General features: G+C 67.8%; 64 protein-coding genes and 1 tRNA gene (1 of these 65 only partly in view). 27 read left to right on the top strand and 38 right to left on the bottom strand.

What is annotated here, in order from left to right; translation table 11 throughout:
• Positions 1-699 carry the 3' portion of a ParB/RepB/Spo0J family partition protein gene (locus tag NED98_RS14655; protein ID WP_265268833.1) on the top strand. 198 nt of this gene lie to the left of the window's left edge, so 699 of the gene's 897 nt are visible here — the last part of the coding sequence; its start codon lies beyond the left edge, outside the window; the stop codon is at positions 697-699.
• Between the two features lie 23 nt (positions 700-722).
• On the opposite strand, the gene NED98_RS14650 is transcribed toward NED98_RS14655, so the two are convergent.
• From NED98_RS14650 to NED98_RS14630, 5 genes are all read right to left on the bottom strand, one after another.
• The gene (locus tag NED98_RS14650) at positions 723-1,013 is read right to left on the bottom strand and encodes a hypothetical protein (protein WP_265313508.1); all 291 of its coding nucleotides are present in this window, start codon (positions 1,011-1,013) and stop codon (positions 723-725) included.
• A 44-nt stretch (positions 1,014-1,057) separates the two neighbouring features.
• Positions 1,058-2,083, bottom strand: coding sequence for a DNA polymerase III subunit delta (holA, locus tag NED98_RS14645; RefSeq protein WP_265313507.1), 1,026 nt, complete (start codon positions 2,081-2,083; stop codon positions 1,058-1,060).
• Positions 2,080-2,580 (bottom strand): LPS assembly lipoprotein LptE, encoded by a 501-nt coding sequence (gene lptE, locus NED98_RS14640; protein WP_179512961.1) that lies wholly within the window; start codon positions 2,578-2,580, stop codon positions 2,080-2,082. Before lptE ends, holA begins: the two co-directional genes overlap by 4 nt.
• A complete protein-coding gene (gene leuS / locus NED98_RS14635; protein ID WP_265313506.1) occupies positions 2,577-5,087 on the bottom strand; it encodes a leucine--tRNA ligase in 2,511 nt (836 codons plus the stop codon). The genes lptE and leuS overlap by 4 nt, the downstream gene beginning before the upstream one ends.
• A 62-nt stretch (positions 5,088-5,149) precedes the next feature.
• Positions 5,150-5,587, bottom strand: a complete 438-nt coding sequence (locus NED98_RS14630; protein WP_179512959.1) for a DUF3576 domain-containing protein — start codon at positions 5,585-5,587, stop codon at positions 5,150-5,152.
• 230 nt (positions 5,588-5,817) lie between these two features.
• Between NED98_RS14630 and NED98_RS14625 the strand changes: the two genes are divergently transcribed.
• Positions 5,818-6,522, top strand: a complete 705-nt coding sequence (locus NED98_RS14625) for a hypothetical protein (protein ID WP_179512958.1) — start codon at positions 5,818-5,820, stop codon at positions 6,520-6,522.
• Between the two features lie 121 nt (positions 6,523-6,643).
• Here the strand turns inward: NED98_RS14625 and NED98_RS14620 are convergent, their stop codons facing one another.
• Positions 6,644-7,168, bottom strand: a complete 525-nt coding sequence (locus tag NED98_RS14620) for a thiamine phosphate synthase (protein WP_265313505.1) — start codon at positions 7,166-7,168, stop codon at positions 6,644-6,646.
• Between the two features lie 22 nt (positions 7,169-7,190).
• On the opposite strand from NED98_RS14620, the gene NED98_RS14615 reads away from it, so the two are divergent.
• Complete coding sequence (locus tag NED98_RS14615; protein WP_265268837.1) at positions 7,191-7,868, top strand: YggS family pyridoxal phosphate-dependent enzyme; 678 nt, start codon at positions 7,191-7,193, stop codon at positions 7,866-7,868.
• Positions 7,865-8,527 carry an HAD family hydrolase gene (locus tag NED98_RS14610; RefSeq protein WP_265313504.1) on the top strand — a complete coding sequence of 221 codons (663 nt, stop codon included), beginning with the start codon at positions 7,865-7,867 and terminating at the stop codon, positions 8,525-8,527. Before NED98_RS14615 ends, NED98_RS14610 begins: the two co-directional genes overlap by 4 nt.
• Positions 8,528-8,769: 242 nt before the next feature.
• On the opposite strand, the gene ribA is transcribed toward NED98_RS14610, so the two are convergent.
• The 7 genes from ribA to hemE form a co-directional block, all read right to left on the bottom strand.
• Positions 8,770-9,819 carry a GTP cyclohydrolase II gene (gene ribA / locus NED98_RS14605; RefSeq protein WP_265313503.1) on the bottom strand — a complete coding sequence of 350 codons (1,050 nt, stop codon included), beginning with the start codon at positions 9,817-9,819 and terminating at the stop codon, positions 8,770-8,772.
• Positions 9,816-10,598, bottom strand: a complete 783-nt coding sequence (locus NED98_RS14600; protein WP_179512953.1) for an exodeoxyribonuclease III — start codon at positions 10,596-10,598, stop codon at positions 9,816-9,818. The genes ribA and NED98_RS14600 overlap by 4 nt, the downstream gene beginning before the upstream one ends.
• A gap of 362 nt (positions 10,599-10,960) precedes the next feature.
• Complete coding sequence (locus NED98_RS14595; protein ID WP_265313603.1) at positions 10,961-11,560, bottom strand: LolA family protein; 600 nt, start codon at positions 11,558-11,560, stop codon at positions 10,961-10,963.
• A 77-nt stretch (positions 11,561-11,637) separates the two neighbouring features.
• Positions 11,638-12,357 (bottom strand): TerC family protein, encoded by a 720-nt coding sequence (locus NED98_RS14590; protein ID WP_265268839.1) that lies wholly within the window; start codon positions 12,355-12,357, stop codon positions 11,638-11,640.
• 227 nt (positions 12,358-12,584) lie between these two features.
• Positions 12,585-13,841 carry a transcription termination factor Rho gene (rho, locus tag NED98_RS14585; RefSeq protein WP_179512951.1) on the bottom strand — a complete coding sequence of 419 codons (1,257 nt, stop codon included), beginning with the start codon at positions 13,839-13,841 and terminating at the stop codon, positions 12,585-12,587.
• Positions 13,842-14,003: 162 nt separating this feature from the next.
• Positions 14,004-14,462 carry a CopD family protein gene (locus NED98_RS14580; RefSeq protein ID WP_179512950.1) on the bottom strand — a complete coding sequence of 153 codons (459 nt, stop codon included), beginning with the start codon at positions 14,460-14,462 and terminating at the stop codon, positions 14,004-14,006.
• Between the two features lie 82 nt (positions 14,463-14,544).
• Positions 14,545-15,567, bottom strand: a complete 1,023-nt coding sequence (hemE, locus tag NED98_RS14575) for a uroporphyrinogen decarboxylase (RefSeq protein WP_265313502.1) — start codon at positions 15,565-15,567, stop codon at positions 14,545-14,547.
• Positions 15,568-15,872: 305 nt separating this feature from the next.
• Here hemE and NED98_RS14570 point away from each other — a divergent pair, with 305 nt between their 5' ends.
• The 11 genes from NED98_RS14570 to NED98_RS14520 all read left to right on the top strand — a co-directional run bounded on the left by NED98_RS14570 (position 15,873) and on the right by NED98_RS14520 (position 22,634).
• Positions 15,873-16,700, top strand: coding sequence for a pyruvate, water dikinase regulatory protein (locus NED98_RS14570; RefSeq protein ID WP_179512948.1), 828 nt, complete (start codon positions 15,873-15,875; stop codon positions 16,698-16,700).
• The gene (locus tag NED98_RS14565) at positions 16,700-17,290 is read left to right on the top strand and encodes a Maf family protein (RefSeq protein ID WP_179512947.1); all 591 of its coding nucleotides are present in this window, start codon (positions 16,700-16,702) and stop codon (positions 17,288-17,290) included. The genes NED98_RS14570 and NED98_RS14565 overlap by 1 nt, the downstream gene beginning before the upstream one ends.
• On the top strand, positions 17,287-18,099 hold the full coding sequence (aroE, locus tag NED98_RS14560) for a shikimate dehydrogenase (RefSeq protein ID WP_265313501.1): 813 nt from the start codon (positions 17,287-17,289) through the stop codon (positions 18,097-18,099). The genes NED98_RS14565 and aroE overlap by 4 nt, the downstream gene beginning before the upstream one ends.
• Positions 18,096-18,689: a dephospho-CoA kinase gene (gene coaE / locus NED98_RS14555; protein WP_179512945.1), complete on the top strand. Its 594-nt coding sequence runs from the start codon at positions 18,096-18,098 to the stop codon at positions 18,687-18,689. Before aroE ends, coaE begins: the two co-directional genes overlap by 4 nt.
• Positions 18,690-18,696: 7 nt before the next feature.
• The gene (dnaQ, locus tag NED98_RS14550; protein WP_265313500.1) at positions 18,697-19,392 is read left to right on the top strand and encodes a DNA polymerase III subunit epsilon; all 696 of its coding nucleotides are present in this window, start codon (positions 18,697-18,699) and stop codon (positions 19,390-19,392) included.
• 52 nt (positions 19,393-19,444) lie between these two features.
• The gene (gene hpf / locus NED98_RS14545) at positions 19,445-20,029 is read left to right on the top strand and encodes a ribosome hibernation-promoting factor, HPF/YfiA family (RefSeq protein ID WP_179512943.1); all 585 of its coding nucleotides are present in this window, start codon (positions 19,445-19,447) and stop codon (positions 20,027-20,029) included.
• A gap of 18 nt (positions 20,030-20,047) precedes the next feature.
• Positions 20,048-20,518 (top strand): PTS sugar transporter subunit IIA, encoded by a 471-nt coding sequence (locus tag NED98_RS14540; RefSeq protein WP_179512942.1) that lies wholly within the window; start codon positions 20,048-20,050, stop codon positions 20,516-20,518.
• The gene (locus tag NED98_RS14535) at positions 20,505-20,960 is read left to right on the top strand and encodes a PaaI family thioesterase (protein WP_179512941.1); all 456 of its coding nucleotides are present in this window, start codon (positions 20,505-20,507) and stop codon (positions 20,958-20,960) included. The genes NED98_RS14540 and NED98_RS14535 overlap by 14 nt, the downstream gene beginning before the upstream one ends.
• The gene (locus NED98_RS14530) at positions 20,957-21,286 is read left to right on the top strand and encodes a DUF1491 family protein (RefSeq protein WP_179512940.1); all 330 of its coding nucleotides are present in this window, start codon (positions 20,957-20,959) and stop codon (positions 21,284-21,286) included. Before NED98_RS14535 ends, NED98_RS14530 begins: the two co-directional genes overlap by 4 nt.
• Positions 21,287-21,445: 159 nt before the next feature.
• Positions 21,446-22,096, top strand: a complete 651-nt coding sequence (locus tag NED98_RS14525; protein ID WP_179512939.1) for a cell wall hydrolase — start codon at positions 21,446-21,448, stop codon at positions 22,094-22,096.
• Between the two features lie 37 nt (positions 22,097-22,133).
• Positions 22,134-22,634, top strand: a complete 501-nt coding sequence (locus NED98_RS14520) for an MmcB family DNA repair protein (RefSeq protein ID WP_265313499.1) — start codon at positions 22,134-22,136, stop codon at positions 22,632-22,634.
• Between the two features lie 135 nt (positions 22,635-22,769).
• Here NED98_RS14520 and NED98_RS14515 read toward each other — a convergent pair whose 3' ends face one another.
• Complete coding sequence (locus tag NED98_RS14515; RefSeq protein ID WP_265271137.1) at positions 22,770-23,366, bottom strand: ankyrin repeat domain-containing protein; 597 nt, start codon at positions 23,364-23,366, stop codon at positions 22,770-22,772.
• A 65-nt stretch (positions 23,367-23,431) separates the two neighbouring features.
• On the opposite strand from NED98_RS14515, the gene NED98_RS14510 reads away from it, so the two are divergent.
• The 3 genes from NED98_RS14510 to NED98_RS14500 all read left to right on the top strand — a co-directional run bounded on the left by NED98_RS14510 (position 23,432) and on the right by NED98_RS14500 (position 25,261).
• Positions 23,432-24,016 (top strand): SCO family protein, encoded by a 585-nt coding sequence (locus NED98_RS14510; RefSeq protein ID WP_265313498.1) that lies wholly within the window; start codon positions 23,432-23,434, stop codon positions 24,014-24,016.
• Positions 24,013-24,444 carry a YcgN family cysteine cluster protein gene (locus tag NED98_RS14505; protein ID WP_265271141.1) on the top strand — a complete coding sequence of 144 codons (432 nt, stop codon included), beginning with the start codon at positions 24,013-24,015 and terminating at the stop codon, positions 24,442-24,444. The genes NED98_RS14510 and NED98_RS14505 overlap by 4 nt, the downstream gene beginning before the upstream one ends.
• A 130-nt stretch (positions 24,445-24,574) precedes the next feature.
• Positions 24,575-25,261 carry a M48 family metallopeptidase gene (locus NED98_RS14500; RefSeq protein ID WP_179512935.1) on the top strand — a complete coding sequence of 229 codons (687 nt, stop codon included), beginning with the start codon at positions 24,575-24,577 and terminating at the stop codon, positions 25,259-25,261.
• Here NED98_RS14500 and NED98_RS14495 read toward each other — a convergent pair.
• From NED98_RS14495 to NED98_RS14465, 7 genes are all read right to left on the bottom strand, one after another.
• Positions 25,231-27,360: a transglycosylase domain-containing protein gene (locus NED98_RS14495; RefSeq protein WP_265313497.1), complete on the bottom strand. Its 2,130-nt coding sequence runs from the start codon at positions 27,358-27,360 to the stop codon at positions 25,231-25,233. The two genes, NED98_RS14500 and NED98_RS14495, sit on opposite strands and share 31 nt — an antisense overlap.
• A 45-nt stretch (positions 27,361-27,405) precedes the next feature.
• Positions 27,406-27,801: a peptide-methionine (R)-S-oxide reductase MsrB gene (gene msrB, locus NED98_RS14490; RefSeq protein ID WP_265271147.1), complete on the bottom strand. Its 396-nt coding sequence runs from the start codon at positions 27,799-27,801 to the stop codon at positions 27,406-27,408.
• Positions 27,802-27,862: 61 nt separating this feature from the next.
• Positions 27,863-28,387 carry a CAP domain-containing protein gene (locus NED98_RS14485; RefSeq protein WP_179512932.1) on the bottom strand — a complete coding sequence of 175 codons (525 nt, stop codon included), beginning with the start codon at positions 28,385-28,387 and terminating at the stop codon, positions 27,863-27,865.
• 80 nt (positions 28,388-28,467) lie between these two features.
• Entirely contained in the window at positions 28,468-29,133 is a 666-nt protein-coding gene (locus tag NED98_RS14480; protein ID WP_265313496.1) for a L,D-transpeptidase family protein, read from the bottom strand.
• Entirely contained in the window at positions 29,117-29,743 is a 627-nt protein-coding gene (locus NED98_RS14475; RefSeq protein WP_265313495.1) for a PEPxxWA-CTERM sorting domain-containing protein, read from the bottom strand. The genes NED98_RS14480 and NED98_RS14475 overlap by 17 nt, the downstream gene beginning before the upstream one ends.
• Positions 29,744-30,055: 312 nt before the next feature.
• Positions 30,056-30,142: transfer RNA gene (locus NED98_RS14470), tRNA-Leu, on the bottom strand.
• Between the two features lie 251 nt (positions 30,143-30,393).
• Positions 30,394-31,152, bottom strand: coding sequence for an MJ0042-type zinc finger domain-containing protein (locus NED98_RS14465; RefSeq protein WP_179512931.1), 759 nt, complete (start codon positions 31,150-31,152; stop codon positions 30,394-30,396).
• Positions 31,153-31,310: 158 nt separating this feature from the next.
• Between NED98_RS14465 and ftsE the strand changes: the two genes are divergently transcribed.
• The 4 genes from ftsE to NED98_RS14445 are packed head-to-tail and all read left to right on the top strand — an operon-like array spanning position 31,311 to position 34,106.
• The gene (gene ftsE / locus NED98_RS14460) at positions 31,311-32,015 is read left to right on the top strand and encodes a cell division ATP-binding protein FtsE (protein WP_265271155.1); all 705 of its coding nucleotides are present in this window, start codon (positions 31,311-31,313) and stop codon (positions 32,013-32,015) included.
• 2 nt (positions 32,016-32,017) lie between these two features.
• Positions 32,018-32,893 carry a cell division protein FtsX gene (locus NED98_RS14455; protein ID WP_265271157.1) on the top strand — a complete coding sequence of 292 codons (876 nt, stop codon included), beginning with the start codon at positions 32,018-32,020 and terminating at the stop codon, positions 32,891-32,893.
• Positions 32,890-33,423 (top strand): YdcF family protein, encoded by a 534-nt coding sequence (locus NED98_RS14450; RefSeq protein ID WP_179512928.1) that lies wholly within the window; start codon positions 32,890-32,892, stop codon positions 33,421-33,423. Before NED98_RS14455 ends, NED98_RS14450 begins: the two co-directional genes overlap by 4 nt.
• Complete coding sequence (locus NED98_RS14445; RefSeq protein ID WP_265313494.1) at positions 33,420-34,106, top strand: lysophospholipid acyltransferase family protein; 687 nt, start codon at positions 33,420-33,422, stop codon at positions 34,104-34,106. The genes NED98_RS14450 and NED98_RS14445 overlap by 4 nt, the downstream gene beginning before the upstream one ends.
• Before the next feature lie 67 nt (positions 34,107-34,173).
• On the opposite strand, the gene NED98_RS14440 is transcribed toward NED98_RS14445, so the two are convergent.
• Both NED98_RS14440 and hisC read right to left on the bottom strand, forming a co-directional pair.
• Positions 34,174-35,082 (bottom strand): prephenate/arogenate dehydrogenase family protein, encoded by a 909-nt coding sequence (locus NED98_RS14440; RefSeq protein ID WP_265313493.1) that lies wholly within the window; start codon positions 35,080-35,082, stop codon positions 34,174-34,176.
• Positions 35,082-36,179: a histidinol-phosphate transaminase gene (hisC, locus tag NED98_RS14435; protein ID WP_265313492.1), complete on the bottom strand. Its 1,098-nt coding sequence runs from the start codon at positions 36,177-36,179 to the stop codon at positions 35,082-35,084. Before hisC ends, NED98_RS14440 begins: the two co-directional genes overlap by 1 nt.
• Positions 36,180-36,399: 220 nt before the next feature.
• Between hisC and metX the strand changes: the two genes are divergently transcribed.
• From metX to NED98_RS14420, 3 genes are read left to right on the top strand one after another with little or no spacing between them, the layout of a single operon-like run.
• A complete protein-coding gene (gene metX, locus NED98_RS14430; RefSeq protein ID WP_179512924.1) occupies positions 36,400-37,515 on the top strand; it encodes a homoserine O-acetyltransferase MetX in 1,116 nt (371 codons plus the stop codon).
• A complete protein-coding gene (metW, locus tag NED98_RS14425; RefSeq protein WP_179512923.1) occupies positions 37,512-38,132 on the top strand; it encodes a methionine biosynthesis protein MetW in 621 nt (206 codons plus the stop codon). The genes metX and metW overlap by 4 nt, the downstream gene beginning before the upstream one ends.
• Positions 38,133-38,145: 13 nt before the next feature.
• Positions 38,146-38,538, top strand: a complete 393-nt coding sequence (locus tag NED98_RS14420; protein ID WP_179512922.1) for a response regulator — start codon at positions 38,146-38,148, stop codon at positions 38,536-38,538.
• Here NED98_RS14420 and NED98_RS14415 read toward each other — a convergent pair.
• From NED98_RS14415 to NED98_RS14390, 6 genes are read right to left on the bottom strand one after another with little or no spacing between them, the layout of a single operon-like run.
• Positions 38,522-39,985 carry a sensor histidine kinase gene (locus tag NED98_RS14415; RefSeq protein WP_265271275.1) on the bottom strand — a complete coding sequence of 488 codons (1,464 nt, stop codon included), beginning with the start codon at positions 39,983-39,985 and terminating at the stop codon, positions 38,522-38,524. The genes NED98_RS14420 and NED98_RS14415 overlap by 17 nt on opposite strands.
• 59 nt (positions 39,986-40,044) lie before the next feature.
• Positions 40,045-40,605: a single-stranded DNA-binding protein gene (ssb, locus tag NED98_RS14410; protein WP_179512921.1), complete on the bottom strand. Its 561-nt coding sequence runs from the start codon at positions 40,603-40,605 to the stop codon at positions 40,045-40,047.
• Positions 40,606-40,614: 9 nt separating this feature from the next.
• Positions 40,615-42,474: a ferrous iron transporter B gene (gene feoB / locus NED98_RS14405; protein ID WP_265313491.1), complete on the bottom strand. Its 1,860-nt coding sequence runs from the start codon at positions 42,472-42,474 to the stop codon at positions 40,615-40,617.
• The gene (locus NED98_RS14400; RefSeq protein WP_179512919.1) at positions 42,474-42,725 is read right to left on the bottom strand and encodes a FeoA domain-containing protein; all 252 of its coding nucleotides are present in this window, start codon (positions 42,723-42,725) and stop codon (positions 42,474-42,476) included. Before NED98_RS14400 ends, feoB begins: the two co-directional genes overlap by 1 nt.
• 51 nt (positions 42,726-42,776) lie before the next feature.
• Positions 42,777-43,445: a COQ9 family protein gene (locus tag NED98_RS14395; protein ID WP_265313490.1), complete on the bottom strand. Its 669-nt coding sequence runs from the start codon at positions 43,443-43,445 to the stop codon at positions 42,777-42,779.
• Positions 43,442-44,353 carry a DMT family transporter gene (locus NED98_RS14390; RefSeq protein ID WP_265271179.1) on the bottom strand — a complete coding sequence of 304 codons (912 nt, stop codon included), beginning with the start codon at positions 44,351-44,353 and terminating at the stop codon, positions 43,442-43,444. Before NED98_RS14390 ends, NED98_RS14395 begins: the two co-directional genes overlap by 4 nt.
• Before the next feature lie 62 nt (positions 44,354-44,415).
• Between NED98_RS14390 and NED98_RS14385 the strand changes: the two genes are divergently transcribed.
• Positions 44,416-45,486, top strand: coding sequence for an alkene reductase (locus tag NED98_RS14385; protein ID WP_179512916.1), 1,071 nt, complete (start codon positions 44,416-44,418; stop codon positions 45,484-45,486).
• A 20-nt stretch (positions 45,487-45,506) separates the two neighbouring features.
• On the opposite strand, the gene NED98_RS14380 is transcribed toward NED98_RS14385, so the two are convergent.
• From NED98_RS14380 to gltX, 8 genes are all read right to left on the bottom strand, one after another.
• Complete coding sequence (locus tag NED98_RS14380) at positions 45,507-45,902, bottom strand: hypothetical protein (protein ID WP_265313489.1); 396 nt, start codon at positions 45,900-45,902, stop codon at positions 45,507-45,509.
• A gap of 1 nt (position 45,903) precedes the next feature.
• Positions 45,904-46,323, bottom strand: a complete 420-nt coding sequence (ribH, locus tag NED98_RS14375) for a 6,7-dimethyl-8-ribityllumazine synthase (RefSeq protein WP_265313488.1) — start codon at positions 46,321-46,323, stop codon at positions 45,904-45,906.
• A 24-nt stretch (positions 46,324-46,347) separates the two neighbouring features.
• Entirely contained in the window at positions 46,348-47,499 is a 1,152-nt protein-coding gene (gene ribB / locus NED98_RS14370; protein WP_179512913.1) for a 3,4-dihydroxy-2-butanone-4-phosphate synthase, read from the bottom strand.
• Positions 47,483-48,094, bottom strand: a complete 612-nt coding sequence (locus NED98_RS14365) for a riboflavin synthase (protein WP_265313487.1) — start codon at positions 48,092-48,094, stop codon at positions 47,483-47,485. The genes ribB and NED98_RS14365 overlap by 17 nt, the downstream gene beginning before the upstream one ends.
• A 14-nt stretch (positions 48,095-48,108) precedes the next feature.
• Positions 48,109-49,056 (bottom strand): bifunctional diaminohydroxyphosphoribosylaminopyrimidine deaminase/5-amino-6-(5-phosphoribosylamino)uracil reductase RibD, encoded by a 948-nt coding sequence (gene ribD, locus NED98_RS14360; RefSeq protein ID WP_265313602.1) that lies wholly within the window; start codon positions 49,054-49,056, stop codon positions 48,109-48,111.
• A gap of 122 nt (positions 49,057-49,178) precedes the next feature.
• Positions 49,179-49,526, bottom strand: a complete 348-nt coding sequence (locus NED98_RS14355) for a hypothetical protein (protein ID WP_179513778.1) — start codon at positions 49,524-49,526, stop codon at positions 49,179-49,181.
• Positions 49,527-49,671: 145 nt separating this feature from the next.
• Complete coding sequence (locus tag NED98_RS14350; protein WP_179512911.1) at positions 49,672-50,322, bottom strand: energy transducer TonB; 651 nt, start codon at positions 50,320-50,322, stop codon at positions 49,672-49,674.
• 242 nt (positions 50,323-50,564) lie between these two features.
• Positions 50,565-51,893 (bottom strand): glutamate--tRNA ligase, encoded by a 1,329-nt coding sequence (gene gltX, locus NED98_RS14345; RefSeq protein WP_265313486.1) that lies wholly within the window; start codon positions 51,891-51,893, stop codon positions 50,565-50,567.
• An 85-nt stretch (positions 51,894-51,978) separates the two neighbouring features.
• On the opposite strand from gltX, the gene NED98_RS14340 reads away from it, so the two are divergent.
• A complete protein-coding gene (locus tag NED98_RS14340) occupies positions 51,979-52,914 on the top strand; it encodes a ribose-phosphate pyrophosphokinase (RefSeq protein ID WP_179512909.1) in 936 nt (311 codons plus the stop codon).
• Positions 52,915-53,127: 213 nt separating this feature from the next.
• Here NED98_RS14340 and NED98_RS14335 read toward each other — a convergent pair whose 3' ends face one another.
• Entirely contained in the window at positions 53,128-53,379 is a 252-nt protein-coding gene (locus NED98_RS14335; RefSeq protein ID WP_265271196.1) for a PilZ domain-containing protein, read from the bottom strand.
• Between the last annotated feature and the right edge of the window lie 279 nt (positions 53,380-53,658).

The following is a 53,658-nucleotide window of genomic DNA, read 5'->3' as shown; positions in this document are numbered from 1 at the left end:
GCCTCGATCGCCGAGCGCGGGCTGATCCAGCCGATCATCGTCCGCCCGCACGGTCACGACTATCAGATCGTCGCCGGCGAACGCCGCTGGCGTGCGGCGCAGCGCGCGCGGCTCCACGAAATCCCCGTCGTCGTCCGCGATTACAGCGACACCGACACGCTGCAGATCGCGCTGCTCGAGAATATCCAGCGGCAGGATCTCAACGCGATCGAAGAGGCGCAGGCCTATCACCGGCTGGCCGAGGAATTCGGCCACACCCAGGAAGTGCTGGCGAAGATCGTCCACAAATCGCGCAGCCACATCGCTAACCTATTGAGATTACTTGATCTTCCGTCGGAAGTTCAGGCGCTGGTGATCGACGGCAAGCTTTCGATGGGGCATGCGCGCGCGCTGATCGGCGCGCCCGATCCGATCGCGCTCGCCGAGGAAGTGATCGAAAAGGGCCTGTCGGTGCGCCAGACCGAGCGCCTCGCCAGCGCCGCCAAGCCGGGCGGCGGGCGTGGCGCGACGGTCGCGCCGATTCGCCACCCGTCCGATTCGGCAGCCGATATCGTCGCGCTCGAACGCCAGCTTTCCGATCTGCTCGGGCTCAACGTGCGGATCAGCTACAGCGATCGCGGCGGATCGATCACGCTCGATTATTCGACGCTCGATCAACTCGATATGGTCTGCCAGCGGTTGAGCGGCGAGCGGATTTAGCGCCCCGCGCGGACCGGGAGGTATTAGCGGCGCATCTCGTCCAGTAGCGCGCGCCCGAGTCCAAAGGCGATAAAGCCAAATAGCGCCACGGCAAACAGCCAGACCAGCGCCGTGAGAGCGAAATAAACAGGGTGCTCGGCCGCCGTGATCGGGTGAGCATACCTGAGCGGGAATGCCAGCCTTTCGTCGCGCAAACCATCGACAAGGTGGTGGACGGCAAACGCAAAGAGGATTGTCATGAGGATGAGGCGCGCCGCTGCCTTGATACGCGCGCCCCGCGAGCTATGGCTTCGATATCGCGGGATTTTCGGCATGCTGGTCAGCGTGGCGCACATTGCTTGACGATGGGTTAGCGACTCTATCCCCGCCCCAATCGCCGCGCGCGTTCGGCCAGCCTGATCATCGCCTGATCCGCCAGCACCGCTCCCGCAGTCCCGCTCGCCACCAGCGCACGCTCGACACGGCGCACCTGGCGCTGCGCCTCGGCCAGCGCTTCGGGGCTCCAGCGGCGCAGCGCCGCCGCAGTTGCGGCTTCCTCGCGGAAGAAGACGCGATGGCGCTTGATCACCGACGCGATATCGCCCCCCGCCGCGACATCGGCGCGCATCTCCGCCAGCGCGCCCAGCCGGCGCGCGAGCGAGCGCAGCCACGGGATCGCCGAGCCCCCCGCCTCGCCCATCCGCCGCAACGCATCGCCGAGGTCGGACGAATGCCCGGCGACCACCGCCTCGACGATCTCCGACATTTCCGCCTCGCCCAGATCGGCGCCGACCGCATCGAGCGCGGCATCGTCGAGCTGCTGCGGGCGATCGGGGCCGGCATCGAGGTAAAGCGCCAATTTCTCCAGCTCGCGCGTCATCACCGCGCGATCGGCGCCCGTTGCCTGCACCAGCCGCCGCGCCGCGCCGCCCGCCATGCGCAGGCCATGCTCGCGCGCAAGCTGCCCGGCGAGCGCCTCGGCCCCCTCGCCCACCGGCACATAGCATGCGGTGGCGAGCGCCGAATCCGCCTCCAGCGCACGCTTGACCAGCCGGCTGGTCGCCTTGGCCGAAGGCGCGATCATCACCACCGGATTGCCCGCGCGCTCCGCCGCGAGAAGCGCCTCGACCGCCGCGGTCGATTCGTCCCCCACGCCCGTGACGCGGATGTAGCGCGCGGTGCCGAACAGCGAGAGCGACGCCGCCTCGTCCGCGAGCCGCGCCGAATCGCCCCGGAGCGCCGCGCCGTCGAGGTCGACCCGCTCCGCCTCCGGCCCCATCGCGCGCCCGAGCCGCTCCGCCAGCGCAAGCGCGGCGGATTCATCGGGACCATAAAGCAGATAGAGCCGGATATCGGGCGATGGCCGGTCGAGCGCTTGCCGGATCCGCGTCTCGCTCGCCTTCATTTGCGGAGCGACTCGTTCCTCGCATAGAGCGCGACGCGCGCAACGATCTGGTCGGCGACGATATCGCTCAACCGTTCGAGCGCGGTGCTCTCCGCGGCGATCGTGGCATATTCGGAGGTCACGACGTCGATCCCCGCGTCCGACCCGGCGGTGGCGTCGAGCACCACCGTCCCGCTGTCGAGCGCGACGAGCTGGTAGCGCGCGCGCAACGTGCGGCGCTCGCGGGTCACGCTGTTATCGCTACGCACCGCGAGGCCGATGATCCGATCGTCGAGTTTGACGTCGAGCCGATAGCGCGCCTGGCTCGTCCCGCCCGCGCCGAGCCGGTCGCGCAGCGCATTAGAGACGAGCCAGCCCGATTTGCCCTCGATCGGCGCGACATCGACCTGGCCGAGCGCATTCGCCACCGGCCCCGCGCCGCCCGCGGTATAGAGCGGCCTGAGCCCGCACCCGCCGAGCGTCAGCCCGAGCGCAAGGAGGGCGGCAGCGCGCTTCATGCGACGAGATTGACCAATCGATCGGGCACCACGATCACCTTCTTCGGCGTCTTGCCCTCAAGGATACGGATCACCTTGTCGCTGGCAAGCGCCGCGGCTTCGATCGCCTCCTTCGACTGGCCCTTGGGCAGCACCAAAGTGTCGCGCAGCTTGCCGTTGACCTGGATCGCGATCGTCACCTCGTCCTCGACCAGCAGCGCCGCGTCGACCGCCGGCCAGGCGGCGTCGGCGATCAGCCCCGTTCCGCCGGCTGCCGCCCACGCCTCCTCGGCGAGATGCGGCACCATCGGCGCGACGAGCAGCATCACGTTGCGGATCGCATTGTCGCGCGACGCCGAGGGCGCGGCCTTTTCGATCGCATTGGCGAGTTCGTAGATTTTGGCGACCGCCTTGTTGAACGACAGAGCCTCGATATCCGCCGCGACGCCGGCGATCGTCTGGTGCAATTTGCGGTCGAGCGCGGTATCGGCGCCCTCGCCGGCCCCGGCCCCTTCGAACAGCCGCCACAAGCGCTGGACGAAGCGCCACGCACCCTCGATCCCCGCCTCGCTCCACGGCAAATCGCGCTCGGGGGGCGAATCCGACAGCATGAACCAGCGCACCGCGTCGGCGCCGTACTGATCGACGATGCCGGTCGGATCGACGGTATTCTTCTTCGATTTCGACATCTTCTCGACGCGGCCCAGCGTCACGGCCGCGCCGGTGGCGATCTCGATGCCGTCGCGCACGTCGTCCGGCGCCAGCCAGCGGCCGTCGGCGGATTTGTACGTCTCGTGCGTCACCATCCCCTGGGTGAACAGGCCGGTGAACGGCTCGCTGACGTCGATCATCCCGATATGGTTGAGCGCGCGGGTCCAGAAGCGGGCGTAGAGCAGATGGAGGATCGCATGCTCGACCCCGCCGATATATTGCCCGACCGGTAGCCAGCTTTCGGCGACCGCCTTGTCGAACGGCTTGTCCTTGGGTTGGCTGGCGAAGCGGATGAAATACCAGGACGAATCCGCGAAGGTATCGAGCGTGTCGGTCTCGCGCAGCGCCTCCCCGCCGCATGTCGGGCAAGCGACGTGCTTCCATGTCGGATGCTTGTCGAGCGGGTTGCCGGGGGTGGCGAAGCTGACGTCCTCGGGCAGCACGACCGGCAATTGGTCGGCCGGCACCGGCACCACGCCGCACGCGGCGCAATGGATGATCGGGATCGGGGTGCCCCAGTAACGCTGGCGGCTCACGCCCCAGTCGCGCAGGCGATAGACCGTGGCGCCCTCGCCCCAGCCGCCGTCCTCCGCGCGGCGGATCACCTCGCGCTTGGCGTCCTCGATGTCCATCCCGTCGAGGAAGTGCGAATTCACCACGGTCCCCGGCCCGCTATACGCCTCGTCCTCGTGGAATTCGGGGGCATCCTTCGCGCCGTCGGAGACGACGCGGCGGATCGGCAGCCCGTATTTGCGCGCGAATTCGAAATCGCGCTGGTCATGCGCGGGCACGCCGTAAACCGCGCCGACGCCATAATCCATCAGCACGAAATTGGCGATATAGACCGGCAATTGCCACGCCGGATCAAAGGGATGGTTCGCGGTGATGCCGGTATCGAAGCCCAGCTTCTCCTGCGTTTCGAGCTCGGCCGCGGTGGTGCCGCCCTGTTTGCAGCGCTCGATGAACGCCGCCGCCTCGGGGCTGTTCGCGGCGATCGCCTGCGCGATCGGGTGGTCCGCCGCGACCGCGACGAAGCTCGCGCCGAAGATCGTATCGGGCCGGGTGGTGAACACCTCGACCGTGTCCGCACCGCCGACGCTGGCCGACAAAGCGAAGCGGAAGGTGAGCCCCTGGCTCTTGCCGATCCAATTCTCCTGCATCAGCCGCACCTTGTCCGGCCAATGTTCCAGCGCCTTCACGCCGGACAGCAGATCATCGGCAAAGGCGGTGATCTTGAGGAACCACTGGCTCAGCTTGCGCTTCTCGACCAAGGCGCCGGAACGCCAGCCGCGCCCGTCGATCACCTGTTCGTTGGCGAGCACGGTCATGTCGACCGGGTCCCAATTGACCGCGCTTTCCTTGCGGTAGACGAGCCCGTGTTCGTAGAATTTGAGGAACAGCGCCTGCTCGTGCCCGTAATAGTCGGGCTCGCAGGTGGCGAGTTCGCGCGTCCAGTCGAGCGCGAAGCCGAGCCGTTTGAGCTGCGCCTTCATCGTCGCGATATTGTCGCGGGTCCAGCCGCCCGGGTGGACGCCCTTTTCCATCGCGGCATTTTCCGCGGGCATGCCGAACGCATCCCACCCCATCGGATGGAGCACTTCCATGCCCTTCATCCGCCGATAGCGCGCGAGCACGTCGCCCATCGTGTAATTGCGGACGTGCCCCATGTGGATGCGCCCCGAGGGATAGGGGAACATCTCCAGCACATAGCTTTTGGGCTTGGGGCTGTCGTCGCGGGCGGCAAAGGTCTTGGCGTCGTCCCACACCTGTTGCCAGTGGGCGTCCGCCTTCAGCGCGTTGAAACGGGTGTTGCTCATTATCTCTTATCGGTGTGGCGGCGCGCGGTGCGGGCTTGTGTAAAGGCCCGCGACCGCATCGCTCAGCCGGTGATCGAGGCGCGGCGCAGGTCGCGCGCGCGGGTGAGGATGATGTCCTCGAGCTTCTGCACGGTGGACGCCGCGACCGGGGCCGAGACCCACTGGCCGTTCTGGTTCACCTCGCGCAGCGCGGCGACGCGCAGCGCATCGGCGCGCAGATCCTGGTCGAGGATCGAAACCGTCACCTTCATCCGCTCGGTCGGCACCTGCGGGTTGACGTACCAGTCGGTCACCACGACGCCGCCGTTCGAATCCGTCTGGAGCAGCGGCATGAACGACAGGGTGTCGAGCGTCGCGCGCCACAGATAGCTGTTGACGCCGATCGTGGTGATCTTCGACGCGGCAAGATCCGCCTCGGGCCGCACCTTTTTGTGGCCGCCACATGCCGTAAGAGCAAGGGCGGCACCAATTGCTAGCGCAAAACGCAACGGGCGGAACATCGGCATCGTCCTGAAAGCTGGGTAAAGGCAGCCGCAACCTCTACATAGGCACCCGTCCCCCCGCAAGCGGGGGCGGTGCCGCCCAGGATCACCCGGCGATGTGGGAGTCTTGCAACACTTAGCAATAAAGCGACTCAAAAGATGGTGCGCCGGGATCGAATCATGTTAGGCGAATTTTCAATCCATGGTTGGAGGGACTCGTGGTCGCTGCACGCGCGATTGCTGGCGGTATGATCGTGGCGCTTGTCGCCGCGACCGCCGTGGTTGCGCCTGCGATCGGCGCCACCGAGATCGGGCAGCGCGCGGCCAAGAAGGCCGTCGCCGCCGCAAGTGCAAGCTCCCGTTTTTCCAGCGGATTTACCCCTTCGGCGGCCGATCCGCGGCTTGCGGCGGTGTTCGCGCGCGGCGGGCTCGACAGCGCCGATGTCGGCGAATTCCGCTTCACCCCGGCCGAAACCCGGCAGGGCAATCGCGCGGTGACCGTCGCGGTGCGCGCGCGTTCGACTCGCGCGGGCGAGTCGAACGGCTTCACCGGCACCGCGCCGACCGTCGGAATCGCGCCGATCGCCTATAATCTCGGCGCGGCGATCGGCTGGCAGCGCTTCGCGGTGTCGGGCGATATCTCGCGCATCGACGTCGGGCCGCAGCCCGGCAGCCGCGAATCGACCGATGTCGCGGTCAGCTATTCGCTCAACCGCTTCACCGGCCGCGTGAAGGCGACCGCCGATCGCCCGCTGCCCGGCGCGGCGAAGACGCTCGACAATACGTCGAGCTATGCGATCGACGTCGGCGGTTCCTATTCGCTGACCCGCAACATCGATCTCACCGCGGGGCTGCGCTACAAGAGCGAGCGCGAGCGGCTGACCCAGTCGCAGTTCACCGACGATCGCCGCGACAGCCAGGCGGTCTATGTCGGGACGGCGTTCCGCTTCTAACGCGCGCTGCGCCGATATTCCCCGTTCGCCCTGAGCTTGTCGAAGGGCGGCCCCAACTCAACAACGACAGGACGGCCTTCGACAAGCTCAGGGCGAACGGGTGTGTTGCGCGCCCGACGCTCTATCGCACCAAAGCGTCGATTCCAGCCCAGCCGTTGAATCCCGTGAGTCGCGCGTAACGCCGCGCATCCATTCCGCCGAGCGCGATTCGGCATAGCGGCATTCCCGCCGCAATCGCGCGCGCGCGCCGCGGCCCCAGCGCCGGCGCACCGGGATGCGAGCGGGTGGCGAACAGCGGCGAGACGAACAGCACATCGGCGCCGCGGCGCAGCCCCGCGACCGCCTCGCGCCGATCATGCGCCGGCCAGGTCACCAGCCCCGCGCCGCGCCGGCCATGCACCCCCATTTCGCCCGCCAGCGGCATATCCCCCGCCCGCACCAGTACCAGCCCGCGCACGCGCGCAATCCGCAGCAGCCGCGCGAACAGCCGGCGGCGCTCGGCCGCCGGGGTGGCATAATGGCGGAAGACGATCCCCGCGCCGCGCGGCAGCCGCCGCACCGCCCGCCACAAAGCGTCGCCGCTGCGTTCGTCGGTCATCAGCCACAATGACGGGATCGGGGACGGCACGGGGTGGCGGCGACGCATCGCGCTTCCTATAGCGCGGGGCATGTCCCGTGCCGAGCTTCCTCCCGCCGCCGCGCGCCTTGCCGAGATTCGCGCGCGGATCGCCCGCGCCGCCAAGCCCGCGCAGCGCGATCCCGCCACCGTAACGCTGATCGCGGTCTCGAAAACGCACCCCGCCGCGGCGATCGAGCCGTTGCTCGCCGCCGGGCAGCGCGATTTCGGGGAGAATCGCGTCCAGGAGGCGCAGGCGAAATGGCCGGCGCTGCGCGACCAATGGCCCGATGCGCGGCTCCACCTGATCGGCCAGCTTCAATCGAACAAGGCGGCCGAAGCGGTCGCGCTCGCCGATGCGATCCATTCGATCGATCGCCCGTCGCTGGTCGCCGCGCTCGCCAGGGCGATGGATGCGCAGGACAAGCGCCCGGCGTGCTTCGTCCAGGTCAATATCGGCGACGAGCCGCAAAAGGGCGGCTGCGCGATTCCCGCGCTTCCCGCCTTGCTCGCCGAGGCGCGCGCCGCCGACCTGCCGCTCGCCGGGCTGATGTGCCTGCCCCCCGCCGGGATCGAGCCGGCACCCTATTTCGCGCTGCTGGCAAAGCTCGCGCGCGATTCGGGGCTGGCGGGGCTCAGCATGGGGATGTCGGACGATTTCGAGACCGCGGTGATGCTCGGCGCGACGCATGTCCGCATCGGCAGCGCATTGTTCGGCGCCCGCGCATGAAGGTCGCCGCGCTGCTGTTCGATTTCGACGGGGTACTGATCGACAGCGAGTCGGTCGGCAACCGCCAGATCGCGACCTATCTCACCGCGATCGGCCATCCGACGACCGCAGAGGAATCGATGGCCAATTTCATGGGGCTATCGGGCGCCGCTTTCCTCGAGCGGATCGAGCAATGGATCGGGCGGCCGCTGCCCGCCGATTTCCACGAGGCGCGCAAGGTGGAGGACGAACGCGTGATGGCGGCGGGGATCGACGCGGTCGCCGGCGCGGTCGCCTTCGTCGAAGCGCTGCCCCGCGATCTGCCGCGCGCGATCGTCTCGTCGAGCTCGACGCGCTGGATTCGCCGCCACCTCGACCATATCGGGCTGAGCGCGGCGTTCGGCGACCATATCTATTCGGGGCGCGAGCATGTCGCCAATGGCAAGCCGGCGCCCGATATCTATCTCTACGGCGCGGCGCAGCTCGGCGTGCCGATCGAGGGCTGCGCGATCATCGAGGATTCGCCGGTCGGCGCAACCGGGGCGGTGGCATCGGGCGGGCACGTCATCGGGCTGTGCGCGGGCAGCCACTGCCCGCCAAACCACGCCGCGCGGCTCCGCGCGCTCGGGGTGCACGATATCGCGCATGATTTCACCGAGGTGGCGCGGCTGCTGGCCTGATTACTCTCCATCACCCCGGCCTTGAGCCGGGCTCCATCGGGAGGCAGGCGTAGGGCAAGAGGCTCTTGCTGCGGCGTTCGTGGCGCCATGGACCCCGGCACAAGGCCGGGTGACGGCTGATTCGGCGCCAGATCTACTCGTCATGCCGGGCTCGACCCGGCATCCAGAGCCACGAACACCGTCGCCTGTGACTCAGGATGCCGGATCAATTCCGGCATGACGATGAACGGGTCACACACCAATCAGAGCTGGTGCCCGGTGCGATCGCGCTTGGTGGCGAGATACTTCTCGTTGTGCGGATTGGGCGGCAGGAAATGCGGCACGCGTTCCACCACCGCGATCCCCGCTGCTTCGAGCCCGGCGACCTTGGCCGGGTTGTTGGTCAGCAACCGCACCGTGCGCTGGCCGAGCAGTTCGAGCATCCGCGCCGCCACCCCGAAATCGCGCGCATCGATCGCGAAGCCGAGCCGGGTATTGGCGTCGACCGTGTCATAGCCCTGATCCTGCAGCGCATAAGCGCGAAGCTTGTTGACCAGCCCGATCCCGCGCCCTTCCTGCCGCAGATAGAGCAGGATGCCCCAGCCGCTCGCCTCGATCTCGCGGATCGCGGCGTCGAGCTGCGGCCCGCAGTCGCATTTTAGGCTGCCGAGCGCATCGCCCGTCAGGCATTCGCTGTGCAGCCGCACCAGCGGCGCGCGCCCGTCGGGCTCGCCGATCAGCAGCGCGACATGCTCGCCGGGCGATTCGGGGGTACGAAAGGCGACGATCTCGGCATCCTCGGCATGCGCCACCGGCAGCCGCGCGCGCGCCGCGATCGTCAGCCGCGTGGCATCCTCATGCGCGTCGATATCGGCGGGGGTGATCGTCACCTCCGCTTCCCCCGCGGGTCGCGCGAAGAAAGCGGGGAGCAGCCCGGCGATGCGCGCCAGCCGCAAGGCGGCGGCGGCATCCGCCGCGGCGATCAGCGGAAGCGCGCGGAACGGCCCCTTCATCGGGGTGGCGAGATCGAGCTGCGGATCGGCAAGCGCGGTCGCCATCGCGAAATCGAGCCACGGCGCGCGATCGATCAGCACCGGCGCATCGGGCTCGGCCGCTTCGCGCTGGTTGGCGAGCTTGAGCGTCGCCGCGCGGCCCGCGGAGAGCAAAAGCGGCGCGATGCCTTCCGGGTCGAACGCCGCGAGCCGCCCCGCATCCGCCGTCTCGACCGGCAACAGCGCCAGCGCGCCGATACGGATCGGCCAGCCGCGGCGCAGCGCGTCGATCGCGCGGGCGGCGGCGCGCGGGTCGCTCAAAAATCGAACTCGGTCATGATCGGAACATGGTCGGACGGCTTTTCCCACGCGCGGCACGCCTCGAACACATGGTGTGCGCGCGCGGCTTTCGCCACCTCGCCGGTCGCCCACATATGATCGAGCCGGCGGCCGCGATCGTTCTTGGTCCAGTCGGGCGAGCGATAGCTCCACCAGCTGTGGAGCCGCGCCGGGGCGGGATAGAAATGCCGCCCGAGATCGACCCAGTCGTTCGACGCCTTGAGCCGGTCGAGCGCCTCGACCTCGATCGGCGTATGGCTCACCACCTTGAGCAGCGCCTTGTGGCTCCACACGTCGCTCGGCAGCGGCGCGATGTTGAAATCGCCGGTGAGGATCGTCGGGCAATCGAGCTTCGCCGACCAATCGGTCATCCGCTGGACGAAATCGAGCTTCTGGCCGAATTTGGGGTTGAGATCGCGATCCGGGATGTCGCCCCCGGCGGGGACATAGACATTCTCGAGCCGCACCCCGTTAGGCAGCCGGACGCCGATATGCCGCGCTTCCTTATTGGCCTGCCAGTCGAACCGGTCGTCCTCGACGAGCGGCACGCGCGAGACGATCGCGACGCCGTGATGCATCCGCTGGCCGTGGATCAGAATATGATCGTAACCGAGCGCGCGGAACGGCGCCGCGGGAAAATCCCCGTCGATCACCTTGGTTTCCTGAAGACACAGGATATCCGGCGAGGCCTCGCGCAGAAACTGTTCGACGATGCCGATGCGGAACCGCACCGAATTGATATTCCAGCTGACGATCTTCACGGGACAGGGCTTTAGCGGGGGCGATAGCGCTGCGCCAGACGGCACCGGCCCGTTTCCCACCAGGATAATCTTCGCGAAAGGTAGGTGGCGGCGTGGCGAAGCCACGCCGTCGAACGGGTTCGCTGCGCGACCCGCCGCCCGAGCTTGCGCGAGTCAGCCGGGTGGGCCGGCTGCCGCGCTGCGCTAAATGCTAAGGCCCCCGCTCCGGGGGCTTGGAGCGAGGGCCAGCCTGACGTTCGTCACGCAGGGGAAGCAAGGGAGATTCGGGCAACAGGGGGAAAATCCCGAAGGCCTCGCTTCCACGAACTGTCTTTTAAGCGGTCAATCCTGTCGCTGAGGTGAACGATTGTAAGGAAACGCCACTAACTGTGAGTGGAATTCCTCCGCGGGTCGTTCCAGCGGAACGTTCCGTCGTCCACCGGCGCGTTGAAGCGCTGATCCGACAGCCGGATCGTCGTGCGGTTGCCCTGGCTGTCGAGCATCACCCAGCCCTGCAGCATCAGCCCGCCGGGGGCGCTCGCCTCGCGCGCGAACACCAAAGTGATCCGGCCATATTCGGGATGCTTGGCGTCATAGCCTTCGACCGACAGCACGCGCGGATCGGCCGAGGGCACCACCTTGGCGAAGCGGCCGATATCCTTGTCGGGGTTGATCAGCACGCTCAGCGGCGTGTTGCCGATCGGCCAGCGCTGCACCTGCTTCACCGAATAATCGATGAAGGTCAGCGCCTTGCCATCGCCGACGATCAGGATCGGCACGCCCTTTTCATATTGGAAGCGGATCTTGCCCGGCTTCTTCAAGGTCAGCGCGCCGGTGAGCACCTTGCCGTTGCGGTCGGTCTGGCTGAACGCGGCGGTCATGCTGCTGACCGCCGACAGATGGCGCTGGACCTGCGCCAGATCGCCGTTCTGCGCCACGGCGGGGGCCGCGATCGCGATCGCGGCGGCAAACGGCAGCAGCATGGATTTCACGCCAAAAACCTCCAAAGTTCGATTCCGCTTGTCGCCTGCGGCCATTGAATGCGCCGTGAACCCGGCGTTCAGAACAACATTATCAATCCCTGCGTGCTGTCGGTGCCGATCCAGCCTTCGTAGATCATCTTGAACGCGACGAACACGATCACCGCCAGCCCGACGTAAGCGATCCAGCGATAGCGATCGATGACGCGCGCGATCGCATTGGCCGCGATCCCCATCAGCGCGACCGACAGCAGCAAGCCGACGACGAGGATCCCGGGATGTTCGCGCGCCGCGCCCGCCACCGCGAGCACATTGTCGAGGCTCATCGACACGTCTGCTACTGCCACGGCCCAGGCCGCGCCGACGAAGCTCTTGGCGGGGGCAAGCCCCGATTGCTGGCTGTCGTCCGCCTGGTCGGCGGCATGGCCCCCGCTCCTGATCTCGCGCCAGAATTTCCAGCTCACCCAGAGCAGCAGCAGCCCGCCGGCGAAGATCAGCCCGACGATTCCCATCAGCCAGGTGACCATCAGCGCGAAGACGATCCGCAGCACCAGCGCGGCGGCGATGCCGATCAGGATCACCTTGCGGCGCTGATCGGCGGGCAGCCCCGCGGCAAGCGCGCCGACGACGATCGCATTGTCGCCCGCCAGCACCAGATCGATCATCAGCACCTGGCCGAATGCCGCGAGCGCGGCGGGATCGCCGAGGTTCGAGAAATCAGCGATAATATGCTGCCAGATGTCGCCGAGCGAACCCGGCCCCTGAATGGCGGCCGCCGCAGCGAGGAAGGTAAGGATCAACGCGAAAACTCCCGGGTGAAGTCCGCGTGATACTAGGATGGCGGGGCAAGGTCACGTCAACTGTGGTTCGGGTGGCGCTATTCTCCCCTCCCTTCACCAGGGAGCGGAGCAGAGAGGACCACAAACGAAAAACGGCGTGGCAAAGCCACGCCGTCGGACGGGTTCGCTTGCGCCACCGCCGGCCGAACCGGCGTGGCCTGCCGCAGCATGCGGCAGGCCACGCTCGGTTATTGATTCATGCTTTCGAAGAAATCCTCGTTGGTCTTCGAATCCTTCATCTTGCCGAGCAGGAATTCCATCGCATCGACGGTGCCCATCTGCATCAGGATGCGGCGCAGCACCCACATCTTGCTCAGCGTGCCCTTCTCGACCAGCAATTCCTCCTTGCGGGTGCCGGACTTGCCGACGTCGATCGCCGGGAAGATGCGCTTGTCGGCGACCTTGCGATCGAGCACGATTTCGGCGTTGCCGGTGCCCTTGAACTCTTCGAAGATCACTTCGTCCATCCGGCTGCCGGTATCGATCAGCGAGGTCGAGATGATGGTGAGCGAGCCGCCCTCCTCAATGTTGCGCGCCGCACCGAAGAAGCGCTTCGGGCGCTGCAACGCATTGGCGTCGACACCGCCGGTCAGCACCTTGCCCGACGAGGGGACGACGGTGTTGTAGGCGCGACCCAAACGGGTGATGTTGTCGAGCAGGATCACCACGTCCTTCTTGTGCTCGACCAGCCGCTTGGCCTTTTCGATCACCATTTCGGCGACCTGCACATGGCGCGTCGCCGGCTCGTCGAAGGTCGAGGAGACGACCTCGCCGTTCACCGTGCGCTGCATGTCGGTGACTTCTTCGGGGCGCTCGTCGATCAGCAGGACGATCAGGAACACCTCGGGGTGATTGTGGCTGATCGCGCGCGCGATATTCTGCATCATGATCGTCTTGCCGACGCGCGGCGGGGCGACGATCAGGCAGCGCTGGCCCTTGCCGATCGGCGCGACGACATCGAGCACGCGGCCCGACTTGTCCTTGATCGTCGGATCCTCGATTTCCATCTTCAGCCGCTCGTCGGGATAGAGCGGGGTGAGATTGTCGAAATTGACCCGGTGGCGAACCTTTTCGGGCTCTTCGAAATTGACGCTGATCAGCCGGGTCAGCGCGAAATAGCGCTCGCCGTCCTTGGGCGCGCGAATCTCGCCTTCAACCGTATCGCCGGTGCGCAGCCCGAACTTGCGGACCTGGTTGGGCGAGACATAGATGTCGTCGGGGCCGGCGAGATAATTGGCCTGCGCGCTGCGCAGGAAGCCGAAGCCGTCGGGCAGCACCTCGATCGTGCCTTCGCCCATGATCTGGTCGCCATTCTCGGCCTGGACCTTGAGGATGGCGAACATCAGATCCTGTTTGCGCAGGGTCGAAGACCCCTCGACGCCAAGCTCCTCGGCCAGCTGGACCAGATCCGCCGGAGCTTTCTTCTTCAAATCTTTCAAATGCATGTGTGTCGTGTCCCGATGGGATCGGTAGGGGGAGTCAGCTCGGACGGCGAGATACGCTGGCGAACGATGCTATAGGGAGGCGGCAGGACAGGATAAGCCCTACCGTTGCGTCGACGTAAGAACACACCGCCGCCAAGTCAAGCGGCGGGTGACGGGCAAGGCTCAGAATGGCCGCACGATCACCAGAATCACGATCAGCGTCACGGTGAGCGCGGGAATCTCGTTCATCATCCGCAAACCGCGGTTGCTGATCGTCGCCTTGCCCGCGGCGAGTTTCTTCGAATAGCCGACCGCCCAGCCGTGATAGCCCGACAGGAGCACGACGATCGCGATCTTGGCGTGGAGCCAGCCGAGCCCGGTCCCCCCCGCGAACAGCCCGATATTGGCCGCCAGTAGCAGGCCGAACACCCAGACGAGGATCATCGCCGGGGTGAGGATGATCCGCCGCAGCCGCCGCTCGCGCTCGACCCAGCGCGCCGCATCGACCGGATCGCTCAGCCCTTCCTGATGATAGACCAGATAGCGCGGCAGCATGAACATCCCCGCCATCCAGAAGATGACGAAAATCACATGCGCCGCCTTTACCCAATTATAGGCCGCACCGAGGAAACCCGGCTCCATCCTGTGCCTCCGCTATTCCAAACCCAATCCGTCCCGTTCGGGCCGAGCTTGTCCTGACAGGCCCGCCCCGAACGAAAAAAGCTCAATATTCCTTCCGCACTCGCGCCACGAGCTGCTCGACATGCGCGATCGGGGTGTGCTGCCCGATGCCATGTCCCAGGTTGAAGATGTGTGGCCGATCGCCGAATGCCGCAAGCACCCGATCGACGCTGCGCGCCAATGATTCGCCCCCCGCCTCGAGCACAAGCGGATCGAGATTCCCCTGCACCGGCAAACCCTTAGGCAATATCGCATCGGCCCAGACGGGATCGACCGTTTCATCGAGCCCGATCGCATCGACCGCGGTGCCCGCGGCATAAGCGGCAAGCTTGCCCCCCGCGCCCTTGGGAAAGCCGATCACCGGAACGTCGGGATGCCGCGCCTTGAGCGCGCGGACGATCGCGGCATTGGGGGCGATCACCCAGCGTTCGAATTGCTCGGGCGACAGGCTCCCCGCCCAGCTATCGAACAATTGCACCGCCTCGACCCCGGCGGCGATCTGCCCCGAGAGATAATCGACCGTCATCGCGACGATCGCGTCGACGATCGCGGTGAAGGCGGCGGGGTCGCGATAGGCGAAGCTGCGCGTCTCGCTCTGGTCGCGGCTGCCCTGCCCGGCGACCATATAGGTGGCGACGGTCCACGGGCTTCCCGCGAAGCCGAGGAAGGTGGTTTCGGGGGCGAGCAGCGCCTTCACCCGCCGCACCGTCTGATAGACCGGATCGAGCCGCTCGCCGACTCGCTCGAGCGCGTCGAGCGGATGCGTCGCGAGCGCGGGCGCGAGCCGCGGCCCCTCGCCCGGCCCGAAGGTCAGATCCTGCCCCAGCGCCCAAGGCACCATCAGGATGTCGGAAAACAGGATCGCGCCGTCGAAGCCGAAACGGCGGATCGGCTGGACGGTGACCTCGGCGGCGGCATCGGGATCGGTGGCAAGCGCGAGGAACCCGCCCTTCTGCGCCCGCAGCGTGCGATATTCGGGCAGATAGCGCCCGGCCTGTCGCATGAGCCACATCGGCGGGATCGCCGGTTTGTCTCCCTTGAGGACGTTGAGCAGGGCTTTGGTCACCGGAAGTTACGCGTCCTTCTAAAGAGAGAAGAGTCAAAAGAGAATGTTGATGCTGTTGGCGCGTGGGTTGCGGGGCTTATGCCTCGCTCACCGAAATGCCAACAGCTTGACCGCATCGCGTTCGCTTGAATCGCACGGATTCGGCGCAGTGCATCCCCGCTATCCACAGGCTGTTGAAGGATATCGTCGGCGTGGATCGCGTTGTGGACGAATCATCGCTTTTCCACGCCCGGGGTTGCGCCTTGGCGCGGGGGTTGGGTTGCGCTAGCGCTTGTCCCCATGTTTTCCACAGGTTCGTTCGGTTGATGATCAGGCTGCACCTCCACCTCTTGTCGGATTCCACCGGCGAGACGCTGGAGAATATCGCCAAGGCCGCGCTTGCCCAGTTCGACGATGTCGAAACCGTGCGGCATTTCTGGCCGATGGTGCGGACCGAGGCGCACCTCGATCGCATTCTTCAGGAAATCGCGCAAAATCCGGGGCTTGTGATCTATACTCTGGTCAATCCGGCGACCCGCGGCGCGCTCGAACAGCGCTGCCAGGCGCTCGGGCTGCCGATGGTCGCGCCGCTCGACCGGGTGACCGATGCGCTTTCCGATCTGCTCGGCCAGCAGGCCAAGGGGCGCCCCGGCCGCCAGCATGCGCTCGATGCGGCCTATTTCGAACGCGTCGACGCGATCCAGTTTACGATCGCGCATGACGACGGGATCGGCGCGGAGGATTGGGAGGAGGCCGATGTCGTATTGGCCGGGGTCAGCCGCTCGTCCAAGACGCCGACCGCCATCTATCTCGCCAATCGCGGCTATAAGGTCGCCAATATCCCGATCGTCGTCGAAAGCCCGCCGCCGGCGTTGCTCTACCGGCTCAAGAAGCCGCTGGTCGTCGGGCTCACCACCAGCGCCGACCGGCTGATCCAGGTGCGGCGCAACCGCTTGCTGTCGCTCAATCAGGCGCCCGAGACCGCGTATGTCGATCAGGAATCGGTGTCGCGTGAGATCGCCTTCGCGCGCCGCATGTTCGCCGACAACGGCTGGCCGGTGATCGACGTCACCCGCCGCTCGATTGAGGAGACCGCCGCGGCGGTGATCGCCTTGTGCAACGAACGACAGGGCAATGCGGTGGTGACCGATTGATGAAGCTGGTGCTCGCCTCGCAATCCGCCTCGCGCCGCGCGATGCTCGACGCGGCGGGGGTGCCGTTTTCGGCGCAGCCCGCGCATGTCGACGAAGCCGCGGCCAAGCTTGCGCTCGCCGGGCGTCCGCCGCGCGATCTCGCCGATGCGCTCGCCGAGCTCAAGGCATTGAAGGTCTCGCAGCGCGAGCCGCAGGCTTTGGTGCTCGGCTCGGATTCGCTCGCGGTACTCGAAGACGGAACGATCCTCGACAAGCCCGAGAGCCGCGATCAGGCGGCCGAGCATCTCCGGCTGATGTCGGGCAAGCGCCACGATCTGGTCAGCGCGGCGGTGATCGCCGAGGGCGGCCGCGCGGTATGGCGGCATGTCGACCGCGCCAGGATGTTCGTCCGGCCGCTCTCCCCGGCGTTTATCGAGGCCTATCTCGATGCCGAATGGCCCGCGATCGCCGGCTGCGTCGGCTGCTTCCGGATCGAGGGTCCCGGGGTGCAATTGTTCAGCCGGATCGAGGGCAGCCAGTTCACCGTGCTCGGTATGCCGCTGCTCCCGCTCCTATCCTATTTGCGCGAACGCGGGGTGCTGCTGGCATGAACCGTCCCTATGCCGAAGTGATCGGCGATCCGATCGCCCATTCGAAATCGCCGCTGATCCACGAATTCTGGCTCGAAAAGCTCGGGATCGAGGCGGATTATCGCGCGACGCATGTCATGGCGGACGATCTCGCGCGCTTCATCGCCGAGCGGCGTGGGGATGATGCGTGGCGCGGCTGCAACGTCACGATCCCGCACAAGATCGCGATGCTCGATCTGGTCGACGATCCCGGCGCGGTGCGCGAGTCGATCGGCGCGATGAACACGATCGTGCGCGATGCCGATGGCCGCGTGTTCGGCACCAATACCGACGCGGCGGGCTTCTACGCCCCGCTGGCCGAGGTCGATCTGGCCGGCGCCCCGGTGGTGGTGATCGGCGCCGGCGGCGCGGCGCGCGCGGTGCTGTTCGCGCTGGCGCGGGCCGGGGTCGGCGCGGTGACGATCCTCAACCGCAGCCCGTTAAAGGGCGCCGCGTTGCTCGCGCGATTCGGGTTGAAGGGCGATGCGCTCCCGCTGTCCGCCGCGCTCCCGCCGGCGCAGCTGGTGGTCAACACCAGCGCGCTCGGGATGAAGGGCCAGCCGCCGCTCGAAATCGACCTCACGCCGCTGCCCGAGGATGCGATCGTCTACGACATCGTCTACGCCCCGCTCGAAACCGACCTGCTGCGCCAGGCTGAGGCGCGCGGGCTGGAGACGATCGACGGGCTGGAGATGCTGATCGGCCAGGCGGCGATGGCGTTCGAATTGTTCTTCGGCCGCCCCGCGCCGCGCGTCCATGATGCGGAATTGCGTGAGCGGCTGACCGGATGATTCGTCTCGGCCTCACCGGATCGATCGGGATGGGCAAATCGACCGTCGCGAAGATGTTCGCGGCGGAGGGCGTGCCGGTGTTCGACGCCGACGCCGCGGTGCACCGGCTGCAGGGGCCCGGCGGGGCATTGGTCGGGGCGATCGAGGCGCGCTTTCCCGGCACCACCGGGGCGGACGGTGTCGACCGGCAAAGGCTTGGCGCGGCGGTGCTCGGCGACGATGCGGCGATGAAGGCGCTGGAGGCGATCGTTCACCCCGCGGTGGGCGCCGAGCGTGCGCGTTTTCTGGCGGAACATGCTGATTCGCCGATTGTTTTATTCGACGTGCCGTTGCTGTTCGAAACCGGGGGGAATCGCGCCGTCGACAAGGTGGCGGTGGTCTCCGCCGCGCCTGACGTGCAGCGCGCGCGCACGCTCGAACGCCCGGGGATGACCGCGGCGAAGTTCGATGCGATTCTCGCCCGCCAGACCCCCGATGCGGAAAAGCGCGCGCAGGCCGATTTCGTCATCCCGACCGATGTCCCGCTCGAAGAAACGCGTGCCGCGGTCCGTGCGGTGATCGCTTGCCTGTCGCGCCCGACAGGCCGATAACGGGGCCATGCGGGAGATTGTGTTCGATACCGAAACCACCGGGCTCAGCTTCTCCGGTGGCGACCGGCTGGTCGAGATCGGATGTGTCGAGATCGTCAACCGCGTGGAGACGGGGCGCACCTTCCACGCTTATTTCAACCCCGATCGCGCGATGCCGGCGGAGGCATTTGCGGTCCACGGCCTGTCCGACGCCTTTCTGTCGGATAAGCCGCGCTTCGCCGAGCGTGTCGAGGAATTGCTCGACTTCATCGGCGATGCGCCGCTCGTCGCGCACAATGCCGGGTTCGACTTCGGGTTCATCAACGGCGAGTTGAAGCAGCACGGGTGGCCGCCGGTCGATATGGCGCGGATGGTCGATACGCTGACGATCGCACGGTCGAAGCATCCCGGCGCCAAACACACGCTCGATGCGCTTTGCTCGCGTTATGGGATCGATCGATCGCATCGCGTGTTGCACGGCGCCTTGCTCGACGCGCAACTGCTCGCGCAGGTCTATGTCGAGCTGATGGGCGGGCGCCAGATCGGGCTTGGCCTGGTCAGCGAGGTGGCGGTGGCGGAAACGGCCGCGCCGGTCCGCACGGCAATTGCCTCGGTGGTGCGGCCCGCACGTGTTTTTGTGGTGAGCGACGAAGAACTTGCCGCTCATGCCGCGTTCTTGGAACGGGTAAAGAACCCGATCTGGGGGAGCGACGCGTCCGCGTGACGCGAACCGGGCGTCCGGGGTCAGGCCCGGCGCCCCTGAAGGAGAAGAGCCGATGGATATCCGCGTTTCTGGTCATCAGGTCGCTACGGGCGCTGCGCTCAAGGGACATGTTGGGGAACGACTTCAGGGTATCGCGGACAAATATTTCTCGCGCGCGATCTCGGCCGAGGTGACCTTCGGCAAGGGGCCGCATGACGCTGGATTCACGTGCGATATCGTCGCCCATGTGATGAAGGGGCTGGTGCTCAAGGGGCGAAACACCGCGCAGGACGCGCATCTCGCCTTCGATGGCGCGGCGAGCCGGATCGAAACCCAGCTCAGACGCTATATGCGACGGTTGAAGGATCGGCAGGCGGACAAGGCGCTCGAGCTGGCGCAGGCCAATGGCTATGACAATGCCGGCTATACGCTCTTCGCCGAGGTCGCCGACGAGGATGATGCGGGCGATGCGCCGCTGATTGTCGCCGAGACCCGCGTCGATGTGCCCGATGCCAGCGTTTCCGATGCGGTGATGATGCTCGATCTGCGCAACACCCAGGCGCTGCTGTTCCGCAATTCAGGGACGGGCGCCTATAATATGGTCTATCGTCGCGGCGACGGGACGATCGGCTGGGTCGAGCCGCAGCGCGCGCGCTGAAGGACGCACATCATTGATATGACAAGTGATTTGAGCGACCTGTTGTCGCCTGACTTCATTCTCGTCGACCTCGCGGTATCGAGCAAGAAAGCGCTGTTCCACCAGCTCGGCCAGGTGGCCGGGCCCGCGCTGGCGCTCGACGCCGCGACCGTTTCCGCCGCGCTCGCCGAGCGCGAGCGGCTCGGATCGACCGGTTTCGGCGGCGGGGTGGCGATTCCGCATGCGCGGATCGCCGGCGTCGCGCAAATCGTGGTGATGGTCGCGCGGCTCGCCAAGCCGATCGACTTCGCCGCGGTGGACGATGCCCCGGTCGATATCGTCGTCGCGATGTTTTCGCCCCCCGATGCGGGGGCGGAGCATCTCAAGGCCCTGGCGCGCGTCTCGCGGCGGTTCCGCGACCGGGAATTCGTCGACAAGCTGCGCGGTGCGGCGTCGCGCGACGCTTTCTACGCCTTGCTGACGGCGGACGAGACGCGTGACGCCGCCTGAAGGCGCCGAGGCGCATTTCCGCGCGCTCGAATCGCTCTATGCCGCCGCGCCGATCAACCGTTTCTTCGAATCGACGCTCGAAATCCCCGAATCCGGGGTGGCGCGGATCCGCTTCACCGTCGATGCGCGGCATTTCCACGCCGGCGGCGCGACCCACGGCACCGCTTATTTCAAGATGCTCGACGATGCGGCTTTCTACGCCTGCAACAGCATGGTGACCGATCGCTTCCTGCTGACGACGCAATTCAGCCTGTTGTTCACCCGCCCGCTGCCCGAGGGGCCGGTGGTGGCGGAGGGGCGCTGGATCAGCGGGCATCGCCGCGTATTCGTCGGCGACGCGCGGCTGGTCGACGCCGATGGCGAGGAAGTGGCGCGCGGCACCGGCACCTTCATGCGCAGCCGCATCGCGCTCGCCGGGCTGCCGGGATATCGCACGCGTTGAGCGGCAGGCTGCCCAGCGACCTCCTGGTCGGTGCGTTGCTCAGGCGGGTGAACGACGCCGGGGGCATTGCGGTGATCCGCGCGCGCGGCGATGCCCAGGCCGGCGCGATCCTGATCGTCGACGAGTTGGAAAAGGTGATTCTTGAACGCGGTATCGGCCCCGACGGGATGCGCGGGCTGATCGAAACCGGGCCCAAGGCGGGCGCGCCGGAATCGCTCGACGATTATTGGAAACGGCGCCGGCAACGCGATCCCGACCTGTGGGTGGTTGCTCTGGATATCCCGCAGGCGAAACGGTTCGCCGCTGAAACGATCGGCGACGATTGACTTAGTTGCGCCGCAAAACGAGTAAGCCAGCGTTCATATCTCAGCGTTGTGCCGAGTGCGGGTGCGATCCGTTCGGTGACGCAGTCGGGGGGGATCCCGGCCGATCGTAACCCACAGCGATCGCGTTTTCGCGTCCCAACCGCCTATGTTTGTTGGTTAATGTCGTTTTTCTCGAAGGCCGCGGCTGCCGCGGTCGCGACCCTTTCTATCATCGGCCTCGCCGCGCAGAGCAGCGCAGGGCTGGCGGCCGAAGTAGCGCCGATCGCGCTCGCCACGATCCAGCCGGCCGCTGCGCCGCAGGTTCAGGCTTATATTCCCGCTCCCGTCGTCACCACCCCCACCCCTGCCCCGGCGCCTGCCGTCGCCGATGAAACGCAGCCGGGCGATGCGATCGCCTATCCGACGCTCGCCGCCGCGGTCGCCGCGCAGCAGACGCGTGGGGAGATCGACGAAGACATGCGCTGCCTCGCCGGCGCGATCTATTATGAATCGAAGGGCGAGCCGCTTGCCGGCCAGCTCGCGGTGGCCGAGGTGATCCTCAACCGCGCCGATTCGGGCCGCTTCGGCGACACGATCTGCGACGTGGTGAAGCAGCCGGGGCAATTCTCCTTCGTCCGCGGCGGCCGCGTGCCGGCGGTCGATCCGTCGCGCCCGGCGTGGCGCACCGCGCTCGCGGTGGCCAAGGTCGCGCTCAACGACGCATGGGAAAGCAACGCCGACGACGCGCTCTATTTCCACGCCCGCCGCGCCGCGCCGGGCTGGGGCCGCACGCGCGTGGCGACGATCGGCAACCACATCTTCTACCGCTGATCTTCCTTTTGTTCTCATGATGTTCTAAAGGGGCGGGGTGAATGTCACCCCGCCCTTTTCGTCTGTGGACGATGTGAGCCCGGCCGAGGCGCTGGTCGCTGCCGATGTCGCGCGCGGCGTCACGCGGATGCTGTTGCGGCATGAGCTGGTCGCGATCGCCGAGGTCCCGCTGGAGGGTGGGCGGCGGGCCGATCTGATGGCGCTCGACGCGCGCGGGCGGATCACGATCGTCGAGATCAAGGTGTCGCGCGCCGATCTGCTCGGCGACGGCAAATGGCAGGATTATCTGGCGCATTGCGACCGCTTCTTCTGGGCGGTGCCGGCGGGATTCGATGCCTCGCCGATCGACGGCCCGGCGTTTCTGCCCGAACGGACCGGGCTGATCGTCGCCGATCGCTACGATGCGGCGGTGGTGCGCGAGGCGCGGACCGACCCGCTCGCCGCGCATGTCCGCAAGCGCTGCACCCTCGCCTTCGCGCGCCGCGCCGGCCGCCGGCTGATCGCGCTCGCCGACCCGGATGCCGGGCCGGGGTTTTAAGGATTTTCTCCCCTCGCTTGAACAAGTGAGGGGCGGGTTGGCCCGAGAGGATACCGGAGCAACCGCCTCATACCCACCCACCGCCGGTCCCTCCCTTCACCAGGGAGGGGAGCGGCGAGGTGGCCTAGCGACCCTTCACATCTTCGGCCCGGCGACCGCGCGGGCGGCGGTCTTGGGCTTTTCGTCGATCACCTTGGCGATCGCCGGGGTGCGCGAATCGGCATGGGCGTAATCGCGCGCGGACATGCCGGCGACATTGTCGGTCTGATCGGGGTCGGCGCCCGCGGCAAGCAGGGTGCGCACCAGCGCCAGATCGCGGCGCTGGACCGCGCGGATCAGCGGGGTTTCGCCCGAGCTATTGGCGAGATTGGGGTTGGCCTTGACCAGCAGCAACGTGTCGACCAGCCCGTTCTGGCCATATTGGATCGCCATCAGCAGCGGGGTATCGCCCTTGCCGTTGCGCAAATTGGGATCGGCGCCGCGCGACAGCAGGTAACGCAGATAGAGGTCGTCGCCGCGCTTGATCACGATATGCAGCGCACCGTCGCCGGTGGTCGCGTCGCGCGTGTTGATGATCCGCTGGCCGGGCTGGTCGAGGATCTTGGTGACCTCGTCGCCCTTGCCGTCCTTCACCGCCTGGAGGAACTTGTAGCTTTGCGATTGCTGCTGTGCCGTGGCGGGCAGCGCGGCGGTGCCGGCGAGGATCGCGGCGGCAAAAAGGATACGCTTCATCGTCGAATCTTTGCGTCCTCGGGAGGTTGCGATACCGCCTCTAACAGATCATCTCTCGCCATGCTATGAAGCTGCACGTTCAGATCCTTATCTCCGCCACGCTCGCGCTGGCCGCCTGCTCCCCCGCGCAACAGCCGACGCGCCCGCCGCTGGAGGGCGCGCGGATCGGCGGCGCCTTTTCGCTGACCGACCAGAATGGCCGCGCGACGACCGAGCGCGACCTCGCCGGCAAATACAGCATCGTCTATTTCGGCTACACCTTCTGCCCCGACGTCTGCCCGCTCGACGTCCAGCATATCGGCGCGGCGGTGAAGATGGTCGAGAAGGACGATCCGGCGCTCGGCGCGCGCCTTGTCCCGGTGTTCGTGACGATCGATCCGGCGCGCGATACCCCGGCGGTGCTCAAGGAATTCGTCGGCGCTTTCCACCCGCGGATGATCGGGCTGACCGGCTCGCCGGCGCAGATCGCGGCGATCGCCAAGGAATATGGCGTCTATTATGCGCGCGGTAAGGGCAATGCCGGCGGCTATATGATGGATCACAGCCGCGCCGCCTATCTGATGTCGCCCGCGGGCAAGCCGCTGGCCTTGCTGTCGCAGGAGGGGTCGCCGCGCACGATCGCCGACGAGATCGAGCGCTGGGCGCGATGACCCGCTTCTGGGAAGATACCCCGCTCGACAAGCTCGACCGCGCGCAATGGGAGGCCTTGTGCGACGGCTGCGGCAAATGCTGCATCCACAAGCTCGAGGATGAGGAAACCGGCGAGCTGATCCCGACCAACGTCGCCTGCCGCCTGCTCGATCGCGGTGCCGGGCGCTGCTCGGATTATCGCCACCGCCACGCTTATGTCAGCGAATGCGTGCGGCTCAATGCGCGCAACGTGCATGAGATCGACTGGCTGCCCTCGACCTGCGCCTATCGCCTGCGCGCCGCGGGCGAGCCGCTCCCCGAATGGCATTATCTCGTCTGCGGCGACCCGGAGGCGGTGCACCGCGCCGGCCAGTCGACGCGCGGCTGGACGATCAGCGAGGACGATGCCGGGGACCTCGAACATCATATGGTCGATCGGATCCTGTGAGCAGTTCCTGGGAAATGCCCCTGCGGTCCATTTCGTGCCGCACCAGCCCGCTCCCCCACCCGACCTCCCATCAGGATACATTCGTGGGAGGTCGGGTGCGGGCTGGTGCCGCAAAAGGCGGTGAAACCGCATGACTGAGAGCGCGGAGATCGACGTCGTCCGGCATCCGCGCGCGCGGCGGGCGAAATTGTCGCTCGATCCGGCGAGCGGGCGGGTGCGGCTGGTGATCCCGGCGCGCGCCTCGGCCAAGGCGGCGCTGGCCTGGGCGGCGACGCAAGGCGAATGGCTCGCCCGCCAACGCGCGGCCTTGCCCGAGGCGCGGCCGTTCGCGCCCGGCGCGACGGTGCCGTTCGACGATGCCGTGCTGACGATTCAATGGGACGAGACCGGCTCGCGCCGCGTGGCGCGTATCGACGATCGGCTGCTGACCGGCGGGCCGCGCGAAACCGTCGGCCGCCGTATCGAGGCGTGGCTCCGGCGCGAGGCGCTGCGGCTGCTGAGCGAGGATACCGCGCATTATGCCGCGCTCGCCGGGGTCAAGGTGGTCAAGGTCGCGATCGGCGACGCGCGCGGGCGCTGGGGGAGCTGCGCGTCGTCGGGCGCGATCCGCTACAATTGGCGGCTCGCGCTCGCGCCGCGCGCGGTGCGTCGCGCGACCGCCGCGCACGAGGTCGCGCACCGCGTCCATATGAACCACAGCGCGGCATTCCACGCGCTCGTCGCGACGCTCTACGGCCGCGATCCGGCGGCCGAGCGCGCGTGGCTGCGCCGCCACGGCGCGTCGCTTCACTGGTTCGGGCGCGGCTCGGTCGAATAATTGGGCGGCGGCTGGCGATTGCCCGGCGCGGGATTGACCGGCCGGCGCTGATCGCGGCGTGCGTCGCGCCCGGTGACGCGGTCGATCCAGTCCTGATCGAGCCGCTCGGGCGGCGGCGACGGGATGATCGGATTGCCGTCGTCGTCGATCTCGAGATGCTCGCTGCGCGGCGGCTGGCGATCGCCCGCGCCGGCGCCGGGTATCCCGCCGGTGACGGGATTGCCGTCGGGATCGACGAACAGGCCGTTGTCGGGGCCGCCGTAATAGCTTTCGGCGTCGGGTTCGAGCTGCGCCTCGGGCAAGGTCACCTGGGTCTCGAACTGCTCGATCGGGCGGTTGGCGACCGCCTTGATCATGAAATCGTGCCAGGCGCGCGCCGGCGCGGTGCCGCCGTGGAGCCCGGCGATCGGCTTGGCGTCGTCGCGCCCCATCCACACGCCGGTGGTGAGCCCCGAGGAGAAGCCGAGGAACCAGCCGTCCTTCGACGAACTCGTCGTCCCGGTCTTGCCCGCCACCGGGCGCCCGATCTGCGCCGCGCGGCCGGTGCCGGTGTTCACCGCGGTCTGCAGCAGGTCGATCATCTGCGCCGCGACCTGGGGCGCGACCAGCACGCGGCTGCGATCGACCTGATGCTGGTAGATCACCTCATTGTTCGCGGTGACCTTGAGGATGCCATAGGGGGTCACCGCGACGCCCTGATTGGCGACGCTGGCGAAGGCGCGGGTCATGTCGATCAGCCGCACGTCGGAGGTGCCGAGCACCATCGACGGGTGGGTGTTGACCGTGGTGGTGATGCCGAAGCGCCGCGCCATATCGGCGACGGTGGCGAAGCCGACCTGCTGGCCGAGCTTCGCGGCGATCGTGTTGAGCGAATAGGCAAAGGCGGTGCGCAGCGTCACCTGCCCCGAATTGCGCCGCGAATCGTTGCGCGGCGACCAGCCGTCGATCGTCACCGGCTCGTCGATCTCGGTCGATTCGGGAGTCTTCCCGGCCTCGAGCGCGGCGAGATAGACGAATAATTTGAATGCCGAGCCCGGCTGGCGCTCGGCCTGGGTGGCGCGGTTGTAGATCGACGAGACGTAATCCTTGCCGCCGACCATCGCGCGCACCGCGCCGTCGCGATCGAGCGCGACCAACGCGCCCTGCGCCCCGTTCGGCGCGTTGGCGCGCACCGCGGCATCGGCGTCGCGCTGCATGTTGAGATCGAGCGTCGTCCACACCTCGAGCGGCTTCTCGGTCTCGTCGATCAGCAATTCGAGCTGGGGCAGCGCCCAATCGGTGAAATAGCGCACGCTATTCTGCTTGGGCTCGGGCGCCAGCGCGACCGATTTGGGATCGGCGGCGGTCGCCTCGCCCGCCGAGATCATCCCATTGTCCTGCATCGCCTGCAGCACCACCGAGGCGCGGCCCACCGCAGCGGCGGCGTCGGCGGTCGGCGAATAATTGGACGGCGCCTTGACCAGCCCGGCGATGATTGCCGCCTCGGGCAGCGACAGATGATCGGCGCCGTGGCCGAAGAATTTGCGCGAGGCGGCGTCGATGCCGTAAGCGCCGCCGCCATAATAGACCTTGTTCAGATAGAGTTCGAGGATCTCGTCCTTGCTGAACTTCCGCTCCATCGCCAGTGCGAGGATCCATTCGCGGAATTTGCGGCCGAACTTCTTCTGATTGTTGAGGAAAACATTTCGGGCGAGCTGCTGGGTGATCGTCGAGCCGCCCTGCACCCAGCGGCCGCGCGACAGGCGCACCTGTACCGAGCGCGCCACCCCGATCGGATCGACCCCGATATGGCTGTTGAAGCGACGATCCTCCACCGCGATCGTCGCGTCGCGCATCACCTTGGGAATGCGGTCATAGCTCAGCCAGTCGCCATAGCTCGGCCCCATCGACACGATCACCGTGCCGTCGGCGGCGTGGACGCGGATCATCTGCCCGTTGGGCGAGGATTTGAGCTGTTCGAAGCTGGGGAGCTGCGCGCGGGTGACATAGACCGCGGTGATCAGCGCGGCGAGCGCGAGCAATGCGGCGACGACCAGCAGCTTGAGGGCAAGCGACAGGCGACGGCGCCAGGGCGAACGGGGACGAGGGGCGCGGGCCATCGGATCGGCTAGAACGGATAGAGGCTTAGCCTGTCCTTAACAAGTCTAGCGGCGCGGCTGGAAATCGAGGCTGACCGAATTCATGCAATAGCGCGTCCCGGTCGGCGGGGGGCCATCGGGGAAGACGTGGCCGAGGTGGCTGTCGCATCGCGCGCAGCGCGTTTCGACGCGAGTCATGCCGTGGCTCGTGTCGCTATGATCGGTCACCGCATCGGGCGCGATCGGCCGGGTGAAGCTGGGCCAGCCCGATCCAGAATCATATTTGTCCGCCGAATCGAACAATTCCAGTTCGCAGGCCGCGCAATGATAGATGCCGTCGGCCTTGTTGTCGTTGTATTTGCCGGAAAAAGCGCGCTCCGTCCCGGCCTCGCGCAGTACGTGATATTGCTCGGGGGTCAGCCGCCGGCGCCATTCTGACTCGGACAGATCGAGATGTTCCATGCGCGTGATTCTCCGCCGCGCGGCGGGGCGCGTCAAGCCGGCGTCGGCGCTGCGGACCGGTTCAGAAGGGGCGTTCGCCGATATAATTGCCGGCGTCGCTGTAGCGACACACCAGCACGTCCTCGATCCGCCCGCGCGCGATCGCGCAACCGACCTCGCCGGAATCGCGCCACATCAGCTGGGTATAATGGCCGATGTCCTCGACCCGTCCGGTCGTGCTGTTGTTGGGGAACACCCCGGGGGTGAAGAAGCGCTTCTCGCGGATCCAGGCGTCGACCATATGTTCGAGCGTGAAGGCGCCGCGCGTGCCGGCCCACAGATTCTCGCCCTGCGGATCGAACGGACGTTCGGGGGCATGTTCGAAACGGCCGCTCCGCGCGAGATAATTGGCCCAGTCCTGCGCCGAGGCGGCGAGCATCGGATCCCATTTGAGCGGCATGATGCCCATCGCGACGCGCTCGCGGTTGTGCCTGCCGAGCACGCGATCGGCGAAATTGGACGTGGGATCGGTCGCACCGACCATGATCGGCAACGAAAACAGCAGCCCGAGGCTGGCGATCAGCGATGTCAAACGACGACGCGACATGGCAGGCCCATTCCGAAAGATGGGCCGATTCTGTCATGCGAGCGTCAGCAGGCGGTTGAAGGGGGTGGTTATCCCTTCGTTTACGATGATTTTTCCCGCGGCGGGAGAATCGCCACCTTGTCGCCGTTGCTGACCGCCTTGAACAGCAATGCGGCGAAGGACGGCGGGATACCGATGCAGCCGTGGGTCGCGGCGCCGCGGCGGACGTTGCTGGCGTGGATCGCCACCCCGTCTCCGGTGAGCCGCATCATATAGGGCATGCTCGCGTCATAGAGCGACGAGACATGGGTCTCGCGCTTTTCGAGGATCGGGAACACCCCGGTCGGGGTCGGCTTGCCGTCGGTGCCGTAGAGGATCACCGCCGAGCCGATTTCGTGCCCGTCGCGAAACACCGAGAGCAATTGCCGCGCGAGATCGATCCGCACCCAGATGTCACCCGCCGGGATATGCTGTTCGTTCCAGACATAATCGCCGTAATGCATCGTATTGCGGACGTTGAGCACGCTCTTCACCGCACGGCGCTCGCCGTCGGGCAAGGTGAGCGCGGGATATTGGCCGACCGGATACCATAGCCGCGGGCCACGCTCGACCACCTGTACCGGCGGGTCGGTCAGATGGTGCTTGGTGTAATAATGCGCCGCCGCCGCCCCGCCGGCGATCGCCGCCGCGGCCAGCGCGAGCGGCACGGCGAGCCGTGCCAGCTTCTGTCCCAGATAGCGGGGGGAGAGTTTAGCGGTCAGCGACAATGGTCACCACTCGGCCGCGCCGGCGCAGCGCCGCGCCGATCGAGAAGAAGCCGATCAGCATCATCGCCCAGGTCGCGGGCTCGGGCACGCCACCCGGCGGGGTGACGGGTGGGGTGACGGGCGGCGTGCAGCAACCGCCACCGCTACTGCCACCGCCGTTGGTCAGCGGCGGGATGAACGGCACGATCGGTACCGGCCCCGGCCCGACGGGCGGGCTGATGATATCGGTGGGCGGCACATAAGGCGGGGTCGCGCCGAACGGCAGATCGGGCACGTCGGCGATGATCGGCGGCCGCTCGCGCAGCGAGGTGAGCACGCGCTCGACCGGCGTCGCCGGCTTGGGCGCGGGCGGGCGGTGGCGGACATTGGTCGCGACGCGCTCGCGCGGGCCCTTGGTCTGGGTCAGCGCGCCGGCGGCGCGGCCGCCGGGCGAGCGATCGGTGAACATCGCCAGCGGATCGGCGAGCGCGGCGGTCACGGCGGCGGACGCGGCACTGATGCCGGCACCGAGACCGTTCTTGTCGCCCGCGACATAGCCCGCGCCGGTCCCGGTTGCGATCAGCAACCCCGCCAGCGTCAGCCCCTTGCGCCATCTGCGTTTGTTAACCATCATACGCCGAACACCCGGATCTACGCCCCTCCCCCATCGGGATCGGCATATCTTTTATCACGACGGACCACCCCGTTGATCCCACCTGTTGCCGCCGGACATAGCCAAAACTGTCCCGGATTGCGACAATTTAATAAGATTTGCGGTAAACGGTTGTCTTGTTCGCTGCCGGACTTTGCGACGAAAATGGTTAACATTTCGCTTGGCGCGCGCGAGTCGCGCCGGCGCCTTCCCGATCCCGGAAAGGCGCCGATTCTGCGAAGTTTATGAAAGGCCCCTTGCGGGGCGATCCCGGCCGGTCAGGCGGGATATTGGTGCGGTCGAGAAGACTCGAACTTCCACGTCCTTTCGGACACAACGACCTCAACGTTGCGCGTCTACCAGTTCCGCCACGACCGCACGTGATGTCTACCGGGCGGGCCCGGCGACTGGCAGGACGGCGCCCCTAGCAAAGCCCTACGGGGCTGGCAATGCCCCAGCGAAAGATTTGATCTTGGTTTGTTTGGAAATGACGCTTTGGGTCAGTCGCGCGGCGCCGGCCCGCTCCTCCACCCGACGTCCGATCAGGATATGCTCGTGGGAGGACGGGTGCGGGAGCGGGCCGGCGCCGTAAATGCGGCGAAGCTGCATTTGCCCAACAGCGGAATCGCCTATTTCGCGTTCTCGCCGACGAAGCTCAGTTCGAGCCGCTTCGAATTGGCCGGCACGTCGAGCTTGGCCGAATTGAAATCGATCGATCCCTTGGGGCCGAGCGAACGCTGCTGCGGGGTGATCGTCCAGCTGAACACGATCCGGCCCTTGGCATCGCGCAGGTCGGCGCGGATGTCCGGGACGCGCTGGCGGGTGTCGGACGGGTTGAGCACTTTGCCCGAGATCGCGAACAACTCGCTGCCATTGGCCATCTCGCGCCGCTCGATCGGATTGTCGACCAGCCGCAGCGGCGATTCGCCGGGGCCGAACGACAGCCCGAGCTGCTGCGCGAGCCCCGGCGCGCTCATCCAGATGATCGCCGCCACCGCGACGAGCATCAGCACCCCGGCGGCGACCGCCGCGATCGTCCAGCGGCGCGATTGATCGCGGCGCGGGCGGAACGGCGGGCGGTGCGCGAAGGCGTCGTAATCGGGCGCGGCCACCGGGGACGGCGGCGGGGCGACCTCCGCCGGCTGGGGAATACCGGCGAGCGGCGCAGGCGGGGCGGGGGGGGCAGGCGGCGCGGCCTCGGCCGCCGAAGCCGCGGGCGAGATAACGGGCGCCGGCGCGGGGGCCTGCGCCTCCTCGATCGCCTGCGCGCTCGGCTCCTGGAACCAGCTGTGACGGCAATTGGCGCAACGCACGACGCGTCCGGTCAGCCCGATTGCGCTGTCGGGGACCAGATAGCGGGTGCGGCATTCGGGGCATTCGAGGATCATGTCGCGACAACCGCTTGCGCTGGGCTTGAATCCGTGAATCTAAACACGCTCAGCGCGTCGCTGGCAAGCGATGAGTGTCGGTAACGCGGCCTTGAAGCGATGCCCCGCGTCGTGCGATGGCGAAGCCGATGATGGGGTAGGGCGGAACGGCGCCGGCAATGGCGAATATCGTGCAGTTCGAAAATGTGGGGCTGCGCTACGGCACCGGCCAGGAGACGCTGTCCGACATCAGCTTCACGCTGGCGAGCGGCGCTTTCTACTTCCTCACCGGGGCGAGCGGGGCAGGCAAGACCTCGCTGCTCCGCCTGCTCTATCTCGCGCAGCGCCCGAGCCGCGGGATCATCCGGTTGTTCGGCGAGGATGCGGTGACGATGCCGCGCAGCCGCCTCCCCGGATTCCGCCGCCGCATCGGGGTGGTGTTCCAGGATTTCCGGCTGATCCCGCATCTCTCGATCGCCGACAATATCGCCTTGCCGCTGCGCGTCGCCGGGGTGCCCGAGGCGGACGTCGCCGGCCCGGTCAGCGAGATGCTCGCCTGGGTCGGGCTGGGCGACCGCGGCGGCGCGCGTCCCGCGACGCTGTCGGGCGGCGAGCAGCAGCGCGTCGCGATCGCGCGCGCGGTGATCGGACGGCCCGAGATCCTCGTGGCCGACGAGCCGACCGGCAACGTCGATCCCGAGATGGCCGAGCGGCTGTTATTGTTGTTCGACTCGCTCAACCGGCTGGGGACGACGGTGCTCGTCGCGACCCACGATCTGCACCTGCTCAATCGCGTGAGCGAGGCGCAGATGATGCGGCTCGATCGCGGGCGGCTGCAGGATCCGACCGGGCTGCTGCGCAATCCCCCCGCGCGGCGCGATTGACGATGGCAGCGTCGACCGCCCGGTTGCTCGACAATGCGCGCGACGGACGCGCGATGAGCTATGTGATCGCGATCATGCTGTTTCTGACGGTGCTCTCCGCCGCGATGGGGCTGGCGACGCGCAATGCGGCGGGGGCGCTCGAGCGCGCGATCGCCGGGCGGCTGACCGTCCAGCTGACCAGCGGCGCGCCCGATGCGCGCGCGGCGCTGGCGGCGCGGCTCGCGGCGCGGCTGCGCGCGACGCCGGGGGTGACGCGGGTCGCCCCGGTGAGCCGCGCCGCGCTCGCCGACCTGCTGCGGCCGTGGTTGGGGGCGGAGGCCAATGACGCCGATCTGCCGCTGCCCGCGATGATCGACGTCGATCTCGCCGACACCGCGCCCGCGACGCTCGCCCGGGTGACCGCGGCGGTGCGCGGGGTGGCGCCGGCGGCGCGGATCGACGCGCATGCCAGCTGGATGGCCTCCGTCGCCGGGATGCTGTCGTTCGCGACCTGGCTGGGCCTGGGGCTGGTCGCGCTGATGGCAACCGCGACCGCGACGGTGGTGGTCGTCGCGGCGCGCGCCGGGCTCGACGCGCATCGCGCAACGATCGAGGTGATGCATATGCTCGGCGCGACCGACGTGCAGATCGCGCGGCTGTTCCAGCGCCGCATCGCGCGCGATGCGCTGGTCGGCGGCGTGGCGGGCGGCGCGGCGGCGCTGGCGACGGTGGCGCTGATCGGCGCGCGCGCGTCGGGGCTCGGGTCGGAATTGCTCGGCGGCGCCGGGCTGGGGGCGGGGGCGTGGCTGATGCTCGCGCTGCTGCCGCTCGTCTTCGCTTTGCTGGCGATGCTCGCCGCGCGGATCGCGGTGACGCGTGCGCTGGGGCGCATCTTATGATCAGCCGGCTGATCGGATTGATCGCGGTGGCATGGGGGCTGGGCTTCGCAGCCTTCACGCTGCTGCTCGCCCAGCCCTCGGATGTCGCGCGGACCGATGCGATCGTCGTGCCGACCGGCGGGGCGGGGCGGATCGCGCGCGGGCTGGCGCTGATCGAGGAAAAGCGCGCGACGCGGATGCTGGTCACCGGAGTGGCGCCGGGGGTGAGCAAGAGCGATCTCGCCGACGTCTTCGGTCATGCCGCGGCGATCGACTGCTGCGTCGATCTCGGGCGGCAGGCGGTCGATACGCGTTCCAACGCCGAGGAGACCGCCGGCTGGGTGCGGCAGCATCACTATCGTTCGGTGCGGCTCGTCACCTCCGACTGGCATATGGCGCGCGCGCGGATGGAATTGCATGCCGCGCTCGACGACGATGCGGTCATCGTCCGCGACGGCGTCTCGACCGAACCACGACTGAGGCAATTAGTGAACGAATACAATAAGTTGATTCTACGCCGCATCGTATTGTGGCTGGGCGTCGGCAAATGAGCGACTGGCTGCGGACGATCGCGTTTCGTACCTTCTTCTACGCGGTATCGGTGCCGATCGTGCTGCTCGTGCCGCTCGTCGCGCTCGCCGGGCAGCGCGCGATGATCGGCTATGCGCATTTCTGGGCGAGGGTCCACCGCTGGGCGATGCGCACGATCCTGGGGATCGAGAGCCGGGTGGAGGGGGCGGTGCCGCGCGGGCAGTTTCTCTACGCCGCCAAGCATCAGGCGATGTACGAGACGCTCGAGCTGCAGCTGATTCTCGACGGCCCGGCGATGGTGCTCAAGCGCGAATTGATGCGGATTCCGATCTGGGGCTGGGCGACGAGGCTCTACGGATCGATCGTCGTCGACCGCGAGGCTTCGAGCAAGGCGCTACGCCAGCTGATGCGCGACGGAGCGGCGGCCAAGGCCTCGGGGCGGTCGGTGATCGTCTATCCGGAGGGGACGCGGGTCGCGCCGGGCGAGCAGCCGCCGCTGCGCTCGGGGTTTGCCGGGCTGTACAAGGCGCTCGACCTGCCGGTGGTGCCGATCGCCACCGACAGCGGGCGGCTGCTTCCCAAAAAGGGAGCGAAGCATCCCGGCGTGGTGACCTTCCGCATCGGCGCGCCGATCCCCGCCGGCTTGCCGCGTCGCGAGGCGGAACGGCGCGTGTGGGCGGAGATCAACGCGCTGGAGAAATAGGCGGCCCGCCCCTTTGCTCCCCTCCGTGGCGAAGGGAGGGGCGCAGAGAAGGAGGGGGAGTGGAAGCTCAGTCGTGCTTGCGCCCGAAATCGGCCGCGGCATCGTCCTGGCCCTGATCGACGATCGAGCGGCGGATCGCGCGGGTCTGGGTGAAATGCTCGAACAGGGTGTCGCCGTCGCCCCAGCGGATCGCGCGCTGGAGCTGAGACAGATCTTCGCTGAAGCGCTGGAGCATCTCCAGCACCGCTTCCTTGTTGGTGAGGAACACGTCGCGCCACATCGTCGGGTCCGACGCGGCGATGCGGGTGAAGTCGCGAAAGCCGCCCGCGGAGAATTTGATCACCTCGGATTCGGTCACCTCGGCGAGGTCGTTGGCGGTGCCGACGATCGTATAGGCGATGAGGTGCGGCAGATGGCTGGTGATGGCGAGCACGCGATCGTGGTGATCGGGCGCCATCGTCTCGACATTGCTGCCGAGCCGGCGCCAGAATTCGCCGACCCGCGCCGCGGCGACCGCGTCGCCGTCCGCCAGCGGGGTGACGATGCACCAGCGGCCGTGGAACAAGGAGGCGAACCCCGCCTCGGGGCCGCTCTGCTCGGTGCCGGCGACGGGGTGCGCGGGAACGACGATCGCGTCCGGCAGCGCCTCGCGCAACGCCTTCGCGACCGATTCCTTCGACGAGCCGACGTCGCTGACGATCGCCTCGGCGGGCAGATCGGCGGCGATCTCCGCCGCGACCGCGCCCATCGCGCCCACCGGCACGCACAGGATCACCAGTTCGGCGTCGGTCACCGCCGCGCCGGCGGTATCCGTCACATCATCGAGCAGGTCGAGCCGGCGGGCGATCTCGCGCACCTCGGCGCTCGCGTCATGCCCGGTAAGCCGCACCGTCGGCATCGTCTCGCGCACCGCGCGCGCGATCGACGAGCCGATCAGCCCCAGCCCGATGATCGTGACGCGCGCGAACGGCAGCATCAGGCCCCGGCCATCCGGCGCAGCGCGGCGATCACGCCTTGCGTTTCCTCCGCGGTGCCGATCGTGATGCGCAGCCCGTGCGGCAGCCCCTGGCCGGGCAGCCAGCGGACGATATAGCCCGCGTCCATCAGCCCCTTGTAGGCGGTCTCGGCGGTCAGCTCGCCCTCGAACAACACGAGGATGAAATTGGCCTGGCTGGGGATCGCGCGCAGCCCGGCATTGCCGAGCTTGGCGATCTCGTCGGCGAACCACGCGCGCCATTGCGCATTATGATCGCGCGTGCTGGCGACGAAGTTGGTATCGCCGAGCGCCGCGACCGCCGCCGCCGTCCCGGCGATGGTGATCGAGAAGGGCAGGCGGATGCGGTGCATCGCCTCGATGATCGCGGGCGCGGCATAGCCCCAGCCGATGCGCTCCGCGGCGAGGCCGTACATCTTGGAGAAGGTGCGGGTCACCAGCACGTTGGGGGCATTTTGCGCCAGCGCCATCCCGCCGTCGTCGTCGCCGCCGTCGATATATTCGGCATAAGCGTGGTCGATGACGAGCAGGATGTCGGGCCGCAGCCCGGCGTGGAGCCGCTCGATCTCGCCGCGCGGGGCATAGGTGCCGGTCGGGTTGTTGGGGTTGGCGATGAACACGATCCGCGTGCGATTGGTGACCGCGGCGAGGATCGCGTCGACGTCGGTGGCATAATCCTTGTCGGGCGCCACCACCGGGGTGGCGCCGACGCGGCGGGTGGCGATCGGATAGACCGAGAAACCGTAATTGACGTAGATCACCTCGTCGCCCGGCCCGGCGAAGGCGCCGGCGGCGAGGTGGAGCACCTCGTCCGATCCGTTGCCATAGATGATCCGCGCCGGATCCAGCCCGTGCTTCGCGGCCAGCGTGTCGCGCAATTCGGTCGCGCTGGCATCGGGGTAGCGTTCGAGGCTGGTCGCGGCGCTGGCAAAGGCTTCGCGCGCCTTGGGGCTGGTGCCGAGCGGGTTCTCGTTCGACGAGAGCTTGGCGACCTTGCGGCCATCATCGGTGGTGGAGCGGCCCGGGATATAGGGGGCGATCTCCATGATCCACGGCTTGGGGACGGGTGCATTGGTCATGCCCGCGCGCTTACGCGGGCGCGGGCGTGGAGGGCAAGGGGGGCGAACCGCTTTCCCCGCCAACTGCCTTTCCGCCACCCCGGCGCAGGCCGGGGTCCAGCAGCGGGCCAGTCGGCACTGGACCCCGGCCTGCGCCGGGGTGGACGGGAAAGGGCGGGATGCTGAGCGCTGGGGAGCGGGTGTTGTGGGCACCGCCGCTCCCCGCTAACGCATCGCCACGATGTCAGACGATCAGCGTTACGGCCTTGGGCGCCATATCGTGCTGCCGGGGCCGCTCAGGCTCGACGGCGGGGGGATGCTCGCGCCGGTCGAGATCGCCTATGAAACCTATGGCACGCTGGCGCCCGACGGCGGCAATGCGGTGCTGATCTGCCACGCGCTGACGATGGACCAATTCGTCGCCTCGCCGCATCCGCGCACCGGCAAGCCAGGGTGGTGGACCGCGATGGTCGGCCCCGGGCGGCCGATCGACACCGACCGGATGTTCGTGGTGTGCGCCAATGTGCTGGGATCGTGCATGGGAAGCTCGGGCCCGGCGACGATCGATCCGGCGACGGCGCGCGAATATGCGATGGCTTTCCCGGTGATCACGATCCGCGACATGGTCCGCGCGCAGGCGATGCTGCTCGATCATCTCGGGGTCGCGCGGCTCGCCGCGGTGGTCGGCGGATCGATGGGGGGGATGCAGGCCTTGTCCTGGGCGGCGACCTTCCCCGATCGCGTCGCGGCGGCGGTGGTGATCGCCTCGGCGGCGCGGCATTCGGCGCAGAATATCGCCTTCCACGAGGTCGGCCGCCAGGCGGTGATGGCCGATCCCCGCTGGAACAACGGCGACTATTATAACGGTGAGGTGCCCGCCGCCGGGCTCGCGGTGGCGCGGATGGCGGCGCATATCACCTATCTGTCCGAAGCGGGGCTCACCGAGAAATTCGGCCGGCGGCTGCAGGCGCGCGACGCCAAGTCGTTCGGGTTCGACGCCGATTTCCAGGTCGAAAGCTATCTGCGCCACCAGGGGCTGAGCTTCGTCGACCGGTTCGACGCCAATTCCTATCTCTATATCACCCGCGCGATGGACTATTTCGATCTCGCCGAGGAACATGGCGGGCTGCTCGCCAATGCCTTCCGCGCCAGCCGCGCGCGTTTCTGCCTCGTCAGCTTCGATACCGACTGGCTCTATCCGACGCGCGAATCGCGCGCGATCGTCCATGCGCTCAACGCCGCGGGGGCGCCGGTCAGCTTCATGGAATTGTCGAGCCCCTACGGCCACGACGCCTTCCTGCTCGATTCGCCCGAATTGTACCGCGTCGTCGCGGGTTTCCTGGGAGCGGGGGCATGACGCTGCGGCCCGATCTTGCGGTGATCGCCGATCATGTCGCGCCGGGCGCGCGGGTGCTCGATGTCGGGTGCGGCGACGGGCTGCTGATGGCGGCGCTGCGCGATACAAAGGGGGTCGATGCGCGCGGGCTGGAGCTCGATGCGGGCAATGTCGCCGCGGCGGTGGGGCGCGGGCTGTCGGTGATCCAGGGCGATGCCGATACCGATCTCGCCGATTATCCCGACCAGAGCTTCGATTATGCGATCCTCAGCCAGACGCTGCAGACGTGCCGCGCGCCCGACAAGGTGTTGCGCGATCTGCTGCGGATCGGCGGCCGCGCCTTCGTCAGCTTCCCCAATTTCGCGCATTGGCGGGTGCGGCTGTCGCTGTTGTGGGGGGGGCGGATGCCGGTGACGCGGCTGCTCCCCGAACGCTGGTACGACACCCCCAATATCCACCATTTGACGATCGACGATTTCCGCGCGCATCTCGCCGAACAGGGGATCGTCACCGAAGGGGCGTGGTTCCTGTCGCGTGGCAGAAAAACCACATCGGCGGCGGCAAATATGCTCGCCGAACATGCCGTCTTCCTGTTGCGGGGAACCGCAGGCGATTCGGGTAGTTTGCACCGGAAGTAATTTCGGACAGGGCATGCGTAAGTCAGCGTTGATTGTCGAGGACGAGATCTTCGTCGCTTTGGATCTGGAACGGATCCTCACCGATGCCGGTTACTCGGTCGCTGCGATCGCCGCTGATGCGCACGAGGCGCTGGCCGCCGCGCCGCGCTGTTCGCTCGCCTTCGTCGACGTCAATCTGCGCGACGGCGCGACCGGGCCGGCGATCGCCGCGCGGATCGTGCGCGATCATGGGGTGAAAGTGGTGTTCGTCACCGCCAATCCGGCGCAGATCGCGGGGGATTGCGGCGCGATCGGCTATATCCGCAAGCCGTTCAGCGAAGCCGCGATCCGCGCCGCCGCCGCTTTGGCGTTTGACGGCGTATCGCCGGGCAACGCCGATATCATGCGCTTCACCCCCTGCGCGTAAGCGCAGCGGCGGGCAGCTTTATCGACACCACCAGCCCCTCCGGCCGCCAGTCGCGCTCGACCGCGCCGCCGAGCTGGCGGACCGCGCTCAGCTCGATCAACTGGCTGCCGAACCCGCCCTGCGCGGCGGGCGCGGTGACGGCGGGGCCGCCGGTTTCGCGCCAGACGAGGTGCGTGGCGTCGCCGTCGGCCGCCACGTCGAGCGAGACGGTGCCGCCGTCCTGCGCGAGCGCGCCATATTTGGCGGCATTGGTGGCAAGCTCGTGGAACAGCAGCGCGATCGGGGTCGCGGCGCGATCGTCGATCGCGACATCCATGCCGCCGACCGTGATGCGCGGTCGCTCGGCGAGTTGATAAGGCTCGAACAATTCGGCGAACAGGCCGTGGAGGCTGTCGCGCTGCAGCGACGGGCGGGTTTCCAGGCTGTGCGGGCGGACGAAATCATGCGCCCGGCCAAGCGCGGTCACCCGCTCGCGCAGATCGTGCGCGGCGGGGGCGAATTCGGGGCGGACCCGCGCGGCGAACTGGATCAGCCCGGCGATCACCGCGAAGATGTTCTTGATCCGGTGCGACAGTTCGTGGCTGATGATCTCGCGCTCGTCGAGCGCCAGTTTCTGCTCGTGGATATCGGTGCAGGTGCCGAACCAGCGGGTGATCTGCCCGCTGGCGTCGCGGATCGGCAGCGCGCGGCCGAGCACCCAGCGATAGACGCCGTCGTGGCGCCGCAGGCGATATTCGATCTGATAGGGCTCGCCGTCCGCCAGGCTGCGCCGCCACAATGACCAGGCTTGATCGCGATCGTCGGGGTGGAATACCTCCGCCCAGCCGGTGCCGTCGGTCGCGCCCTCGGCGACCCCGGTGAAGGCATACCAGCGCGCGTTGAAATAATCGTTGTGACCGTCGGGTCGCGCCGACCACACCATTTGCGGCATCGTATCGGCCAGCGTGCGGAAACGCAGCTCGCTTTCGGCCAAGGCGGCGCGGGTATGCGCCGCCTCGCGCGCGGCGCGGCGCTCCTCGAGCCGGCCGAGCGTGGCGAGCGCGAGCAATTCCATTCCTTCGCGCTGGAAGGCGGTGAGCCCGTCGCGCGGCTGCTCGTCGATCACGCACAAGGCGCCGAGTGGCACCCCCTCGCGCGAGACGAGCGGCGCCCCGGCGTAGAAGCGGATATGCGGCGGGCCGGTGACCAGCGCATTGTCGGCGAAGCGCGGATCCCGCGCCGCGTCGGGCACTTCCATCACCTTATGGCCGTGCATCGCATGCGCGCAGAACGATTGGCTGCGCGGGGTTTCGGCGAGATCGGTGCCGACCCGCGCGAGGAAGCGCTGGAATTGCTCCTCGACCACGCTGACCAGCGCCACCGGGGTGTCGCACAATTGCCCGGCGAAGCGCGCGATATCGTCGAGCGCGCCTTCTTCGCGCGCGCCCGCGAGGTCGTAGAGCGCCATCACCCGCGCGCGGGCGATCTCATCGAGTTGTTGGGCGGAATCGTTCGCCAAGGGCGCCTTCAGAACGGCACGTCATCATCGAGATCGTCGGCGAAGCCACCGCGGGTCTGGCCGAAGCTGCTGCCGCCGGCGTTGTTGCCGCCGCCGCTCGCACCGCCGCCGCTCCGGGTCTGGCCGAAGCCGCCGCCCGAGGAGCCGCCGCCGAAATCGCTGTCGCCGCCACCCCAATCGTCACGCGCGCCACCGCCCGCACCGCCGCCACCGCCGGGCGCGCCGTCGAGCATCGTCAGCACGCTGTTGAAGCCCTGCAGCACGATCTCGGTCGAATAGCGATCCTGGCCGTTCTGGTCCTGCCACTTACGGGTCTGGAGCTGGCCTTCGATATAGACTTTCGAGCCCTTGCGCAGATAGCGTTCGGCGACGTTGGCGAGCCCCTCGTTGAAGATCGCCACCGAATGCCATTCGGTGCGCTCCTTGCGTTCGCCGGTGTTGCGATCCTTCCACGTTTCCGACGTGGCGATGCGCAGATTCACCACCTTGCCGCCGTTCTGGAAGGTGCGCGATTCGGGATCGCGCCCCAGATTACCGACGAGAATTACCTTGTTGACGCTGCCTGCCATGAAAGCCCCTCAAAGGCCGGCGGCCACCGCCAGCCAATATGTGATACCCGCCATGACATAGGCGGCGGTGAACAGATAGCCAATCATGAACAGCGGCCATTTCCACCCGTTCGTCTCGCGCCGGGTGACCGCGATCGTCGAGATGCATTGCGGCGCGAAGACGAACCACATCAGGAAGGCGAGCGCGGTGGGCAGCGACCAGCGGTGGCGCAGATTGTCGACGATGCTGCGCTGGCCCTTGTCGGATTCGGCGTCGTCGACCGCATAGACGGTGCCGATCGCCGAGACCGCCACCTCGCGCGCCGCCATCGCCGGGATCAGCGCCAGCGCGATATCGCGGTTGAACCCGATCGGCTTGACCACCACCGCCACGCCATTGGCGATCCGCCCGGCGATCGAATGATCGACCTGGCTCTGCCCCGCGGGCGCGCGCGGGAAGCTCAGCAGCGCCCACAGGATCACCGTGGTCAGCGCGATGATCGTGCCGGCGCGCTTGAGGAAGATCTGCGCGCGGCTCCACAGCCCGATCAGCACGTCGTTGAGGCGCGGCCATTGATATTTGGGCATCTCCATCATGAAGCCCGAGGAGGCGCCCTTGGTCACCGTGCGGCGCAGGAACAAAGCGGCGCAGAAGGCGCCGGCGATCCCCATCAGATAGAGCCCGAGCAGCACCAGCCCCTGCAGCCCGACGAACGGCAGCACGCGGGTATTGGGGATGAAGGCGCCGATGATGATCGTATAGACCGGGAGCCGCGCGGAACAGGTCATCAGCGGGGCGATCAGGATCGTCGTCAGCCGGTCCTTCTCGTCGTCGATCGTGCGCGTCGCCATGATCCCGGGGACGGCGCAGGCGAAGCTCGACAGGAGCGGGATGAACGCGCGCCCCGACAAACCGACCCCCGCCATCAGCCGGTCCATCAGGAAAGCGGCGCGGACCATATAGCCCGATGCCTCGAGGACGAGGATGAACAGGAACAGGATCAGGATCTGCGGCAGGAACACGATGACCGCGCCGACCCCGGCGATCACCCCGTCGGTGATCAGCGAGCGCAGGATCGTGTCGGGCATCAGCCCGGTGACCCCGGCCTCGATCGCCTTGAACGCATCCTCGATCAGGCTGATCGGCGCTTCCGACCAGCTGAACACCGCCTGGAACATCACGAACAGCAGGGTGACGAGCAGGATCGGCCCGAAGACCGGGTGGAGCGCGACCGCGTCGAGCATATGCGTCCAGCGCCGCACCGGGGTTTCGTGGAGCGTCGCCGCGGCGGAGATCGCGCGGGCGCGGCGCTGCAAGGTGGCGATATCGTCATCGACGCTGCCGTCCGACGCGCGCAGCGCGCGCGCCTCGCTGCCGTCGACCGCGAGGGTGAGTTCGTGGCGCAGGGCATCGAGCCCGCGCTTGCGCACCGCGACGGTGGGGACGACCGGCACGCCGAGCTCGCGCGCCAGCACCGCGGGATCGAGCGTCAGCCCGTCGCGCTCGGCGAGGTCGATCATGTTGAGCGCCACCACCACCGGCAGCCCGAGCGCGATGAGCTGGAGCGTGAAGCGCAGGTGATTGTCGAGATTGGCGGCGTCGACCACCACCACCAGGGCGTCGGGCAGCCGCTCGCCCGCCTGGGTGCCGGTCAGCACGTCGCGGGTGACGCGCTCGTCGGGGGAGGCGGGGTCGAGGCTATAGGCGCCGGGCAGGTCGACCAGCTCGATCGGGCGACCGTCGTCGAGCGCGAAGCGGCCCGAGTGGCGCTCGACGGTGACCCCGGGGTAATTGCCGACCTTCTGCCGCGCGCCGGTCAGCGCGTTGAACAGCGCGCTCTTGCCGGCGTTGGGATTGCCGACCAGCGCGATCAGCGGCAGCGTCGACATTATCCCAGCGACACTGTGATCGTCGCGGCGACCGTGCGGCGCAGCGCCACCGTCATCCGCCCGATGCGGCACGCGATCGGCCCGCGCCCCAGCGACGCGCGGTGGAGCACCTCGACCCCGACGCCCTCGTCGAAGCCCAGCTCGCGCAGCCGCCGCGCCTCAGGCAATGCGAGCCGGTCCCAGGCGATCGCGGCGATCGTCGCCGGGTGGCGCAAGGGAAGCGATTCGAGGCTGGGGATCGGAGCGAGCACAGCCTCGGTCTAACGATGATGCGAACGATTATCAATTGCCTATGCGCGGTTTTACACCACCGGATAACGCAGCCGCCCGACGAAGCGCGACAGGCTGGGGCGGTGCGCGGCGCGGCGCAGGAAGCCGGCCTTGGCCTTTTCGAACCGCATGATCCCGTCGATCCGCCGCGCGAGGAAGGCGCGCGTCTCGGCCTGCCCCTCGCTTTCGTCGTCGAGCAGCATTGTCATCGTCGCGGCATAGACCGCGAGCAGGATCGTGCGTTTGGTGTAGTGATTATAGTCGGTCGCGGTGTCGCCGGCGGCGCGCCAGATCGTATCGGCGGTGCGCCACGCCAGCCGCGCGCCGTGCGCGACATGCTGCGGCAGGGCGAGAATCGCGAGCGCGCGGCGCAGCGATTCGCGATTCGGCGCGATCTCGTCGATCCGCGCCTCGACCAGGGCGGCGATCCGCGCGCGAATCTTCATCGCGGCGAGCCGTTCGGGCGGGAGCACGGCGAGCATCGCGACGTCGATCGCGGCGAACCAGGCGTCGATCATCGCCATCGCATCGGGCAGCGCCAGCGCGGCGACGTCGCGATCGACCCCGAGCGAGTCCGCCGCCAGATCGCGCGCCGCCGCCGCCCAGCCGTCGAACGCGGCGTTGGCGGCGATGCGCGGGGCGAGCGCGGCGCGAATCTCATCGAGCGTCGCGTCGGAAGGGTCGGGGGCAAGATCGGTCATGTCGCCTCCCTATCACCCCCCGACGACCGACGCACCAGCACCAGCGCGATCGCCACCAGCGCCGCGCCGAACAGGTCGATCGCGCCGAGCCGCTCGCCATAGATGACCCAGCCGATCGCCGCCGCGACGATCGGCTGGGTCAGCAAGGCGATGCCGATGACGAGCGGCGTCAATTGGCCGAGCGCAAAGATCATCAGCCCTTGCCCGAGCACCTGGCTGGCCAGCGCCAGAGCGAGCAGCGGCATCCAATGCTGCGGCATGATCGGCTCGCCCAGCGCGAGCGCCGCGATCAGCAGCGGCGGGCCGGCGGCGAGCGACGACAGCGCCAGCGCGGGCAGAGGCTGCATCCGCGTCCGCGCGCGCGCCATCAGGATGAAATAGGCCGCGTAGAGCAGGCCCGCGACCAGGCAGAAGACGTCGCCGAGCAGGTTTTCCGGCGACACCTCCGCCGACCGCCCAAGCAGCACCACCGCCCCGACCAGCGCGAGCAACAATGCGGCGCCCTGCGTGCGGGTCGGCCAGGCGCGCGCGACGATGAAGCCGTAGATCGGGAAGATCAGCGAGGCGTTGTTGCCGAACAAGGTGGCGTTGGCGAGCTTGGTGTGGTGGATCCCGACATGCCAGGTGGCGAGATCGCCGGCGAACAGCAGCCCCGAGGCGAACAGCACCCAGCCGAGCCCGCGGCTCTGCGCGAATGGCCGGCTCCCGGTGGCGCGCGCGAGCAGCAGCAGCAACGGCGCGGCGAGCGAGATGCGCCAGAATCCGGCGGCGACCGGCCCGACATCCGCCATCCGCACGAACCACGGGCCGAACGCGAGCGCGACATTGCCGCCGATCAGCGCGGCGAAAGCCAGCGCGGATCGGCTTGGCGCGGCAATAGCTTTTCTTGTCGGCGTCGCCTGATGCATGCTGCCCCTTAACCGCCTATCTGCGTCGCGTCAGGTAGCAAAGCGCAACTGAAAGGGAATCGATGCCCACTCTGTTCGATCCGATCAAAATCGGCGCAATCGACGCGCCCAATCGTATCTTCATGGCGCCGTTGACGCGCACCCGCGCCACCGAAGGCCATGTGCCGACCGAATTGATGATCGAATATTATCGCCAGCGCGCCGGCGCCGGGCTGATCATCAGCGAGGCGACCGGGATCAGCCGCCACGGGCTGGGCTGGCCGCATGCGCCGGGGCTGTGGCTGCCGAGCCAGGTCGAGGCGTGGAAGCCGGTGACCGAGGCGGTGCATCGCGCCGGCGGGCGGATCTTCGCGCAGCTCTGGCATATGGGGCGGCTCGCGCGGCCCGACGTCACCGGGATGCAGTCGCTCTCCTCGGGGTCGGCGCGGGCGCCTTATGCGGTGCCTGAGAAGAATCCCTATGACGTGCCGCGCCCGGCGACACTCGACGACCTCCGCCAGGTGGTCGACGATTACGAATCCGCCGCGCGCAACGCGATCGCCGCCGGGTTCGACGGGGTGCAGATCCACGCCGCCAACGGCTATCTCATCGATCAATTCCTGCGCGACGGGGTCAACGATCGCGACGACGATTACGGCGGGTCGCCCGAGAACCGCATCCGGCTGCTGCGCGAAGCGACCGAGCGGGTGATCGCGACGGTCGGCGCGGCGCGCACCGCGGTGCGGCTGTCGCCCAATGGCGAGACGCAAGGCGCCGACGACAGCGATCCGGCGCGCGTCTTCATCCCCGCGGCGAAGATGCTGAGCGATCTCGGTATCGCCTTCCTCGAATTGCGCGAGCTCTCGCCCGAGGGGACGTTCGGCAGCAGCAGCGTGCCCAAATTGAGCCCGCAGATCCGCACCGCCTTTGCCGGGCCGCTGGTGCTCAACCAGGATTATTCGCTCGCGGGGGCCGAGGCCGATCTCGCGTCGGGCGTGGCGGATGCGATCAGCTGGGGGCGGCTGTTCATCGCCAATCCCGATCTGGTCGAGCGCTTCCGCGACGGTGCGCCGCTCAATACGCCTAACCCGAAGACCTTCTACGACCGCGGGCCGGAGGGCTATACCGACTATCCGGCGCTCGAAGTGGCGTGAAACCGCGCGACCGGTGGCGCTTACCCCTGCTCGTAGCGATCGAGCCAGCGGGTAAGTCGCTGCCGCATCGTGCGGCGCGGCCCGTTGCTGACAAGGATTGCCAGCGGCGCCAGCGCCACCCACGGCTGCCACACCGCCAGCATCACCCAGGCCATTGCGGCAATCATCGCGATCAGCCGCAGCCGACCGAGACGGTCGCGCGCGGCAGCATCGAACGCGATCCGGCGCGGCGCCTTGTCGTCGTAGAAACGCGCGGTGGTGAACGAGCTGTCGATGCCGCCTTCGCGGCGCGGGCGGCGGGCCTCTCTCATCGGCTGGCCGGCGGGCGCGGCGCCGGTGACGCGCGTATCGATCACCTCCAGCCGGCGGCCGCGCTCCACCACGCGATAGCGCGATGGAGGCGGCTCGGTCGGCACGTCAGGCGAAGCGGTCGCGCAACTTCAGCATCGCCAGCGCCGCGAGCGCCGCGCCGCCGCCCTTGTCGAGCTGGCCCGGATCGGCGCGGCGGATCGCCTGCGCCTCGTCCTCGGTGGTGAGGATGCCGTTGCCGATCGGCAGGCCGTCCATCGTCAGCGCCATCACCCCGCGCGCGCTTTCGTTCGCGACGATCTCGAAATGATAGGTCTCGCCGCGGATCACCACGCCCAGCGCGACATAAGCGTCGTACCGGCCGGTCTCCGCCGCCAGCGCGATCGCGCCGGGGATTTCGAGCGCGCCGGGGACGGTGACGATCTCCGCCTGATGCCCGGCTTCCTCGATCGCGGCGCGCGCGCCGGCGATGAGCATGTCGTTGAGATGATCGTAGAAACGCGCTTCGACGATAAGGACGCGGGCCATGATGCGATGCCTTTTGTTACGTGGTTATGCCGCGCCGGTGCCGGTGATGGCGCGTTCGGCGACGATCGACAGGCCATAGCCTTCGAGCCCGATCAGCGCGTGATGCGTGTTGGTGAGGAGGATCATCTCCTCCACCCCCAGCTCGGCGAGGATCTGCGCGCCGACGCCGTAATCGCGCAATTCCTCGATCTCGGGGGCGCCCGGCCCCTTGCCCTCGGCGCGCGCCTTCATGAAGCGGGTGACCGCGCCCTGCATCGGGCGGTTGATCACCACGATCACCCCGGCGCCCTCCTCGGCGATCAGCTCCATCGAGCGCGACAGCAGCCCGGTGCGATCCGATTGCTCGCCGAACATGTCGACGAAGAAGCTCGCGGTGTGCATCCGCACCAGAGTCGGCTTGGCGGGATCGATCCGGCCCTTGACCAGCGCGATCGTCTCGTCGCCGGTCGCCTTGTTGAAGAAGGTGATCGCGCGCCACGTGCCGCCCCAGCGCGATTCGAACGTCATCTCGGCCTGTTTCTCGACGAGATGATCGTGGCGGCGGCGATAGGCGATGAGATCGCGGATCGTGCCGATCTTGAGGTTGTGGAGCTGAGCGAAGGCGACGAGGTCGTCGAGCCGCGCCATCGTCCCGTCCTCGTTCATGATCTCGCAGATCACGCCCGAGGGGTTGAGCCCGGCGAGCCGTGCGACGTCGACCGCCGCCTCGGTATGCCCGGCGCGCACCAGCACCCCGCCCTCACGCGCGACGAGCGGGAAGACATGGCCGGGGGTGACGATCTCGTCCTTCCCCTTGCCCGCGTCGATCGCCACCGCGACGGTTCGCGCGCGATCGGCGGCGGAGATTCCGGTGGTAACCCCGTCGCGCGCCTCGATCGAGACGGTGAAGGCGGTTTCGTGCCGTGTGCCGTTGTTGCGGCTCATCAGATCGAGCCCGAGCTGGTCGACCCGCGACTTGGTGAGCGCGAGGCAGATCAGCCCGCGGCCGTGACGCGCCATGAAGTTGATCTTCTCCGGCGTTGCCATCTGTGCCGGGATGACGAGATCGCCCTCATTCTCGCGATCCTCGTCGTCGACCAGGATGAACATCCGGCCGTTCTTGGCCTCTTCGATGATCTCCTCGGGGGAGGAGAGGAAGGCGTGGCGCAGGCGCGCGAGTTCAGCCGGCTTTGGCACGATAATGTTCCATCCGTTGGAGATAGCGGGCGAGGACGTCGATCTCGATATTGACCGGCTGTCCGGGGGCAAGCCCGCCCAGAGTCGTCACTTTCTGGGTGTGCGGGATCAGGTTGATCGTGAAACGGGTGCCGTCGGCGCGATCCTCGACAGTGTTGACGGTGAGCGACACGCCGTCGACCGCGACCGAGCCCTTGGCGGCGAGGAACGGCGCCAGATCGCCCGGCACGCGGATCGCGATGCGCTGCGAATCGCCGTCGGGGGCGATCTCGACCACCTCGGCAACGCCGTCGACATGCCCGGTGACGATATGCCCGCCGAGCTCCTCGCCGAGCTTCATCGCGCGTTCGAGGTTGAGCCGGCGGCCGGCGCTCCACTGGCCCTGCGCGGTGCGGCTGGTGGTTTCGCCCGAAACGTCGACCGCGAACCAGCCCGGGCCCTTGTCCACGACCGTCAGGCATACACCCGAGCAGGAAATCGACGCGCCGAGATCGATCCCCGCGGTATCATAGGCGGTGTCCACCACGACGCGCAGATCGCCGCGGGCTTCCGCCGCCTTTATCGTGCCGATGTCGCTGACGATCCCGGTAAACATATCGCGTCCTTGCTCTATCGCTGGCGCACATAGGTCTCGAGCCGGTCGCTGCCAAGCGCGCGTGCGTCGTCGCGGCGCCAGCGGCCGTGCGCGTCGGCGAGGCTGGCGAGCCCGATGTCGCCCAATGCGGCGCGTCCGCCGCCAATCAGGATCGGTGCGCGGTAGATCAGCAGGCGATCGACCAGATCGGCCGCGAGGAATGCCGACGCCGCGCCGGCGCCGCCCTCGACCAGCAGGTGGTCGCCGGGAAGCGTCGCGATATCGGCGGGGCTGGCGATGACGGTACAGCCGGGGGCGTCGACTAGGCGCGAGGACAGGATCACGCGCTGCGGCGCGCGATTTTCGAGCCCGGGGAGGCGGACGTCGAGTCGTGGGCGGTCGATCTCCCAGGTCCCGCGGCCGACGAGGATCGCCTCGTGCCGCGCGCGTTCGAGATGCGCGTGCGCGCGCGCTTCGGCGCCGGTGATCCAGCGGCTCTCGCCGTCGGCCAGCGCGATGCAGCCGTCGAGCGAGGTGGCGAGCTTGAGCGTCACCTGCGGGCGCCCAAGCGCGCGGCGGGTAAGGAAGCCGGCGATCGACTCGCGCGCTGCGGGGGCCAATGTCCCGGTCGATACCGCGATTCCGGCAGCGGCGAGCCGGGCGAGGCCGGCGCCGTCGGTGCGCGGATCGGGGTCGGTGAGCGCGGCGACGACCCGCGCGACCCCCGCCGCGACGAGCAGATCGGCGCAGGCCGGGCCGCGCGGCGAGCGGTGCGCGCAGGGTTCGAGCGTGACATAAGCGGTCGCGCCGCGCGCCGCCGCCCCCGCTTCGGCGAGCGCCATCGCCTCGGCATGCGGGCGGCCGCCGGGCTGGGTCCAGCCGCGCCCGACGACGCGGCCGTCGCTGACGATCACGCAGCCGACATTGGGATTGGGGGCGGTCCGCCCACGCGTCCGCGCGGCGAGCGCGAGCGCCGCGGCCATCCAGCGCTGGTCGGCGGGCGTCGACTGATCGGCACCGGCCCGCTCCCCCACCTGGCCTCCCATCAAGGATACTTTCGTGGGAAGCCGGGTGGGGGAGCGGGCCGGCACCGCCATTCCGGCACTCAGATGCCCCAGCGCTTCAATTTGTCGTCGAGCCGCTGGAATTCGGCGCGGGTCTTTTCCTGCTCCTTGGCCAGCTCGGCTTCGTCTTTTTCCTTCTTGGCCTGGTCGATCTTCTGCTGCGCGCGAATCTCGGCGTCGGTGCGGTCGAGCCGCCATTGCTGCACGTAGATGATGTCGGGCTTGTACGGCTTCTCGACGTGCGAATCCTTGATGAAGGCGAAGACGAAGAAGCTGGTGATCATCACCGCCAGCATGAAGAATACCAGCTCATGCCGCTGGCGCTGATGCAGAAACAGCCGGAGGTCTCGCAGCGCGCGGAGCGGCGACATGCGGGCGAAGAATTGCATAGGGCGCAAGATAGGCGCGTGGGGCGGCACATACCAGCATCTGTTTTGAAAAGGGCGGCACCGGCCCGCTCCCCCACCCGGTCTCCCATCAGGATACGCGCGTGGGAGGTCGGCTGGAGGAGCGGGCCGGCGCCGCGAAAAACACTCAGGAGGTCATTTCGAACCGCACCGTCATCGTCCGCCACGCTTCGACCGGCACCCCGTCGCGGGTCGCGGGGCGGAAGCGCCAGCGGGTCAGCGCCTGGCGCTCGGTGGTCTGCCAGAAGGCCTCGCTCGGGGCGGAGACGCGCTCGACCTGCTTCACCCGGCCGTCGGTGCCGACCAGCACGCGGATCACTACCTTGCCCTCGTTGCCCAGCCGCTGTTCGCCGGCGGGATAAGCGGGCTGGAAATCGCGCGCATAGCGCTGGTCGATCGTCGCATCGATCGTCACCGGGGGCTTGGCGGGGGGATCGATGATCCGGTCGACGGCATTGCCGATACCCGGGTCGACCGGGGGAAGCGGCGGCAGGACGTAGGTGGGCGTGCGCGGCGTCTCGACCAGCGGTTCGACCCGGTCGATCGGCGGGGTGGGCGCCGGATGTTGGGCAATTTTCGGCCGGGGCTGCTCGATCGGTTGCGGCGGCGGGGGCTGATCGATCGGAATGGGCTTGATGATCAGTACGTCATCGATCTTCTTCTTGAATGCCGGCACCGACAATATCAGCCCGGCCATCACCGCCCCGTTGAGCGCGACCGCGATCGCGAGGCTACTGGGACTGAACTTGCGTGGTTGGGCAAAACGATCCGCATACATTGGCCTGATCCTCTCGATTGTTTCTCCTTTTGCCGGTCGCCCGGTTCGGTGATGATACAACGTCGCAAATCGATCGAGAAGAGACTTTGTAACGTAACATTGCGAGTGCCGCGCCGGGTGAGCGTCGCGGTCTCCGCGCTCCCGCCGTTCGCCCTGAGCTTGTCGAAGGGCTGCACTTCTTCAAGGCAAGAAATGTGCAGGGCTTCGACAGGCTCAGCCCGATCGGGGAAAACGTGCGCCGATTATGATCGAGCGAGCCGCGCCAGCGCGCGATCGCGCCCGATGAGCGGGAGCAGCGCGGCCATATCGGGTCCGTGGTCGCGCCCGGTCAGCGCGCGGCGCAGCGGGAGGAACAGCGGCTTGCCCTTGCGTCCCGTCGCGTCCTTGAGCGCGGCGGTCAGCGCGTGCCACGGGTCGCCCGCCCAGTCGATCGTCGCGGCGACCGCCGCCGCTTCGGCGAGATAATCGGCATCCTCACCGGCCGCGGGGGCGTCGACCGGCCCCTCGATCACCTGCCACCAATCGGCGGCCTCGGCGACGGTGGTGAGGTTGGGGCGCACCGCTTCCCACGCCGCGGCGCCCATTGCCGCGGGCAGCCGGGTCGCCACCGCCTCGTAGGAGAGATAGTGAACGATCCGCGCGTTGAGCTGCGCCAGTTCGGCCTCGTCGAACCGCGCCGGCGCGCGCCCGAAGCGCGCGAAATCGAACCCGGCGACGAGCGGCGCGACATCGCCGACCGGCTCGACCGGGTCGCTCGTCCCGAGCCGCGCGAGCAAGGCGCGGATCGCCTGCGGTTCGATCCCGGCTTCGCGGAACTGATCGACCCCGACGCTGCCGAGCCGCTTGGAAAGCTTGCCCTCGCTCCCGGTGAGCAAGGCCTCATGCGCAAAGGCCGGCGGGGCGGCGCCGAGCGCGTCGAACATCTGGATCTGCAGCGCGGTATTCGAGACATGATCCTCGCCGCGCACGACATGGCTGATGCCAATATCGATATCGTCGATCACCGAGGGCAGCATATAGAGCCACGACCCGTCGGCGCGGCGCACCACCGGATCGCTCATCGTCGCGGGGTCGAAATGCTGCTCGCCGCGGATCAGATCGCGCCAGGTGATCGGCGCGGCGTGATCGAGGCGGAAGCGCCAGTGCGGACGCACGCCGTCGGCCTCGAGCTTCGCGCGATCGGCATCGGAAAGGTCGAGCGCGGCGCGGTCATAGACCGGCGGCAGCCCGCGGCCGAGCTGGATCTTGCGCTTGAGATCAAGCTCCTGCGCGCTTTCGTACGCGGGATAGATCCGCCCCGCCGCGACCAGCTCATCGAATCGGCGCTGGTAGAGCGCGAATCGGGCCGACTGGCGCACTTCGTCGGCGGGGATAAGCCCGAGCCACGTCAGATCGGCGCGGATCGACTCGACATGACGCTCCTCGCTGCGTTCGGCATCGGTGTCGTCGATGCGCAGCATGAAGCGCCCGCCATTCTTCTGCGCGAACAGCCAGTTGTGCAGCGCGGTGCGGATATTGCCGACATGCAGCCGCCCGGTGGGCGACGGCGCGAAACGGGTGATCACGGTCATAGCCGCCCGCTTAGGCGCTTGCTCTTCCCCTCGCCAGCCCTCCGCATTAAGGCGGCCGCTTCGGGGCGCGGAAGGGCACGCACAAATGAAACTGATGACCGGGAACTCGAATCTGCCGCTGGCGCGCGATATCGCCGCCTATCTCGAGTTGCCGCTGACCGAGGCGCTGGTGCGCCGCTTCGCCGACGAGGAGATCTTCGTCGAGATCCGCGAGAATGTGCGCGGCGAGGACGTGTTCGTCGTCCAGTCGACCAGCTTCCCGGCGAACGACAATCTGATGGAATTGCTGATCTGCATCGATGCGCTCAAGCGCGCCTCGGCCAAGCGGATCACCGCGGTGGTGCCCTATTTCGGCTACGCCCGGCAGGACCGCAAACCCGGCCCGCGCACCCCGATTTCGGCCAAGCTCGTCGCCAATCTGATTACCACCGCGGGCGCCGATCGCGTGCTCTCGGTCGATCTCCACGCCGGGCAGATCCAGGGCTTCTTCGATATCCCGACCGATAATCTGTTCGCCGCGCCGGTGATGTCGGCCGATATCCAGGCGCGGTTCGGCGACAAGAATCTGATGGTCGTCTCGCCCGACGTCGGCGGTGTGGTCCGCGCGCGCGCCTTGTCCAAGCGGCTCGACAATGCCCCGCTGGCGATCGTCGACAAGCGCCGCGAACGCGCCGGCGAATCCGAGGTGATGAACATCATCGGCGACGTCGAAGGCCGCTTCTGCATCCTGATCGACGATATCGTCGATTCGGCCGGCACCCTGTGCAACGCCGCCGCCGCGCTCAAGGAAGCGGGGGCGGAGGATGTCGTCGCTTATGTGACGCACGGCGTGCTCTCGGGCGGCGCAGTGGCGCGGGTCGAGGGATCGGTGCTGCGCGAGCTGGTGATCACCGATTCGATCGGCAATCAGGAGATCATCTCCGAGGCCAAGCGCATCCGGCATCTGACGATCGCGCCGCTGCTGGCGGAGGCGATCCGGCGGATCGCGGATGAATCGAGCGTTTCCTCGCTGTTTGACTAAACCTCTCCGTTCGCCCTGAGCTTGTCGAAGGGCGCCCCACACTCACGAACGGCAGGACGCCCTTCGACAAGCTCAGGGCGAACGGAGTGAGGGTCGGAGCGGGAAGGCCGCCGCGGCAACGCCGCGTCGTCGGACGGGTTCGGCTTTGCCGACCCGCCGGCCGGGCAATCGTTTCGCTTCGCTGCGCTTGCGGTCGGCGCGCAGCGTGCGCGCCTAACTATTGCCGAGCGCGACGATGTGATCGAACACCGCCGGATGCAGCGGCTTGGCGAAGGCGCAGCCATATTTGAACTTGTCGCGCCACGCGACCACCGCCTCGAGCGCGGCGAGCCCCGGCAAGGTCAGCCAGACGGTCTGGCCCGGCCACATCGTAAAGCTGGTATGCGCGCGAAAACCCGTGGTGGAGAGATCGACCACCTCGATCTCGAAGCGCGTGGTGCCGCGATCGCGCAAATGCGCACGCATCTTCACCGCCTTGCGCAACGCGAGACGGCTTTCCTCACCTTCCTGGGACGCGGGGATGGGGACGACCTGTTCCATAGAACTGGCTATGCCGGATTAATGGTTACCAATCGGCAAACGGATCGCGCGATTTCGATGAGCTCCTGTTGCCCTAGGGTCCAAGCCCAACCGGGAAGGCGTCGTGATCGCCCGGAGAAGCCCGCCGGCAAGGAGCGCAGCGCAGACGCGTAGCAATTGCTACGCGCAAGCAAGCGACGCCGTCCGGCGGGCTTCTCCGGGCGA

The organism is Sphingomonas lycopersici (genome assembly GCF_026130605.1).
Lineage (GTDB): Bacteria > Pseudomonadota > Alphaproteobacteria > Sphingomonadales > Sphingomonadaceae > Sphingomonas > Sphingomonas lycopersici.
This window is presented reverse-complemented; position numbering and strand designations above follow the sequence as displayed.

Excerpts from the sequence above, each read along its gene's own strand:
- NED98_RS14650 (WP_265313508.1), bottom strand. The coding sequence starts at position 1,013 with ATGCCGAAAATCCCGCGATATCGAAGCCATAGCTCGCGGGGCGCGCGT.
- holA (WP_265313507.1), bottom strand. The coding sequence starts at position 2,083 with ATGAAGGCGAGCGAGACGCGGATCCGGCAAGCGCTCGACCGGCCATCG.
- lptE (WP_179512961.1), bottom strand. The coding sequence starts at position 2,580 with ATGAAGCGCGCTGCCGCCCTCCTTGCGCTCGGGCTGACGCTCGGCGGG.
- leuS (WP_265313506.1), bottom strand. The coding sequence starts at position 5,087 with ATGAGCAACACCCGTTTCAACGCGCTGAAGGCGGACGCCCACTGGCAA.
- NED98_RS14630 (WP_179512959.1), bottom strand. The coding sequence starts at position 5,587 with ATGTTCCGCCCGTTGCGTTTTGCGCTAGCAATTGGTGCCGCCCTTGCT.
- NED98_RS14625 (WP_179512958.1), top strand. The coding sequence starts at position 5,818 with ATGATCGTGGCGCTTGTCGCCGCGACCGCCGTGGTTGCGCCTGCGATC.
- NED98_RS14620 (WP_265313505.1), bottom strand. The coding sequence starts at position 7,168 with ATGCGTCGCCGCCACCCCGTGCCGTCCCCGATCCCGTCATTGTGGCTG.
- NED98_RS14615 (WP_265268837.1), top strand. The coding sequence starts at position 7,191 with ATGTCCCGTGCCGAGCTTCCTCCCGCCGCCGCGCGCCTTGCCGAGATT.
- NED98_RS14610 (WP_265313504.1), top strand. The coding sequence starts at position 7,865 with ATGAAGGTCGCCGCGCTGCTGTTCGATTTCGACGGGGTACTGATCGAC.
- NED98_RS14595 (WP_265313603.1), bottom strand. The coding sequence starts at position 11,560 with ATGCTGCTGCCGTTTGCCGCCGCGATCGCGATCGCGGCCCCCGCCGTG.
- rho (WP_179512951.1), bottom strand. The coding sequence starts at position 13,841 with ATGCATTTGAAAGATTTGAAGAAGAAAGCTCCGGCGGATCTGGTCCAG.
- NED98_RS14580 (WP_179512950.1), bottom strand. The coding sequence starts at position 14,462 with ATGGAGCCGGGTTTCCTCGGTGCGGCCTATAATTGGGTAAAGGCGGCG.
- NED98_RS14570 (WP_179512948.1), top strand. The coding sequence starts at position 15,873 with ATGATCAGGCTGCACCTCCACCTCTTGTCGGATTCCACCGGCGAGACG.
- NED98_RS14565 (WP_179512947.1), top strand. The coding sequence starts at position 16,700 with ATGAAGCTGGTGCTCGCCTCGCAATCCGCCTCGCGCCGCGCGATGCTC.
- aroE (WP_265313501.1), top strand. The coding sequence starts at position 17,287 with ATGAACCGTCCCTATGCCGAAGTGATCGGCGATCCGATCGCCCATTCG.
- coaE (WP_179512945.1), top strand. The coding sequence starts at position 18,096 with ATGATTCGTCTCGGCCTCACCGGATCGATCGGGATGGGCAAATCGACC.
- dnaQ (WP_265313500.1), top strand. The coding sequence starts at position 18,697 with ATGCGGGAGATTGTGTTCGATACCGAAACCACCGGGCTCAGCTTCTCC.
- hpf (WP_179512943.1), top strand. The coding sequence starts at position 19,445 with ATGGATATCCGCGTTTCTGGTCATCAGGTCGCTACGGGCGCTGCGCTC.
- NED98_RS14540 (WP_179512942.1), top strand. The coding sequence starts at position 20,048 with ATGACAAGTGATTTGAGCGACCTGTTGTCGCCTGACTTCATTCTCGTC.
- NED98_RS14525 (WP_179512939.1), top strand. The coding sequence starts at position 21,446 with ATGTCGTTTTTCTCGAAGGCCGCGGCTGCCGCGGTCGCGACCCTTTCT.
- NED98_RS14515 (WP_265271137.1), bottom strand. The coding sequence starts at position 23,366 with ATGAAGCGTATCCTTTTTGCCGCCGCGATCCTCGCCGGCACCGCCGCG.
- NED98_RS14510 (WP_265313498.1), top strand. The coding sequence starts at position 23,432 with ATGAAGCTGCACGTTCAGATCCTTATCTCCGCCACGCTCGCGCTGGCC.
- NED98_RS14505 (WP_265271141.1), top strand. The coding sequence starts at position 24,013 with ATGACCCGCTTCTGGGAAGATACCCCGCTCGACAAGCTCGACCGCGCG.
- NED98_RS14500 (WP_179512935.1), top strand. The coding sequence starts at position 24,575 with ATGACTGAGAGCGCGGAGATCGACGTCGTCCGGCATCCGCGCGCGCGG.
- NED98_RS14495 (WP_265313497.1), bottom strand. The coding sequence starts at position 27,360 with ATGGCCCGCGCCCCTCGTCCCCGTTCGCCCTGGCGCCGTCGCCTGTCG.
- msrB (WP_265271147.1), bottom strand. The coding sequence starts at position 27,801 with ATGGAACATCTCGATCTGTCCGAGTCAGAATGGCGCCGGCGGCTGACC.
- NED98_RS14485 (WP_179512932.1), bottom strand. The coding sequence starts at position 28,387 with ATGTCGCGTCGTCGTTTGACATCGCTGATCGCCAGCCTCGGGCTGCTG.
- NED98_RS14475 (WP_265313495.1), bottom strand. The coding sequence starts at position 29,743 with ATGGTTAACAAACGCAGATGGCGCAAGGGGCTGACGCTGGCGGGGTTG.
- NED98_RS14465 (WP_179512931.1), bottom strand. The coding sequence starts at position 31,152 with ATGATCCTCGAATGCCCCGAATGCCGCACCCGCTATCTGGTCCCCGAC.
- ftsE (WP_265271155.1), top strand. The coding sequence starts at position 31,311 with ATGGCGAATATCGTGCAGTTCGAAAATGTGGGGCTGCGCTACGGCACC.
- NED98_RS14455 (WP_265271157.1), top strand. The coding sequence starts at position 32,018 with ATGGCAGCGTCGACCGCCCGGTTGCTCGACAATGCGCGCGACGGACGC.
- NED98_RS14450 (WP_179512928.1), top strand. The coding sequence starts at position 32,890 with ATGATCAGCCGGCTGATCGGATTGATCGCGGTGGCATGGGGGCTGGGC.
- NED98_RS14445 (WP_265313494.1), top strand. The coding sequence starts at position 33,420 with ATGAGCGACTGGCTGCGGACGATCGCGTTTCGTACCTTCTTCTACGCG.
- NED98_RS14440 (WP_265313493.1), bottom strand. The coding sequence starts at position 35,082 with ATGCTGCCGTTCGCGCGCGTCACGATCATCGGGCTGGGGCTGATCGGC.
- hisC (WP_265313492.1), bottom strand. The coding sequence starts at position 36,179 with ATGACCAATGCACCCGTCCCCAAGCCGTGGATCATGGAGATCGCCCCC.
- metX (WP_179512924.1), top strand. The coding sequence starts at position 36,400 with ATGTCAGACGATCAGCGTTACGGCCTTGGGCGCCATATCGTGCTGCCG.
- metW (WP_179512923.1), top strand. The coding sequence starts at position 37,512 with ATGACGCTGCGGCCCGATCTTGCGGTGATCGCCGATCATGTCGCGCCG.
- NED98_RS14420 (WP_179512922.1), top strand. The coding sequence starts at position 38,146 with ATGCGTAAGTCAGCGTTGATTGTCGAGGACGAGATCTTCGTCGCTTTG.
- NED98_RS14415 (WP_265271275.1), bottom strand. The coding sequence starts at position 39,985 with ATGGCGCTCTACGACCTCGCGGGCGCGCGCGAAGAAGGCGCGCTCGAC.
- ssb (WP_179512921.1), bottom strand. The coding sequence starts at position 40,605 with ATGGCAGGCAGCGTCAACAAGGTAATTCTCGTCGGTAATCTGGGGCGC.
- feoB (WP_265313491.1), bottom strand. The coding sequence starts at position 42,474 with ATGTCGACGCTGCCGCTGATCGCGCTGGTCGGCAATCCCAACGCCGGC.
- NED98_RS14395 (WP_265313490.1), bottom strand. The coding sequence starts at position 43,445 with ATGACCGATCTTGCCCCCGACCCTTCCGACGCGACGCTCGATGAGATT.
- NED98_RS14390 (WP_265271179.1), bottom strand. The coding sequence starts at position 44,353 with ATGCATCAGGCGACGCCGACAAGAAAAGCTATTGCCGCGCCAAGCCGA.
- NED98_RS14385 (WP_179512916.1), top strand. The coding sequence starts at position 44,416 with ATGCCCACTCTGTTCGATCCGATCAAAATCGGCGCAATCGACGCGCCC.
- ribH (WP_265313488.1), bottom strand. The coding sequence starts at position 46,323 with ATGGCCCGCGTCCTTATCGTCGAAGCGCGTTTCTACGATCATCTCAAC.
- NED98_RS14365 (WP_265313487.1), bottom strand. The coding sequence starts at position 48,094 with ATGTTTACCGGGATCGTCAGCGACATCGGCACGATAAAGGCGGCGGAA.
- ribD (WP_265313602.1), bottom strand. The coding sequence starts at position 49,056 with ATGGCCGCGGCGCTCGCGCTCGCCGCGCGGACGCGTGGGCGGACCGCC.
- NED98_RS14355 (WP_179513778.1), bottom strand. The coding sequence starts at position 49,526 with ATGCAATTCTTCGCCCGCATGTCGCCGCTCCGCGCGCTGCGAGACCTC.
- NED98_RS14350 (WP_179512911.1), bottom strand. The coding sequence starts at position 50,322 with ATGTATGCGGATCGTTTTGCCCAACCACGCAAGTTCAGTCCCAGTAGC.
- gltX (WP_265313486.1), bottom strand. The coding sequence starts at position 51,893 with ATGACCGTGATCACCCGTTTCGCGCCGTCGCCCACCGGGCGGCTGCAT.
- NED98_RS14340 (WP_179512909.1), top strand. The coding sequence starts at position 51,979 with ATGAAACTGATGACCGGGAACTCGAATCTGCCGCTGGCGCGCGATATC.
- NED98_RS14335 (WP_265271196.1), bottom strand. The coding sequence starts at position 53,379 with ATGCGTGCGCATTTGCGCGATCGCGGCACCACGCGCTTCGAGATCGAG.